Here is a 55,175-nt window from a genome sequence, read left to right as displayed (position 1 = left end):
TGCTCCGCCGCGGCGTCGCCGGTAGATGCTGCAGCAGCGAATCGCTGCCGGTGAGAGGCCCCAGCCAGAGCAGGCGGCAGAGGCCACGGCCGTCCAGCACCAGATGCAATGCCATCTCCAGATCCAGCACCAGGTCGGCCAAGCGTTCGAGGCTCAGCAGCTCGGCGCCGCAGTCTTCAGGATGACGGCGATGGCTCAACCGTTCCAGCTGCCGTTGCTGGCTGGGGCGCAGACCACGACAACGCCCGCCGAGGTGGGATTGCTTCAACGGTTCAACAACCAGGCGCCAGCTGAGCGCAGACCCAGAGAGAGGCCTGGCAGGCGCGTGAGATAGGTGGCCCGTCGCAACTGGAAGGCCAAGGGGCCGGCCAGGGTGAGTCCCATGCCGGTGAGGGTGGCCTCACCAACCCCGAGGCTGAGCATTTCGCCGCGGTCCTCGAACTGGAAGGGTTGTGGCTCTTCCTCCATCCGCAGTTGGGCGATGGCTGCGGCAGTGGCATCGCCCTGTTGCATCGCCACCTGGGCGCTGGCGGGCCATGGGCTGCCTGGCCGCGCTGAGAGATCCCCGAGGGCGAACGTGTTGGTGCAGCCCACCAGGCGCAGGTCATCGTCAACGGCCAGGCGCCCCCGTTCCAGCACAGGTGTGGGTGAGATGGCGGGGATGGTGGGACTGCTTCCTGCGGTCCAGATCAGGCCTGCGTGAGGCAGAACAGCACCGTCGGCAAGAACAGCAGTGCTGGACTTCACTTCACTCACGCTGGTGTTGAGCTGGACCACCACCCCTTTGCGTTCCAGTGCTGCCTGGGCCCGCTCGCGATTGAACGCTGTGCTGCCGGGAAGGATTTCATCGCCCATCTCCACCAGGCGAACGCTGGCGGCACCGTCGATCAGATCCGCCAGCTTGCAGGCCAGTTCCACGCCGGTGGGTCCCGCGCCAACAATGATCAGCCCGGCCTCTCCATCCCGTTGCTGGTGCAGGTTGTTGAGCCATTGCTTGAGGCGGCTCACATCGCTGAGGTCACGGAAGCCGGAGCTGTGTTCCTTGACGCCTGGAATGCCGAAATCATTGGCCTTAGAGCCCGTCGCCAGCACCAGTTGTGACCAGCCCAAGCGGTCTCCGGAGGCCAGTTCGATGCTTCGGCTCGTTTGATCGACACCAACAACGCTGTCTTGGATCCAGCAGATGCCGTTGTTCAGCAGTTGGTCATAGCGAGGGGCCACCTCCCAGCTTTGAAGTTCATCGCTGAGCAGTTCGTAAAGCAGCGGTTGAAAAAGGAAGCGCTCCCGCGGTTCGACCAGAACAATGGGGCAGTTGGGCTGCCGTCGCTGAAGAGCAAGTGCTGTGAACAGGCCTCCGAATCCACCGCCAACGATCACCACGGCATCCGATGGGGACGAGGGTGAACGCATGAAGGGATCTGCCGGTTCTTAAACGATAGGAACCACACCCGGTCCCACGACAGGGGAAGATGGCGTGATGACGGATGCTCCTGAGGCCATGGTGCCCATGGCGGTGCAAAACGAGTTGCTCGAAGGGCGCAAGCTGCTGGAGTCGATGGAGCCGCAGCAGCGTCTTGCCTGGGGGTTGGACCAGTTCGGTGAGAATTTTGCTCTCACCACGAGTTTTGGCATCCAATCGGCTGTGCTTCTGCACATGCTGAGCACCCTCCCCGGCGGTGATGCTGTGCCGGTGATCTGGATCGATACCGGTTATCTGCCTCCTGAGACCTACACCTACGCCGATCAACTCACCCAGCAGCTCAGGATTCGTCTGGTGGTGAGTCAGAGCGAGATGTCCCCGGCTCGAATGGAGGCCCTGCACGGGCGGCTTTGGGAGACCGGTCGCGTGGACGATCTGGAGACCTATCACCGGATCCGCAAGGTTGAACCCCTGGAGCGAGCCCTCAACGACCTGGAGACGCGCTGCTGGGCCAGTGGCGTGCGGCGTGGCCAGACCGATCACCGCCGCTCGATGACCGCGTTGGATCCGATTCGGGAGCGTTGGTCCCTGCGTCCCTTGCTCGAGTGGACGCAGCGGGACGTCTACTACTACATGCAATCCAACAACCTCCCCCAGCATCCGTTGTTCGAGCAGGGTTATTCCACCGTTGGCGACTGGCATTCCAGTGGCCCTGATGTGGGAGATCTGAGTGGCCGCGACACCCGCTTCGGTGGTTTGAAGCAGGAATGTGGAATTCATGTGCCCCAGGAGGCCAACGAAGGTCTGATGGGTGAAGGCATCTGAGTGACGGGGTCTGCACGGGACGTCGACCGCGCCCTGCTGATCGGCAACAGCCGTTGGCATTGGGCGCAGAGGCAGGGCAACACTGTCCGCATTGAGCACGCTCCTCCTGACCCTGGTTGCATCGGGACTGCCCCTCCGGTTTGGGCCGCGGTGGGGCCTGTGCCCGAGCCGCTCATGGCCCACCAGGATCTGCGCATTCGCCTTGAGGATGTGCCCTTGCCTCAGGCTCCTCCTTGGTTAGGGGTGGACCGAGCTCTCGGGGCTTGGATGGCCTGGCGTTGCAGTCAGGAGCAACAGCTCGACTGTTCCAGGGGGTTGCTTCTGGTGGATGCCGGCACCGTGTTGAGCCTCACCCGGGTAACGGCAGACGGCTGTTTTGGAGGCGGACAGCTGATCCCGGGTTATCGGCTCCAGCTCCAGGCCATGGCCGATGGAACCCTCGGCTTGCCATCAACCCCTGAGGATCTCGACAACGACGCTCTGCAAGAGGTCTTCCCACAGCAAACCGTGGCCGCCATGCAGCGCGGTGTTCTGGAGGCGATGTTGGCCTCCATTGCGGCGGCTCAGCAGCATTCCCAAGGCTTGCTATGGATCTGCGGTGGGGACGCTGCTCTGTTGAAGCGTCATTGGTCCGGTGCAACGGAGTTGTTGCAGCTGGAGGGTGATCTTCAGTTGCAAGCACTGCTGAGCCTGGGCGCTGGGCTCAGCTCAGCCCGAGATCGCTGATCAGCGTGTCGGCCATGGTGGCCGCTTTCACCTTCAGATAAATCCGCTCGAGTTTTCCATCTTCATCGATAAGGAAGGTGTGGCGCATCATGCCCATGTATTCGCGCCCCATAAACTTCTTCAGCCCATAGCTCTCATAGAGGCTGGCCACGGCACAGGGTTCCTCATCGGTGAGCAGGGTGAAGGGAAGTTCGTGCTTGTTGATGAATTTGTTGTGGGAGGTGGCTCCGTCCTTGCTGATGCCCAGAACGGTGATGTTGTTGGCTTTCAGTTGCTCCCAGCGATCGCGGAAGTTGCAGGCTTCTTTGGTGCAGCCCGGGGTGTCGTCCTTGGGATAGAAGTACAGAACAACCTTCTTTCCGCGCAGTGAAGCGAGGCTGATGGGATCACCGTTTTGATCGGGAAGGGTGAAGTCGGGGGCGGCGTCGCCGATTTGCAGACTCACGGAAAGGGCTTGGTCAGTGGCGGCAGCGTACGGCCCTCAGGACAAGACTGTCCGTGCTGCCTACGTTGCATTCAACCTGCAGCTGTTGGGCCATGGCGTCGCGGATTCGGGTCGAGCAAATCGCACGCTCCCTGGCGGCTCTCAGCCTTTTGGCCATGGGCTTGAGCGCACTTGTTGCTCCGCGAGATGGTTTCTCGCTGGATCACGCTGTTCCACAGTCATCCCAGGCGAATCTCAGCCGGCGGCTGATGCAGCGCGAGGTCTCCCTGCATCAACGCAGCGAGGCCGAAACCCTGCTGAAAGCGTTCGCTCGTGCGCAGATGACGCGCCATTACTGGGGTGAATTCGCAGGCTCGCTCCCGGATCTGGGATTGTCGTCCGGGTCGCAGTTTCAGGCAACGGTGAATCGCGATGCTGTGCGGACCCGGCTGTGGCTTAAGCCCCATCACGGCACGGAGGCCTATCTGGCGGAGGTGGAGCGCTCGGGTGGTCGGCTGCGGATGCACCACTGCCGTGGTGATCGGAAAGCAGCAGGCCAGGCCGCGGAGGGGCATTGTCCGGATGGCTGGCAACGCATCTCTTTGAAGTGATCAGAGCGATCTACTTTTGATTCCTCGTTAGGACGAACTGATCTCAAGTAATGGGTTTCAGGTGGCTCTCCCCGGCAAGATGGTTTTCACCTTATCCATGCTTTGTAGGTGGCCTAGTTCGGGCAAACTTCTCTGGCTTTTTTGTTTCGAGCTGGTCCAGATCGAGCTGAACTAGCGAGTCTCTCGTGTCTCTTTTGCTGGAAGCCGGTTCTCTCAATGTTTGCCAACTCTTAAGCAATTGGGTGATGTCGGTGTTTCTTATTGAGGGGGCTAATTTGTTATTAACGTGCTGATTTGTCCTCCCGTGTTTTCTCGTCTCGCTGCTGGCCTGCTGGCTGGTGTATCCCTCGCCGCTCTGGCCGTGCCTGCTGAAGCAGGCACCTCCCGCCCCGTTCGCTGGAACACCGGCGGCGCCGTGTGGACCACCACGTCTTCTGAATTCAAAACCTTCTTCAGCACCGGTGACATCACCGATCGTGCTTTGAGCTCCGGCATCAGCAGCTCCGGTTGGACTGCCGAGGAAATTCAGGAAGGCATGACCAAAACCTATGCCGTTGACATCATCGGCGTCTCCCGCTTCCTGTACTCCGACGACGGCGTCAAGTTCCTGAAGGACCAGACCCGTTCTTACTTCCCCTACTGGAAGATGAAATCCACCTCTGTGGTGGCCTTGCGTTCCGCGATCGTCGCCGACTCCATCGACGGTGAAATCTCTTCCGCCGGCATCATGGCCGAGCTGCCCTTGGACTTCCGTCTGGCTGACACCTGCGGCACCTACGACGGCATCCAGAACATCTGTGCCCCCAACCATTGCGAAGGAGACGCCCAGTGCACCTCGCTGCTCTCCTGGTACGTATTCCTGCCCGCCTGCGTTCAGGCCAACTCCGCGCTGCCCGAGCCCGCACCTCGCGTCGCTCCCGCCCGTCCCCTTTGGTGATCAGCTCCTGAGAGCTGCGCCTCAGCCCCGGCTACGGCCGGGGCTTTTTTACGGCGTGTTTCGCTCGCCAGTGATCAATTGATGGCGCATTGGCAGTCGTAAACCACCCTCTCCAAGGCTGTTCAGTGACCGGCGCAATTCCTTCATCACGTCCTTGCTGATCTCCCCCATGGCCTGCCGGTAGGGCGACCCTTCGGTCAGCCATCGCTCAGCCAGTTCCGTGCCCCCTGGAAGCGTGAGATGTTCCAGCCACTCCTCACAACGGAGCTGCCAGCCGGCGTTCTTCAAGGACTCGTCCGGCCGCTGCTGCTGCTCAAGCCACTGCTGTTCCTGAGCCACAAGATCGCTGAACAGCTTTTTTGGATCGCCGTCTTGGAGCAATGCACCAGCGGGCCCCAGTTCGGCGCGGCTGATCAGCAGCCGTAAGCCTGTTGTCGGCTCGGCATGTTGGTTGATGGCCTCCAGCAGTGCTGTCCAGTTCTGCCCTTGCAGGTCGGCAGCGGCGAGGCGTCCTGCGATCCAATCGAAGGCCTGGAGTGCGGGCAGAGCGTCGAGGTTGCCGGTCAGCAGCTCTGGCCGATGCTCCGGCTCGAGCAGATCCATCTGTGCTGCCAGCCGGCTCCGGTCTGCTTCGTTCTCGCAAAGCACGGTGACGCCACCTTCCGGGGCGGCCCGCAATGGATCGAGGGCCCAGATCAGCGAGCGCATCCCCAACAACAGCACCCGATCTCGACGGGTCCAGGGGATGTCCCGCCAGAGCCGCTCGCGCAGGCGCTGCAGTCGCTCTCCCTCCTGCCCGAGTTGACGCTGCACCCAGCGGTCCACGCCCGGACGGTCGGGCCCACTGCTCAGCAGCAAGGGCTGGTCGGCCGCCAGTTCTGCGGCTGCGGCGAGTTGGGCGGCCCGGCGTTCGGCCATCCGTTCGCGCCGTTCCCCCTCCCAACCGAGTTGTCCGGGCTGCCAGAACACCTCGCCTTGGAGGGCTGTGGGGAGGTATTGCTGCTCCACCCAGTGTTCGGCGTAGGCATGGGGGTAGCGGTAGCCCGCGCCATCGCCGAAGGCGGCTCCATCCCGATTGGCATCGCGCAAATGTCCGGGCACGTCCTGTTTTTGCGCGTCACGCACGGTTTTGAGGGCATCAAAGAAGCCCAGAACGCTGTTGCTCTTTTCGGTGCCCGCCAGGTACAACGCAGCCTGGGCCAAGGGATACAGGCCTTCGGGCAGTCCCACCCGTTCGAAGGCCGCGGCACAGGCCTCCACCACAACCATGGCCTGCGGGTCGGCCAGGCCGATGTCTTCCCCCGCTGCAATCAGCATCCGCCGAAAAATGAAGCGGGGGTTTTCACCGGCTTCCACCATGCGTGCCAGCCAGAACAGCGCTGCATCGGCATCGGAGCCCCGCAGCGATTTGATGAAGGCGCTGATGGTGTCGTAGTGGGCATCGCCGTGCTTGTCGTAGAGCACGGCACGCTGCTGGATGGATTCCTCGGCGATGGCCAGGTTGATCTGAATCACACCGTCGCCATCGGGTTCGGAGCTCTCCACCGCCAGTTCAAGGGCGTTGAGCAGGCTGCGGGCGTCTCCGCCTGCCACATCAACGAGATGGTTGGCGGCATCGCTGCTGATGGCGATGGCGCGGTTGCCGTAGCCCCGCTCGTCGTCTGCAAGGGCGCGTTGCAGCAGCCGCTGCAAATCCTCTGGTTCCAGAGGAAGTAAACGAAACAGCCGCGAGCGGCTGACCAGCGCCTTGTTCACTTCGAAATAGGGGTTTTCTGTGGTGGCGCCGATCAGGGTGACGGTGCCGTTCTCCACCCATGGCAACAGCGCATCCTGCTGAGCGCTGTTGAAGCGGTGCACTTCGTCGATGAACAGGATTGTGCGCAAGCCATGCCGTTCAAGGCGTTGGCGTGCAGCATCCACCTCGATTCGTAAGTCTTTGACGCCCGCCAGTACGGCGTTAAGGCTGCTGAAATGAGCGCGGGTGTGGTTGGCAATGATCCGCGCCAGGGTGGTTTTGCCGACCCCGGGGGGGCCATGCAGGATCAGGTTGCCGACCCGATCAGCCTTGATGGCACGGCGTAGGAGCCGTCCGTCGGCAAGGATCCCTCTCTGGCCCTCGAATTCTTCCAGCGTGCGCGGGCGCATGCGGTCGGCTAGAGGGGCCAGCCGCCTCCGTTGCTGCTCACCGTGAAAAGCGAAGAGGTCCTGGCCCAACGAACAATCGGCGTTGACCCAGTTTCCCTGACGTTCTCAATCAGCGCTTGAGCTGGTCCAAATCGAATCTTTTTGCAGGCCAGTTTCGACACGTCGAAACCTTCGCGGACAAGCTCTCACGAACTCCCCATAATCCGACAAAAGACTTTTTGCCGTGCGTCATCCGCAGCGTCTTCTGATCACCTTCGCTGCTCTGATTACGGTTAGTTCCTGCAAGAGCGAAGCGCCGAAGCCGCCGCCGCCGAAGGTGCAGGCCGTCTCCACCCAGTTGGCCGAATTCACCGAGGGTGTCGACACCGTCAGCACGTTGGAGGCCAGCAACCTTGTCGAGCTCGCCGCTCAATCGGGGGGTCGGATTGAGCAACTCAAGATCAGCCAGGGTGATGAAGTTGCGCCCGGTCAGCTGTTGGTGGTGCTCGATCAAGTCGAGAAGAAAGCCAAAGCCGACAACGCCAAAGCCAACTACGAGCGCTACGCCTACCTGGCTGAGACGGGTGCTGCGTCGCAGAAGGATCTGGATCGCTATCGCACCCAATACATCTCCGCCAAGGCGGAGCTCGACTACAGCAATCTCACCTCACCCTCCGCCGGCACGGTCGCTGACGTGAAAGTGAAGGTGGGCGACGTGATTCAGCAGGGCCAGGTGTTCACCAGCCTGGTGCAGAACAACGAACTGGAAGCCCGTGTGGAGGTGCCGGCGGTGTTCTCAACGCGTCTGTCCCTTGGGCAGCCGGTGTTGCTCAGTGCCCCAGGCAGTGAGGATGTGATCGCAACCGGGCAAGTCGGCTCGATTGATCCTCGGATCAACAAACAGACCCAGGGATTGTTGGTGAAGGCGGTCTTCCCGAACACCGATGGGCAATTGAAGGATGGCCAGCGTCTGCGCACCCGAGTGCAGATCAAGGCTGAGAAACAACTGGCCGTTCCTTTCGCCGCTGTCACCCAGACCTCCGGTCAGAGCTTCGTCTTCCGTCTCGGCAGTTTTGATGAGCTCAAAGCGAATCCGGGCAAGGCTGATCTCGAGAAGCTGGAGAAGGGCATCAAGGCCGGCAAGCTTCCCGCTGATGCCAAGTTCGCCCTGCAGACGCCGGTCACGGTGGGGAAATTGGAGAACCAGCTGTATCCGATCACCGAAGGCCTCGAAGCCAATCAGATGGTGGCCACAACCAATCTGCTCAACCTGAAACACGGCATGCCCGTGCAGGTGCAACCCGCCAAGGCGAACTGAGGTTGATCGATGTCTGCTTCCAATAGTTTCATCACCCGGCCGGTTCTCAGCACGGTCTGCAGTCTGCTGATCGTGATCGTCGGCTTGATCGCGATTCCGATCCTGCCGATCGAAAACCTTCCGGATATTGCTCCTCCCACGGTGAAGGTGCAGGCCACCTACGTGGGTGCTGATGCGGTTGCCGTTGAGCAGGGGGTGACCTCCGTGCTCGAGCAGCAGATCAATGGGGTGGAGAACATGGACTTCATCACCTCCAACAGCTCGTCGGACGGTGTGAGTTCGATCTCTGTGTCGTTCGACAGTGGCACCGACGGCAACATCAACCAGGTGAACGTGCAGAACCGCGTCTCCCTGGCAGAACCTCAGCTGCCGGAGGAGGTGCGTAAGTCGGGTGTCACGGTCAACAAGGCCTCCAACTCGATTCTCCTCGTTTACAACTTCGTCAACGAAGACCCCGCCAAAACCGAATACTCGGTGGAGACGATCAGTGGATACCTCGATAAAAACCTCACCGACAACGTCAAGCGGGTGAAGGGCGTCGGCGATGTCACCTACTTCGGCAACCGCAAGATCGCCTTCCGCCTTTGGCTGGCCCCCGAGAAGCTGACCGCCAACAACCTCACGGCCACCGATGTGGTCAACCAGCTGCGAAGCCAGAACCGTCTGGTGCCCGCCGGCAAGATCGGCGGCGCCCCTGCCCCTGAAGGTCAGGAATACACCTTCACGGTGCAGCTGCAGGGTCGTCTGACCAGCACCCAGGAGTTCGAGAACATCATTCTCAGAACCACTGATGCCGGTGGCTTGGTGCGGCTCAAGGATGTTGGTCGCGTTGAGCTGGGTGGTGAGACCTATGGAATCGATGCCATCGATCTGCAAGGTGCTTCTTCTGTCGGTCTCGCGATTTATCAGCTTTCTGGCAGCAATGCCATTGACGTATCCAATGGCGTTAAGGATGTGCTGGCTGAGTTTGAACAGACCCTTCCGGTTGGTCTCGGGGTTCAGAAGATTTACGACACCACCGACTTCATCAACCAGTCGATCAAAGGTGTGACCAACTCCCTGCGGGACGCAGTGATCCTGGTGGTGCTGATCCTGTTCCTGTTCCTGCAGAACTGGAAGGCCACTCTCGTGCCGGCTATCGCGATTCCCGTGGCGCTCATCGGCACTTTTGCTTTGGTGCTCGCATTCGGGTTTTCGCTCAACCAGCTCACCCTGTTTGGTCTTGTGCTGGCCACCGGGCTTGTTGTGGATGACGCCATCACCGTGGTGGAAGACACCTCCGCAAAAAAGGCGGAAGGGATGACGTCGGTGCAGGCCGCCATGGAAACCATGGATGAGCTGTTCGGGGCTGTGATCGCCACCTCCCTGGTGAAGATGGCCGTGTTCCTGCCCGTGCTGTTCTTCCCCGGTGCCACCGGCACGATCTACAAACAGTTCGCCGCCACGATTCTTTTCTCGATCGGCATCTCCACCTTCAACGCACTGACGTTCTCGCCGATGCTGTCGGCACTGTTGTTGTCTAAGGAGACAAAAGAACTCAGCCGTCAGCAGTACGCCACGGCTGGTGTGGCGCTGGGTTTCGTATATGGCCTTCTGAGTGCTGGCAATGGCTCCGCAGCCGTCATCGTCCCCACGGTGTCTGGTGGCCTGATCGGCTTCATCGCTTCCAAGATCACCGGCATGCCCTTACGGCTTCCCTTTGCAGTCGGTGGAGCGGCTGTGGGTTTGGTGATCACTGGTGTTCTCTTCTCCAATCCGCTGCCGGTTCTTCTTTTCACCTCGATCGGTCTTGGAGTCGGCTATTTCATCCCAGTGATCTTTGCCAACTTCAACCGTTTTTACAGCGCTTTCGAGCAGCGTTATGCATTGATCCTGGATGCAGTGCTGAAAGCCCGTCCGATTGTGATGGCGGCTTTGGCAGCGGGAATTTTGCTGACGGGCTTTGCCTTCACCCGAATTCCCGGAGGCTTTGTTCCAATTGAAGATCAGGGCTATGCGATTGGTTTCATCCAAGCGCCCGATGGTGCTTCCAATGCGAAAACCCAGGCGATTAGCCGTCAGGTAGCAGCTGTATTGCGCTCGGAAGAGGACATCTCCTCAGCAGCCCTTTTCAGTGGCGCCAGCCTTGATGGAAACGCACCCAATAAAGGCTTTTTCTTTTTTGGTACGAAGCACTGGGATGAGCGGCCCGGCTCAGAACACACCGTTGGTGCCGTCGTGAAGCGACTCAACGCAAAGATGTATGGCCTGATCGATGGTGCTCGGGTGTTCGTGGTTGAGCCTCCGTCGATCCCCGGCTATGGCAACGGTGGTGGCTTTGAGTTCCAGCTGCTGGATAAAAGCAGTGGTGTGTACGCGTTGAACGAGTTCTTTGGTTCCGCGCTGCAAATCATGCAGGCTGGAAATGCCAACCCGATCTTGAACCGCGTTTATTCGCTTTTCTCTCCCCAGGCTCCGCAGTACAAGATCGATGTAGATCGTGAGCAGATGGCTTCACTTGGGGTCGACTTCGGCTCGGCCATGTCGGTTTTCAGCATCAACTTCGGTGGGGCCTACGTGAACGACACCTTCCAGGAAGGCAAGGTGCGTCGGGTGTACGTGCAGGCTGACGACGTCAGTCGTGCCACACCGCAGAAACTTTCTGCGATCTATGTCGCCAATGCCAAGGGCGAGCAGATTCCCCTCTCGGAGTTCTTCACGGTCAAACAAACCGTTGGCCCCAGCGTTATTCCCCACTTCAACCTCTACCGCTCGATCAAGATTGAGGGCACTCCTAAGGAGGGCAACAGCTCCGGTCAGGCGATCGGGGCGATGAAGCAGATCTTCAATGCGGGCAGTTACCAGGGTCTTGGTTTCGACTGGACCGGTATCTCCCGCGAAGAAGTGAAGGCTGGATCCCTGGCGGTGGTGATCTTCGCGCTCGGCATCCTGGCGGTGTTCCTGGTGCTGTCGGCCCAGTACGAGAGCTACACCGACCCGATCATCATTCTGCTCACCGTGCCGACGGCGTTGCTGGGGGCCCTGGTGTTTCTCGGCGGTGCCGGCCAGGTGCTCAACATTTACGCCCAAGTGGGTCTGGTGATGCTGATCGGTCTGGCGGGCGGCAACGCGATTCTGATCGTCGACCTGGCCAACCAGAAGATGGGGGAGGGCGAGTCGGCGCTGGAGGCTGCCAAGTTCTCCGCCAAGTCGCGTCTGCGGCCGATTCTGATGACGGCGATTTCCTCCCTCACGGGCTTCCTGCCCCTGATGCTGGCCAGTGGTGCGGGTGCCCAGAGTCAGTCGTCCCTGGGCCTGGTGGTGTTCGGTGGTCTGTTGGTGGCCACCTTCCTCTCCACCCTTGTGGTGCCTGTCTTCTACGTGGTGATGAAGATGTTGCTGGGCCAGGCCGATGCCAAGCCTCCTGAGGACGGTCCTACCCCCACCCCGCAACCGAGCTGATGGTTGAGTTGAACAACGAGGTGAATCAGCGCAAGCCCTTCAGTGGCATGCGTGTGTTGATTGCTGTGGCCATTGGTGCCGGTCTTGGTCTGGCGGTGGCCTATTTCCTCAAGGTGCTGATCGACAACAGCCCGGCCGAGATTGCGCTGGGCCGTTTACGCCTCTTCTATCTGATGGTGATCAGCTCAGGTGGTCTTGGGGGCTTTGCGATTGAGACGATGCGTCAGCTGCAGGAGGAAGCCACTGATCCTGCCTATCGGCACAGCAAGTCCAACCGCGGCCGTCGTCCCTGAGGGATCCACAAGAGCCATCAAAAAAGCCACCCCGAGGGGTGGCTTTCGCATGTCAGACGTGATGGTCCGGGTTCAGGTGATCACGGTGGGTTGATCCATGCCCGTGCGTTGCTTGATCTCCGCCAGGTCGTTGATGGCACTGATCATGTCCGCTAGGGCGACCTGGGGATCCTGGTTGAGGTCACCGCTGCTGGGCACGTAGCTCTCCAGATAGACGCGAATCGTGGCGCCTTTGGTGCCTGTGCCGGAGAGGCGCACCACCACCCGGCTGCCATCGTCCAAAAGGATGCGCAGACCCTGGCCCGTTGTCACAGAACCATCAACCGGATCTGTATAGCTGAAGTTGTCGGCTGTGCTGATCTTGCGACCGGCAAAGGCTTGGCCCACCAGGCCAGGCAGCATGGATTCGAGGCGGTCGTAAAGGCCATGGGCGGCGTCGCTGGCGACGGCCTCGTAGTCGTGACGCGAGTAGTAGTGCCGTCCGAAGCGCTTCCAGTGTTCGGCCATGATTTCTGCGACGCTGCAGCGGCGCACGGCCAGGATCTGCAGCCAGAACAGCACGGCCCAGAGGCCATCTTTCTCGCGCACGTGGTTGCTGCCGGTGCCGAAGCTTTCCTCACCGCAGAGGGTGATCTTGCCGGCATCCAGCAGGTTGCCGAAGAATTTCCAGCCCGTGGGGGTTTCGAAGCTGTCAATCCCCAGCTCTTTGGCCACCACATCCACCGCAGCGCTGGTGGGCATCGAACGCGCCACCCCGGCCAGGCCATCGGCGTAGGCCGGAGCCACCGTGGCGTTCGCAGTGAGCACCGCGAGGCTGTCGCTGGGGTTCACAAAGCAGCGCTGGCCCAGGATCATGTTGCGATCGCCATCGCCGTCGCAGGCGGCGCCGAAGCGGTACTCATCTCCCTCGAGCAGCAGTTCAGCCAGGTCGTGGGCGTAGGTGAGGTTGGGGTCGGGATGACCGTCGCCGAAGTCTTCCAGGGGTGTGCCGTTGCGCACGCTTCCCGCCGGTGCACCCAGCAGCCCCTCGAACAAGCGAGTGGCGTAGGGCCCGGTGACGGCATGCATGGCGTCAAAGGCCAAGGGGAAGTCGCTGCGAAGCAGATCGCGGATCTGATCGAAGTTGAACAGCTCCTGCATCAAGGCAACGAAATCGTCGACGCCGTCGATCACCTCCACCTGCATCGCGCCGATGCTGTGCAGACCAGGGACATCCAGTGGGATTTCTGGAGCCTCAACAATCGTGTATTGCTCCAGGGTCTTGGTGCACTCGAACACCGCATCGGTGAAGGAGGCGGGGGTGGGGCCACCGTTGGCGCCGTTGACCTTGACGCCGAAGTCACCGTTCTCACCACCCGGGTTGTGGCTGGCGGAAAGGATGATGCCGCCGATGGCCTGGCGCTGCCGGATCAGATTGGAGGCGGCAGGCGTGGAGAGGATTCCGCCGGTGGTGACGATCACCTTGCTGAGGCCGTGGGCCGCGCCCATCCGCAGGATCACGTCGATGGCACGGCGGTTGCCGTAACGGCCGTCTCCACCCACCACCAAGGTGCCGCCCTGCACGCCCGGCAGCGTGCGAAGCGACGCCTCAATGAAACTCTCCAGGTAATGGGGCTCTTCGAACTGGCGACTGCTCTTGCGGAGGCCGGAGGTCCCTGGCTTCTGGTCGGTGAAAGGGGTGTCCAGGCGCACCTGACGTTGGGTCGGTTCCGCAGGGGCCGAGGTGGTCATCACGACGGAGGGGTCTGTATGCGGAACCTAAACATGGAAATCCATTTGCACGGCGTCGGTCGCGACCAGTTGACGCCGCTGCCCTTTGGCCCGCACCTATTGCGACGACCATGCATCGCTGTCTGCTGCTGTTGTTTGTCGGAATGGCCTACACGACCTCTTCAGTTGTTGCATCACAGAGCTGGAAACGGGCCCTTCCGCTGCCGGAGGCCTCTCAGGAGGCCGTGACTGCTGCCAATGCTGTAATCAATCAGTCAGGTCGGAAGAATGCCTGCGCGGCAAGTTTTTTCAATGACATCTTGAGATTGTCCAACAGTTGTGATGTCTCGGGCCACTCCTCCTCGGCGTGTGAGTTGGCCTCCGAAATTGCTTGTCAGGAAAGCGAACTCAGTATGGGCGAGATGCTCGCCACATCCGAGACCCTGCTCGATCTGCTTGGCGATTTGGAAGCATCCCACTGATCGCCTCGCTTCTTCGATGGACGTCACCCATCCCGGTTCCAAGCCCCTAGATGTTGACCAACTCAGTCTTCTCGAGACGTTTCGCGGTCTGGTGGATTGCAGGATCACCAACCACGGATTGACCGCTGCAGACGTGCAGCTGTTTGTGGACGAAATCAAGAAGCACCCCGATGTGAGCGTGGAACTCCTTGATGCGGTTCGCAGTGAGGTGGCCACTCTGATGCAGGGCCAGCGGTTCAGCTTCGACTTTGATTGATGCCGAGCCCGGCTCAGGCCTGACGCGATTTGGGCGTCTCCTTTTTCATTACCGGCTCGGCGCACACCCTTGTGATCCGCCGGGCCGTGTTGGTGATGGCGTCCTTACGGCGAAAGTTGTTGGTGCTGGCAACCCTGGCTTCATCCATTAGGGACCACAGCACGTCTTTACAGAGCCCCGGCAACCTGGAGTGATCCATCAAAGGATCGGCGAGCTGACGCACCCCCGCGCAGGCTTCTGTCGAGTTGTCGCGGGAGCAGGCGTAGGCGGCCTGTTCAATGCTGCGCAGTTGATCCTTGGTGGGCCAGGGCTCGACGGGCTCAGCAGCCGTTGTTGCAGCGGCTAAAGCCAGCGCCAAGCCAATGCAAATCAGAGGAAAAAATTTCATATTTGTCATTATGTCCTGTTTGCTGTTGATTTTCATCCTGTTGTGGGCGGTTGATGAATTCTTCATGGCTGATTGCGGCAAGGTTGTATGGAAGTTTGTCTTCATGGGTGAATTGTTCGGAGTGATGAGTGGCTTTTGTTGGATTCGTTTGCCTGACTTGCTTGCATCATGTTGCTCAGCTACTATTATTGCCAATAATGTACGCGTTGATGACTGCAAAAGTTTCGCTTGGATGCTTTAGCCCTAAAAAAATTTGTTCAGTCCTTGCTGTCATCTCTTTCAGTTTTTTCGCCTTGCACTGTGCAAGCGAGGCGCTGATAAATTTTGGAGGAGTTTCGGAAAAATTTTACCAAGATTTTTTCGACGCGATCAATCTTGATGAAGAGTTTAACTTAACTGCAATATACAGTGGTGTGCTGCTTTATGTATCTTCTTTCCTGTTGAAACAGATATCCCTGTCCTGTCGAGGTGGTGATGTTAGGGGTTGGATGCTGTTGAGCAAAGTATTCTTGTTTCTTGCATTTGATGAGGTTTTCCAGGTGCATGAGCTTTTTGTGATTTCTGATTTAAGGCAGTATGTGCATCCTTCTCTTGCGTCGATTTGGGTGGTTCCCTATGGTATTTTGTTTGTGCTATTTGCCTTAAAGTTCGTCCCGTTTTTTTTGAAGCTTCGAAGGCGGGTTGCTATGTCCGCTTTGATTGCAGGCGGTGTTTATGTTACGGGAGCAATAGCCTTTGAGGCCCTAAATAGCTGGCTTGTCAGGACGGGCCAAATATCCCGAAGCGGTTTTTATTATGAGTTGATTTCGGGGTTTGAGGAGTTATTTGAGATGCTCGGTGTGATCATTTTTCTGTACGCGCTTCTTTTGGAATTGCGATCGCGTTTTGTTCAATTGGAATATAATTTTACGGTGAAGTAGATGTCCGAGTAGTGGATATAATTTAGAGAAAGGTTTTTTATTCTTTATTTGTGTTAGTTCTTGTTTGGGGTGTCTTTGCTTGTTGCTTTTCTTCGGGTAAATTTCGACACCGTGTTATTTCCTCTCTGTTCCATCTCCGCATCGAATCTTTTGACGCTCAAGTTTGCGTTGGATGTGTGGTGTGATCCCCAGTTCAGCGCTCTCCCAAAGTCGATCCATCTCACGGGTGAAGTGTTTGGCGAGTTGCGGGGAGTGGATCACGAGCAATGTTTCGTCGTTGGTGTGTGCTGCTGAAGGCGACCAGTTGAAGGATCCCGTGATCACGGTCTTGTTATCGATCACAGCGAACTTGTGGTGCAGCTTGTCGCCACGGGCAAGGCGGGGGGTGCCGATGCCTTTGAGGGCTTGATCCAACGGTTGATTACCCGCTTCCACCTTGCAGGTGTGATCTGGAAGGCTCACCCCCAGCAGATCGAGCACCTCAGAGAAGGGGCGGCTCGCAAACCCAGGATCGGCGACCAGCCGGATCTCCACGCCTTGTTCGATCTTCTCCCGCAGCACATTGGTGAGTTGCTGCGCGGAAAACACAAACAGGGCCATATCAAGGCTCTTTTTTGCGACTTTCAGCTGCTCTGCCAACAAGTTGAGCCCGTGATTGCTGTCCCTCCTGGGATGGGGTGAAAACAGCACATCCATACGGATGTCGCCCACCTTCACGGTTTGCACGCTCCCTTTTGCCTTTTGCAGGCCAAAGCGACTGTCCTGCTTGCCGCCGGGGCCATCGCCCCACATCTGGGTGAATTCCTGACGGAACACCAGGGCCAGCTCAGGGCTGTTGACCCGCAGCAGGTGATTCACATTGCCGCGACTGGACGGCCGGCCCGCATCACCATGAAGCCCAGAACTGGTGAGATTGGCGCTGCCTGTAATCATTGTTGTTTGGTCGATCACCAGAAACTTGTGGTGCATCAGGCCGCTGCCGCTGCTGCCGTCTTCGGTGTCGTCAATCAGTGGAATGTTCGCTGCTTGCAGTAGCGCCACGGCATCGCCGTGGAAGGCTTCGTCCGCAGTGGTGGTGCCGTTGCGATCGCTGTCGGCCAAGCGGTTCAACTGATGCCAGCGCTGTCGCTCCCGTTTGTTCAACCGGCTGGGTCGTTGCTCACTCCAGGCCTGCCGGTAGTTGTTCTCGAGGATCACCTGAACAAGAACACCGCGGTGTTTTGCCGCGATCAGGGCCTGGGCAACCCTTGGCAGGCTCAGCTCTTGAACGGCCACCAGCACCTCCTCGGTGGCGCCATCAATGGCTTCAATCAGCCATGCCTCCATGTCGTCACCATTGCGCCACTCCCCTGTGAGGGGTGAGCGGTAGCGCGATCTGGCGTTGTGATTGAAGACCACATCGATCTGCTTGGGCATCGCCAGTTCTGCCGGAGCCATGCCCACGATCGATCCCGGCTGGCTGCAGCCACCGCAGACAAGAGCCGCTGCCATCCAACCCAGCGTGTTCTTCAACATCGAGACCAAGACCTTGCCTTGATCAGAGTTCCCCGATTTTCAGTGGGGCATCTCCGATGTCTTCAGCATCGCCACAAACCAAAGTCCACTCAGAACAAGAGCGACGCCCACACCGGCTCCGATGCCCACCCGGGCCATCACCAAAGGCACCACCAATGGAAAGACCATCGCCCCCGCGAGGGGGGTGATGGCCACGAACCAGCGCAGGGATGCTGGTGCTTTGGAATCGGAAGGGTTCAGAACCACTCGGCGCGGGCTTCGCTGGCAGGGTTGCTGTTGTCTTCAGGGGTCTCACGCTTGAAGTTGAGCGTGATGTTGCGCTTCTGTTCTCCATCGGAAGCCGTGGCTTCGATCGCGTACATCTGCTCGCCATCACGGAAGGGCACTTGAATCCGGAAGGTCCCGTCGGTGGAGAGAGGCACTTCTTCGCCGCCGATGGTCAGGCGAGCGGAGGGATCGGTGGCGCCGTAGACGATCAGTTCGGCGTCAGCCACAAGCCAGAAGGAGCGTTGGCGGGGAGCAACGCCACCAAGGCCGGACTCGTTGCGGCCGCTGGCCCAGAGGCCAGCCCCCGAGTCATTCAAGCCACTGCTGTCGCCGGAAACGTCAAAGCCTTCCTGGAATTCTTCCGAGCCAACCCGACGGCGGCGGAACTGAACCGTGGCGCTTTGGTAGAGCCGCTCGTGCAGGCCACTGTTGCTCGACTCGATCGGCGCGACGGGAGCTGGAGCTGATTCAGCCGGTGCTGCCTCAAGGCTGAAGGGGACGAACTGATCAAGGATCTGCTCGCTTGGGTGAAGAGCGGGCACGCGTGCCACGGAAGAGAAGGCCAGAGACATCCAGCTGGCGCCGATGCGATAGCCCAACTCAACCCGGTAATCCCTGTCACAGAGGGGTACGGGCAGATACCACTCGGTGCTGTGACTGTCGACGGGGACTTCCTGGAGGGTGTGGGGATGGGCATTGCCGTCTTGCATGCCGGTTACGTCAGCCAGGCGCAGGCAAAGTCGGCTGGCGCCGTCCTTCTGGGCCACCTTGCGATCGGCGTCGGAAATTTCCCAGAACACGTAGGCCCATTGGGGGTCGCGAGGCAGGAACACCACGCGGGTGTCGCTGCTGCCCATGGCCGGTGCGTTGAGTTCTGCCTCGATGGCCTTCAGATCTCCACCACGCTTTTGCTGACGCTGGGCAACCTCGTCGACCAGGGTCTCCTTGCTTTTGCGGCTGTAGAGCGGCACCCCTAGGTCGCTGGCGATCTGACGCAGTTGACGAAGGGTGAGACGTGCCAGGGATGACAGGGTTTGGGACACGTCCAAAAACTCCAGGTTTCGTTTGGGATCATTGTGATCTGAAAAATCCCTTTTCGAAGCGTTTAGTGGGCAAGGGTCAGTGGATGCTGACCACTAGGTGAACGTCGATCCCGGGGATCACAGTCAGAGACACAAAAAAAGCGGAGCCGAAGCCCCGCTTTCTTGAACATGGTCGAGGCCGGGATCAGCGGCCGATGGTGCGATAAGGCACCTTGGTCAGGTAGTCCATATCGGCGCTGGTGCTTGGGCCGACTCGGCGGGGATTGCCGATTTCGCTCACCCAGGCCATGTAGTCCTGCGGAGACCCACCCTTTTTGATCTTCGCGCGTTCCGGCAGCCGCTTGGCAGGCCCGCCAGTAAAAACGAGTTGGGGGAAGCCAAGAATGTTCCGGTAGTACTCGTCGTAGCGGGGGGTGGTGATGTTGAAGGGAGTGTCACCGAGCTCGCGGCCGGGAAGAACGCGGTTCCGCTGGTAAGGAACCGTGTCGTAACCGAAGGCGTCGAGGTACTCGGTGCTGTCAAGCAGAACATCCACAAGGCCTTCCAGGCCTTTGGTTGCAATCACGATCGACCAGGAGAGCTCTTCGCCCTTGCCGTTCACTTTTCGGCCGAGGATCCTTTCGCAGAGGTGACGGACAACTTTGTAGTTGCTGTTGAAGCCGTAGAAGGTGCGCTTGAAGGTGTCCGAAAGCAGGAGGCCGCGAATGAAATCGCGAACGGTGATCTGGCCATCCTTCAGCTGGGACTCAAGGTTGACGTCCCGATCTGTTTTGAAGGCGTGGAAGAAGATCTGCCGGTAGGCGGCTTCAACAACGGTGTCGAGGTTGTCCCGGTCGTCTGCAATTTCCAGGGAGTAAGCCCGGGATCCCTCGTCGGAGCCGACACGGAGGTTCGGAACACCCGCTCTCAAGGAGTTCTGGGTGATCGGTGCGTACTCCAGAAGAGGAATGGCCACGCGAGCTACAGCATCCACTGTTGGCGATCGTAGAAGTGCTGGGTCTTGCCCCCTTCAGCTGCTGTGGCAGCGATTACATGCCGTAATACTTTCTCCAAGTACTTCTGCTTACCAGCCGAAGGGGGCGAGGGCGGCCCCGTTTGAAGCCATGGCTGGGCTGGGCTGATCAACATCGTCCAGCTGCCGGGTCTCGATGCAGAAGGAGGCGTTGTTGGAGAGCCCCTGCACCGTGCTGGTGCGCAGCCGCACGTTCTCGCTGGCGAACCAGAAGCGCTCCAGGGAGCTCATCATTTCGTAGTCGGTCGTGAGGATCAGGCCGTTTTCGTCATCCATGCGGAACTGACCCGCCACCGGCGCTTTCTCGGCGTAACCGCGATCCCGCAGCAGCAGTCCCCGTCGTCCCGTTTCGTCCTCGGGGATCAGTCCGAACATGGTCTGGTCTTCGTGGGATTCACCGGCCCGATCCCAGGCCATCGATCCGCTCCAGCGCACCCAGCAGCCCCCCACGATCTGCTCAACGCTGGCGTTGTTGCGTTCGGCGATCTCCGCAAGGCGTTCGTCGCCCTTGAGCAGTTCCTCCACAACGATGAAGGATGCGCCGGCTTCGGCGCGGCGATGCAGCAGGTGGTGCTGGCTGCGCTGTGAGGTCCAGCGGCCACAGCTCAGACGAAAGAAGCTGAGGGCGTCCGAGATCTCAAGCATCGCCGGCGTTGAGGAAGTGAAGTGATGATGGCAGCCCGACCAGGTCAGTCACGACAGCCAGGCCACCCCCGACGGCCATGTCAGCCACGGCAGCGGGCTTCGGCGGCGCTGATCAGATCGTCGAGGGTCAGCTCCAATGGAGGCTTGCCCAGCTCAAGCGCCAGTTGATCCAGCTGATCGGCGGCAGCATTGAGCTGCAGCAGCAAGGTGTCGAGGAATGCCGGATCGTCAGCGACCACGGGTTGCTGCTGGCACCAGCGGCGCCGTTGATTTTCGTCGGGGATTGCTCCAGTGCTCCCTGGAGCGGCCATGGATTGAAAGCTGTCCAGGCAGTGGCTCAGCACCCGCAGGTGATGCCGATCGAGTTGGGGCAGCAGGGTGGAGTCGATGCGTTCAATCGCGGCTCGGTCGATGGCCATCAGCCCTGCGCCAAGGGAGTGATGCGGAAGCCGCAGGCGTGGCCGCCCTCGAGCCGCCAATGCACCCGTTCCACCCGGCAGTCCGGCACAGTGCGCCGAATCAACAGCAATTCCTGGTCGCAGACCGCAGGAAATTCTTCAGCAATGCGCTGCACGGAACAGTGGGCCTCCTCGAGCCGCCAGCTCACGCCGTCATCGTCCCGGCTGCAGACGGTCACGTAGCCCTCGTCGCGCCGCAGCCGTGCCAGGTGTTCGAGGCGAGCCTCCAGGGAGGCTTCGCCAAGGCTTTGCCGGTACTGGCTTGCCTTCGACTCCGCCTGCTGATTGAGCAGCTGGCGCACAGTTGCTTCGGGGAGATGGCTGCGCATCGAATCCAGCAGACCAAGGGCGAAGCGGCCGCTGCCGTCGGGGAACTGGGCCCGTCCTTCGTCGGTGAGGCACCAGCGGTTGCTGGGTCGACCTGGGCCGCTGGCATTGCTGCTGGCGCAGACCAAGCCGCTGTCGGCGAGGGAGCGCAGGTGCCGCCGCATGGCCTGAACGGAAATGCCCACGGCATCGGCAAGGGTGCCAGCGTCCTCCTCCCCGCGCTCCAGCAGCAGGGAGAGCACGGCGTCGCGGGTGCTGGCGGGGGCCGAGGCGCTCATGAGGAGGCGAAACCTCCCCACACGATGCCATCGAATTGCCACGTCATGTCGGCCGTGTGGAGGGTCACAATGGGGAGCCCGCTGACCGGAGGCCTGTTGGCCTAGGCTTCCAGTAAGGAAACCGCGGGGTTTCGTAATTCGCCGCTCCCTCCACCTCCATGTCCGACGCCCCTCAAGAGCCGACAGCAGAAAGCTTGGAGGTCATCCGCAAGTTCGCTGAAACCTACGCCCAGCGCACCGGTACCTACTTCTGCGCTGATCCCAGTGTCACCGCTGTTGTTCTGAAGGGTCTGGCACGTCACAAGGACGATCTGGGCGGAGCGCTTTGCCCTTGCCGCCATTACGAAGACAAAGAGGCCGAGGTCTCCCAGGCCTTCTGGAACTGCCCCTGCGTTCCGATGCGCGAGCGCAAGGAATGCCACTGCATGCTCTTCCTCACCGAGGACAACCCCTTCGCTTGCCCTGAGAAGACGCAGACCATCACCACCGAAACGATTAACGCCACCGCCGGCTGAGCTGAATGACCAGTACCTCCACACGGGATCTCGTCAGCCAGCCGTACAAGTACGGCTTCGTCACCGAGATCGAGACCGACAAGATCGCCAAGGGTCTCAGTGAAGAGGTCGTTCGCCTGATCTCGGCCAAGAAAGAGGAGCCGGATTTCCTGCTGCAGTTCCGGCTCAAGGCGTTTCGCCACTGGCTCACCCTTGAAGAGCCCGACTGGGCTGCCTTGGGTTATCCCGAGATCGATTACCAGGACATCGTTTATTACGCGGCTCCAAAGCAGCAGGAGAAGAAGGCCAGCCTCGATGAGGTAGATCCGAAGCTGCTGGAAACCTTCGACAAGCTCGGCATCCCGCTGAGCGAGCAGAAGCGCCTCAGCAACGTGGCGGTGGACGCTGTTTTCGACAGCGTTTCGATTGCCACCACCTACAAGGAAAAGCTGGCCGAACACGGGGTGGTGTTCTGCTCCTTCAGTGAGGCGGTCAAGGAGCATCCCGAGCTGATCGAGCGCTACCTCGGCACGGTTGTCTCCAGCAACGACAACTATTTCGCCGCTCTGAACTCAGCTGTGTTCAGCGACGGATCCTTCGTCTTCATTCCGAAGGGCGTTGAGTGCCCGATGGAGCTCTCCACCTACTTCCGGATCAATTCCGGCGACACCGGACAGTTCGAGCGCACCTTGATCGTGGCTGAAGAGGGTGCCTCGGTGAGTTATCTCGAAGGCTGCACGGCACCGATGTTCGACACCAACCAGCTGCATGCGGCGGTGGTGGAACTGGTGGCCCTCGACGACGCCTCAATCAAATATTCCACGGTTCAGAACTGGTATGCCGGTGATGAAAACGGCGTCGGCGGGATCTACAACTTCGTGACCAAGCGGGGTCAGTGCCGCGGTGATCGCAGCCGCATCAGCTGGACCCAGGTGGAGACCGGTTCTGCCATCACCTGGAAGTACCCCAGTTGCGTGCTCCAGGGTGCTGACTCGGTGGGTGAGTTCTATTCCGTGGCCCTCACTAACAACTGCCAGCAGGCCGACACCGGCACCAAGATGGTCCATGTCGGACCGCGCACCCGCTCCACGATTGTGAGCAAGGGCATCAGTGCAGGCCGCTCCAGCAACAGCTACCGCGGTCTTGTGCAGATGGGGCCCAATGCCAAGGGCGCACGCAACTACAGCCAGTGCGATTCGATGCTGATCGGCGATCAAGCCGCCGCGAACACCTATCCCTACATCCGTTCTCAGCAGCCGCAGGCAGCCATCGAGCACGAGGCCAGCACCTGTCGCATCTCCGAAGACCAGCTCTTCTACCTGCAGAGCCGTGGCATCGGGTTTGAAGAGGCCGTCTCGATGATGGTCAGCGGCTTCTGCCGCGACGTCTTCAATCAGCTGCCGATGGAGTTTGCCGCTGAGGCCGACAAATTGCTGGCCCTCAAGCTTGAGGGGTCCGTGGGCTGATCCCCTCCCCCACCTTGTCTCTGTTTTTTAACGACGCTTTCCGTGATTCGCCCTGACGCTGAGCTGCTGCTCGACATCCAAGACCTGCATGCCTCCGTCGAGGACAAGCCCATCCTCAAGGGGGTGAATCTGCAGGTGCGGGCTGGTGAAGTCCATGCCGTGATGGGTCGCAACGGCAGTGGCAAGAGCACTCTTTCCAAGGTGTTGGCCGGGCATCCGGCCTACCGGGTCACGGGCGGCAGCGTTCGTTATCGCGGCCAGGATCTGTTTGAGCTGGAGCCTGAAGAGCGGGCCCGTCTGGGTGTGTTCCTCGGATTTCAGTACCCCGTTGAAATCCCTGGTGTCAGCAACCTGGAATTCCTGCGGGTGTCCACCAATGCCCGGCGGGAAAAACAGGGGGAAGAGGAGCTCGACACCTTTGCCTTCGAGGATCACGTGCACGACAAGCTCAAGGTGGTGCAGATGGACCCTGCCTTCCTTGAGCGCAGCGTGAATGAAGGCTTCTCCGGGGGCGAGAAAAAGCGCAACGAGATTCTCCAGATGGCGCTGCTAGAGCCCGTGGTAGCGATTTTGGATGAAACCGATTCCGGCCTGGATATCGATGCCCTGCGCATCGTGGCCGGTGGTGTGAACCAGCTGGCGACGGAAGACAACGCCACGCTGCTGATCACCCACTACCAACGTCTTCTCGACGAGATCACCCCGGACTATGTGCATGTGATGGCGGCAGGCCGGATCCTGCGCACCGGTGGACGGGAGCTGGCCCTTGAGCTGGAGCAGACCGGATACGACTGGGTGGATCAGGAGCTGGCAGCTCAAGGAGCCGCTTGACCATGGCGAGCAGTGTGCTGGCGCCAGTGCAGGAGCGCGGTCGAGCCGCGCTTGAACAGCTTGGTCTGCCCAACCGTCGCCAGGAGCCCTGGCGCCTCACCGACCTCAAGCGGCTTGCGGCTGTCTCGGAATTGCCGGCCAGTGCCTCGCCACTGTCCACGTCTCTGCCGGCCAGTCTGGACGGAGTGACCCGTCTGGTGCTCAATGGTTTTGATGATCCCCTGGCCGGCCAGGTGCTTCCGGAAGGAATCACGGCGCTGAATGCCGAAGAGCTGGAGCAGGCCCTCGGCCACACCCTCGATCGCTGCGGTTGTGCCCAGGTCTGGCCCGTGGAGTTCAACCATGCCAAAGCCCAGCAGATCCTGGCCCTCAGGGTGCGGGGACGGGTTGGTCCGTTGGAGCTGGTGCTGGCGGCCGGTGCCGGGTTGAACGCCACGCGGGTGCTGCTGCTGTTGGAGGAAAAAGCTCAGCTTGAGTTGATGCAGGTGCTGCTGGCTGAGGGGGCGTCGGCCCACAGCCATGTGCTGGAAGTGCATCTGGGGCAGGAGGCCCAACTGCGCCATGGCGTGCTGGCGACGGCGGATGGCGCGTCATCGCTGATGGCCCATTTGGCTGTGGAGCAGGAGCCCCGCAGCTCCTATGCCCTCACTTCGGTGGTTCAGGGCTGGAATCTGGGACGGGTGGAGCCCCGGGTGGTGCAGGTGGATGGCCAGGCAGAGACCGTGCTTAAAGGTCTGGCCGTCACCGGCGCCGAGCAGCAGCTGGCCACCCACACCGCGGTGCGCTTCGACGGGCCGGAGGGGGAGCTGGATCAGTTGCAGAAATGCCTGGCCGGCGGCCAGTCCCACGCAATTTTTAACGGCGCCATCAGTGTTCCCCGCGATGCTCAGCGCACCAACGCCGCCCAATTGAGCCGCAACCTGCTGCTGTCTGACCGGGCCCGGGTGGACACCAAGCCCGAGCTGGAGATCGTGGCGGACGATGTGCGCTGCGCCCACGGCGCCACCGTGTCGCAGCTTCAGGACGATGAGCTGTTCTATCTCCAGAGCCGGGGCATCGCTGCGGCGGATGCAACGGCGCTGCTGCTGCGCGGGGCCTGCCAGGAGGTGATCGCCCAGCTACCTGCTGCCGCGCAGGCGTGGCGCCCCCTGGAGCGCGTGATGGAGAGCCTCGCCCCATGACGATCGTCGAAGCACGTTCCAGTTCTGATTTCGTTGATTTATCGTCTCGATATCGTGCTGATTTCCCGATTCTCGAGCAGCTGGCTCCGGATGGCCGCCCGCTGATCTATCTCGATCACGCTGCCACCAGCCAGAAGCCCCGTCAGGTGCTCGAAGCGCTGCAGCAGTACTACAGCTGCGACAACGCCAACGTGCACCGCGGTGCGCACCAGCTCAGTGCCCGTGCCACCGATGCCTTTGAGGCGGCCCGCAGCACGACGGCGGCCTTCGTGGGTGCGGCCAGTTCCCGCGAGATTGTCTTCACCCGCAATGCCAGCGAAGCCATCAATCTGGTGGCGCGCACCTGGGGTGACGCCAGCCTCAAGGAGGGGGACGAAATTCTCCTCACGGTGATGGAGCACCACAGCAACCTGGTGCCCTGGCAGCTGTTGGCGCAGCGCACCGGCTGCGTGCTTCGCCATGTGGGCATCACCGAATCCGGTGAGCTGGATCTGGAGGATTTCCGGGCCCAGCTCAACGAGCGCACCCGACTGGTGAGCCTGGTGCACATCAGCAATTCCCTCGGTTGCTGCAATCCCCTGGATCAGGTGATCCCCGCAGCCCATGCCGTTGGCGCCTGCGTGCTCGTGGATGCCTGCCAGAGCCTGGCCCACAAGCCGATTGATGTGGCGGCCATAGACGCCGACTTTCTTGTCGGCTCCTCCCACAAGCTCTGTGGCCCAACCGGCATGGGTTTCCTCTGGGCGCGGGAGTCGCTGCTGGAGGCGATGCCTCCCTTTTTGGGCGGTGGGGAGATGATTCAGGACGTTTTCCTGGACCACAGCACCTGGGCGGTGTTGCCCCATAAGTTCGAAGCGGGCACCCCTGCCATTGGCGAGGCGGTGGGCATGGGTGCCGCGATTCGCTATCTCAAGGCAGTGGGTCTGGAGGCGATTCAGGCCTGGGAAGCTCAGCTCACCCGGCATCTGTTCGCCCGGTTGCAGGCCATTGATGGTGTGAGGGTCCTGGGGCCGACGCCGGATCAGCAGCCCGAGCGTGGAGCCCTCGCCACATTCCTGGTGGATGGCGTGCATGCCAACGACATTGCCGCTCTGATCGATGCGTCCGGGATCTGCATCCGCAGTGGTCACCACTGCTGTCAGCCCCTGCACCGCATGTATGACGTGACGGCTTCAGCACGGGCCAGCCTGAGCTTCACCAGCACGTTTGAAGAGATCGACCGCTTCAGCGAAGAGCTCGCTTCCACGGTCGCCTTCCTGCGCGAGCACAGCTGAGCTGGCTCAGGCCGCCAGCTGATCGTTGCTTGCTGCGGCCTCGCGTTGACGCAGGGGAACAACCTTGTTGGTTTCGATGGCGTACTTCACCCAGCGGTAGGAGCGTGCGCCGGGACGGGGAGCCGCGTTGATCGGTTCAGGGCTGGCATAGCTGTTGCCGCGATAACGCAGGATCCGCATCGGTGCTGTCGAAACAGCCGTCAGCTTTTCAGGCTTACCGCTTCCTGATGGGTTCCGGGGAGCACAGGTTGATGGTTCCTGTTGGTTGCTCGCTAAACCAATCACATCTGCTGAACGGGGTTGTTTGCTTTGTAACCGTCTGTTAGCCCCAATTCCCTCCTGAAAAAGGCCTCGGTTTGCTCGAGCACCTCGATCTGGGTGGCTTGGCTGCGGAAGCCGTGACCTTCCTCTTCGAACAGCCGCACCTCCACCGGGATGCCGTTGCTGCGCAGCGCCTCCGCCATGCGTTCGGTTTGTTCCGGCGGCACCACTTTGTCTTGCAAACCCTGGAAGAACAGCACCGGACAGCGGATTTGATCGGCATGCAGCAGCGGCGACCGCTGCTCATACAAAGCACGCGCTGCGGGCCATTCCCCCACCAGACCATCCACGTAGCGCGCCTCAAACCGGTGCGTGTCTTCGGCCATGGCTGTGAGATCACACACCGCATAGCGGCAGGCGCCGGCCCTGAACACTTCGGTGAAGCACAGCGCCGCCAGGGTGGTGAAGCCGCCGGCGCTGCCGCCTTCGATGGCGATCTGGCCGTGATCGGCACGACCGGCCTCGATCAGGGCCTGCGCTGCGGCGGCGCAGTCGGCCACATCCACAAGGCCCCAGCCCCCGTTGAGGCGCTCTCGGTAGTCCCGGCCGAACCCCGTTGAGCCGCCGTAATTCACATCCACCACGCCCCAACCCCGAGAGGTCCAGTACTGAATCGCCAGGCTGAGGCCGCGGCGAGCCATGGCCGTTGGTCCGCTGTGGCTTTTCACCAGCAGTGGCGCAGGCCCTGGTGGTTTGCCGCTGGGGGGGTAGTACCAGGCATGGGTGCGCTCGCCCTGGTGACCGTTGAACCACAGCGGTTCGGCCACGCTGATCTCCTCAACCGACAGCGGTGACGTGATGGCGGGGCTGTGGCTCCAGATCGGGGTGGCCGGTCGTAAATCGATTTCCAGCAGCCCGGCCACGCTGGTGCTGTTGCTGGCCACGGCCACGGCGCGGCCGTTGCAGGCGCTCAATCCCGCAAGGTCATCAAACGGTTGCGTCAACGGCTCCACCGTTCCATCCAGGCTGAGCCGCTGCAACGACCAGGCCCCGCGGCTGCAGACGGCGGCGATCAGTTGCTCGCCATCCCAGGCCGTGGTGCTCATCCCATAGATCCACTGGGGCATGGCCGTTTCGGCAGCCATCGGCCAGGGCCTCTCCCAGGCGGCGTCGGCACTGGGCTGAAGCATCAGGTTCCACCAACCGGAGCTGTCTTCCGCCACAAGCAACTGCCCGTCGGGCAGCCATTGGGGTTGAAACACCGAGATGCCATCGCCTCCGGCCAGCTGACGGGTCTCGGCCAGCCCGCCTGTGTCGCTGAACTCCGCGCACCAGAGACGGCTGCTGTCCCAGGGCATGGCAGGTTGCTGCCACTCCACCCAGGCGAAACGCTGGCCATCGGGGCTCAGGCAGCCATAGCCGGCAAAGTCCGTCGGCTGGTGCAGCAGCAGCGGCGTCTGATCCGTTGCGTTCAGTGCCAGGTTCACCAGCTCGTCCCGGCCCTCGATTTCACGGATGCCGATCCAGCGCTGCCTGGGCAGATCGAGAACGCCATCCGCCAGCTCCCAGTCCCCTTCCCGGCTGAGCCGTTGGGGTGCAGCCAGGGGGGTGGGTTGCTGGGGGTCGGTCTGCGGCAGGCGCCAGTCCTGACGCCAGAGGCAGCCCCGCTCGATCCAGGCCAGGATCAGCCTGTCCTGCTCCACAGCGGTGGTGAGTACGCCGCCGCCGTAGTCATGCACCCGACTGCGCAGGTTGCTGGGGGCCGGCGTCAGCTCCTGTGGTTCTGCCTCGGAATCACCAAAACGCCGGATCAAGGCAGTGGTGCGGCCACGCTCCTGGGGGCGCTGTTCCAGCCAGATCAGCCACAGCGTTGCATCGGGGCCACTGACCAGGGCCGGTTCCTTGAGACCCGGCAAACGGCCGACGGCATGTTGCGCGGATAACGGAGCGGCTCCCATAACGGCTGATTCAGGCCGCTTACCATGCTGGATCAACGCGGCGTTGGTCTTGGCAGGAAGCTTTGCAGAGTTGGCCCGTCAGGCCGATAAGTCGCGGGACACGATGCTGGTGCCCAAGACGGCCCTGGAAACCCCGCCGCTGGAGATTCACACCCTGGGCGATGAGGTGTTGCGGCAGCCTGCGCGCCGCATCGGCAAGGTGAATGAGCAGGTGCGGGAGCTGGCTCGTGACATGCTGCGCAGCATGTACACCGCCAAGGGCATTGGCCTGGCGGCTCCTCAGGTGGGGATTCACCAGCAGCTCCTGGTGATTGATCTGGATTTGGAGAATGCAGCTACGCCGCCCCTGGTGCTGATCAATCCGGAGATCACGGCGGCCAGCGCCGGGCTCGACACCTACGAAGAGGGCTGTCTCAGCATCCCTGGGGTGTATCTCGATGTGGTGCGCCCCACCGCGATTGAACTGAGCTTCCGCGATGAGATGGGTCGGCCCCGGAAGATGAAGGCCGATGGCCTGATGGCCCGTTGCATTCAGCACGAGATGGATCATCTCAATGGCGTGTTGTTCGTCGATCGCGTCACTGATGAAGACGGTCTGCAGAAGGAGCTCAAGGAGAAGGGCTTCGAGCGCCAAGATGTGCGGAGCGTCGCCTGAGTTATGCCGATGAAACCCCTGGCCGGCGTCTTCCTGGCCCTCGCCTGTGTTCTGGGTATCGCCAGCACCGGTTGTGTGTTTGAACTGGCCTACGGCGATCCCGACCTCGGGGTCAAAACCACCAGCTGGATCCTGGCCCTGGCGGCCCCTGGAACCGTGGGTACCCTTCTGTTCGCCATTCGCCTGAACAAACCGGCCTGATCGGGGGCGACCGATTCAGGCATCACTTTTACGATCCGCTCAGTTCCTCCATGGACGTGATGGCACGCTTTCGAACCGTGGCCGCTGCCGGCCTCGCTCTCGCAGCGACCTCTGCACCGGTGGCCCTGGCCCAGGGTTCGCTGTTCACGGCGGTGCCCGTGGAGTTGAGCAACTTCGTCTTGGTGTCGGCCCCGATCGGCCAGGGCGAGCGTTCGCAGTTGAACATCTACGAGCAGCGCACCACAAAACGCCCCTGCTTCGCTGTGGCCGCGGGATCACCGGCCATGGTCGATCCCTTGTTGTCCACGTTTGATTTCAGCGGGGTCTGCAACCGCTACATCGACGGCAACGGCTATTCCCTGCGGATCGGTGGTGACGACCTCGGCACCCGCTACCGGCTCAGCGTGGTGAACACCGGTCGGGATATTGAATTGCTGGCCACGCCCACCAAGAATCCCTCCCAACCGACCATGCTCGTGGCTCGGGCCGGTGGTGCCGCCAGCGGATTCGTTCAGCTCAAGCTTGAGCCGGACTGGACCTTGAAGCGACGGGCCTATGGCAAGAAGAGCCTCGGCCATCTCTATGTCTATCGGGACACTGCGCCAGTGGCCGGATCCAGCCCAGCCAGCGAGCCGGTTGAGACTGAATAGAGTGAGAGTTCCGTGGCTCCGTCCTACTGAGCTGGCCCAGAACCGGTGAAAACACCTGTTGTCGTCCTCTGTCAGTGATTTCACACTGAAGACAGACCCCGGAGGACGTGATGAAAACAACGGTTGTTCAGTGGTTCCAGTGGTTCGGTGAAGCGATGACCCATGCCCTGGGATCGTTCAACGACCGCCATCTCCAGCCCCCGCCGATCGGCACCCAGCCCTACCGGGACACTCCCGACAAGCGAGCCCGCGACTACTGAGCACCAGGCTGCTTGAGCAGATCAGTGCAGCGGAAGCAACTCGCTTCCGCCACGGCGTTTCGATCGACGCTGGCCTGTTCGTTGAGATCGGCAATGATGCGCGCCACGCGTAACAGCTGAAGGCTGCTGCGTGTGCTCAGACCACGCTGGTTGATCAGCTGTTCCCAGAGCTCGAGTGCCGCAGCCTCGATGGCTCCGGTCTGCCGCAGCGCTGCTGCCGACAGCCGCCCGTTGCTGTCTCCACCAGGATTGCGCCTCTGCATCCGCTGCCGGGCTCGTTCAATTTGTGCGGGGGTGCACCAGGACGCTGCAGCTTGCGTTGGGCTGGGCTGCTTCAGCACCGCTGCCACCTCCTTGGCGGAGCGCCGTTCCAGCCGCAGTTGCAGATCGAGCCGATCCAAGAGCGGGCTGGAGAGCCGCTGCCAGTAGCGCTGGCGCTGGCTGATGCTGCAGCGACAGCCATGGTCGCGGTCGCCATGCCAGCCGCAGGGGCAGGGATTGGTGGCGGGCACCAGGGTGACCAGGGCCGGGAACACCGTGCTCTGCTGGGAGCGGCTGATCTGCACGGCGCCGTCCTCCAGGGGCTGCCGCAATTGATCCAGGACCGCCCGCGGAAATTCCGCCAGCTCATCAAAGAAGAGCACGCCACCGTGGGCCAGGCTCACCTCCCCAGGACGGGGTGAGCGTCCGCCGCCGAGCAAGGCGGCTGCTGAGCAGCTGTGGTGCGGCGATCGAAAGGGGCGCTGCTGCTGCAGTTGATCGATGCCATGCAGTTGGCCGGCGACGGAATGGATGCGCGTGATGGAGAGCGCTTCCTTGCGGCTCAGGGCCGGCAGCAGTCGCGGCAGTTGATGGGCCAGGCGGGTCTTGCCGCAGCCGGGGGGACCCACGAGCAGCAGATGGTGGCCGCCGGCTGCCGAGAGGGCCAGGGCGCGGGAGGCGAGGCTGCTGTCCAGGCAGGGCCAAGACGCCGGCTTGGTTGGCTGGGTTGAGGATCGGGTGCTGCTGCCACCGGTCGCCGGCCAGGGGCGCTCGCCTTTCAGCTGCTCCACCAGCGTGCGCAGGTTGGCTGCGGTGAGGATGGTGAGCCCCTCAATCAGGCTGGCCTCCTAGGCGTTCTCAGGAGGAACCACCAGGGCTTGGGCCTTGTGCTGCTGGGCCTTTGCAGCAAGGGCAATCACCCCGCGACAGGGCCTGAGGCTGCCGTCGAGCCCCAATTCGCCCGCACACCAGAGGCCCTCCAGCTGAGGGCGGGCGAGTTGCCCGCTGGCCACCAACAGGGCCAGGGCGATGGGGAGGTCAAAGGAGGGACCTTCCTTGCGCAGATCGGCCGGAGCCAGGTTGATCACCACGCGCACCAGGGGGCCGCGGAAGCCGCTGTTGCGCAGGGCGGATCGGACCCGCTCCCGTGATTCCTGAATGGCCTTGTCCGGCAGACCCACCAGCTGAACGCCCGGCAGGCCCGGGGCAAGATCCACTTCCACTACCACTGGTCTGGCCTCCAGACCTTGCAGGGATGCACTGAGACAACGTGCCAGCATTCTGTGGAGGGTGACACAGGAGATTCATGCCCCTGCTGTCACACCGGTCCGGCTGTTCCCTCTTTTCAAGGCCCATGGCAGACGACACGATCTTCGGGAAGATCCTTCGTGGCGAGATCCCGTGCGATGAGGTCTACAGCGATGAGCAGTGTCTGGCCTTTCGCGATGTCGCGCCCCAGGCACCCGTTCATGTGCTGGTGATTCCGCGCAAGCCGATCGAGAGCTTGCGCTCCGGTGCTGCTGAGGATGCGGCCCTGCTGGGCCACCTCTTGCTGGTGGCTGCCCGCGTGGCCAAACAGGAGGGTCTGGACGATTTCCGCACGGTGATCAACAGCGGCGCCGGTGCTGGCCAGACGGTGTTTCACCTCCATGTGCACGTGATCGGTGGACGTCCTCTGGCGTGGCCTCCCGGTTGAGGTCAGCGGCGAAGCAGCGCGGCGACAGCCAGACTGAGCACAGTTCAGCAGTGGCATGACCCACCAGCTTCAGAACCTGCGCAATCAGGCCGCCAAGCTGCGTCGGCTTTCGCAGCCCTACTTCTTCCCCTACACCGAAGACAACGGCTGGCAGTTCCTTGGACTGCTGGTGAGCCTGCTCTTCTGTGTGGCCGGGATCGTGCTGTTCCTGGTCACCGGCTTGATGAACGGCCTGTCGTGGCTGTTGCCGGAGCTGACCGGCCAGTACCTCGGAGGCGTCCAGTCCTCCCTGGCCATGCTCTGGTCCCGTGGATGGGGTGCCGGAATCAGTGCCCTGTTCGTTCTGGGGGCTGTGGTGTTTGCCTCCGTGCGGGGCCAACTCAGGCATCGCCGCTGGTTGCCTTGGCTGTTTCTCGGCCTGATCATCCTGATGCTGTTGAGCGTGAACGGCATCAATGCCGGCATCACATTCATCGCCAGGGATCTGACCAATGCGCTGATCTCCAAGGACGGCGATGCGTCGTATCGCAACCTCTGGATCTACGGCGCCTGTTTTGCGGTCGCGTTGCCGATTCGCAGCCTGCAGTTTTATTTCACCCAGAAACTGGGGCTGTTCTGGCGCGAATGGTTGTCGCTGAGCCTGGTGGACGATTACCTGCGGGATCGGGCCTATTACGTGCTCAATCCCAATGATGAAGCGGCCACCAATGTTGATAACCCCGATCAACGTATTTCCGAGGATGTGCGTGATTTCACGGCACAGGCCCTTGGTTTTGCGCTGAATATTTTTGATTCGATCCTCACCTTTTCCCTCAACATCCTCATCCTTTATTCGGTGAGTGAGGGGCTCACCTTTGCCCTTCTGGCCTACGCATTCGGGGTGTCTGCCCTGATGATTGTGGCTGGCCGCAAGTTGGTGCGGTTGAACAATTTCCAACTGCGTTTTGAGGCGGATTACCGCTATGGCCTCGTACGGGTGCGTGACAACGCCGAATCGATTGCCTTCTACGCCGGTGAGCAGCAGGAAGCCAAGGAGGTGACGCGTCGCCTGGCTACCGTCGTTGAAAACTTCAATCTGCTGATTGTCTGGGAAGTGCTGCTGCGGGTGCTGCAGCGCTCCAGCATTTACGCCAGCAATTTCATCCCCTATCTGATCCTTGCGGCTCCGATTCTTGCCGGTGAGATGGATTACGGCGGCTTCGCCCAGGCGAACGTCGCCTACAACCTGGTTGAGGGATCGTTGTTTTTCATCATTTACAACATCGAAGCCCTGGCCCGGTTCTCGGCATCGATCAACCGGCTGGAAGGATTTCAATCCAACATCTCCAACCTCGATCCGGAGGAGTGGAGTGATTACGTGCCGCGGATCGTGCCCTCCGAGCACCTGGCGCTGCAGGGGGTGACGGTCAAAACACCGCGCACCGACAACGTGCTGGTGCGCGACCTCAGTTTTTCCCTGGGCAACGCTGAGGGGCTGTTGGTGGTGGGACCCTCCGGCTGTGGCAAGACGTCTCTGCTGCGGGTGGTGAGTGGCCTGTGGGGCTCGCCGACGGGCACCGTTTATTCCCCGGGGCAGGGCGATCTCCTTTTCATTCCCCAGAAGCCCTACATGGCACTGGGATCTCTGCGCGAACAACTTTGTTATCCCCTCGATCAGGCCCGTTTCAGCGATGAACAGCTACGGGCGGTTTTGGATCAGGTGATGTTGGGCAAACTTCTGCAGCGCTATCCCGACCTCGACATCAAGCAGGACTGGCCGCGCCTGCTCTCTCTGGGTGAACAGCAGCGACTGGCCTTTGCGCGGCTGCTGCTCAATTCGCCCAAGGTCGTGGTGCTGGATGAAGCCACCAGTGCCCTGGACGTTGAGACCGAATCCCGCCTTTATTCCCTGTTGCGGGATCGGGAGGTGGCGTTCATCAGCGTGGGCCACCGGCCAACCCTGAAGGACTTCCATGACACTGTTCTGGAGCTCAGCGGTGATCACGACTGGCGGCTGATCCCGGCGACCAGCTATGACTTCGGGCGTTCTTGAACCGGCCGGATGACCTCCACCAGCGAGACCCCTGACACCACGTCCGTTCCGGAGACGTCCGCCACCACCAACGACGTGCCTGCTTTCGGCTGGAGTGGCTATGCCGAGCGGGTGAATGGCCGCTTCGCCATGGTGGGCTTTGTGGCGGTGCTGCTGATCGAGGTGCTCAGCGGCGACACCTTTCTGCACTGGGCGGGGCTGCTGCCCTGATCAGGGCAGGCGGATCAGATCCACATCCCAGCGTCCGTTCCGGCTCACCTGCACCGCCAGCCGCCGGCCCGAGCCATCCAGGCTGACGCTGCGGGGCACGCCCGGTGGGTCCAGGGGCAGCCGTTGCGTCGCCCCGACGTTGCGCCGGTAGAGCACCAGTTCCGTGCGGTCCTCCCGTTGCTGGACCACGGCCAGGCGTTGTCCATCGGCACTGACGCTGACGCCGATCGGTTGGGCATCAGCACGGTTGAGGCCCGGCAACGGGACGGGGCTGCGGCTGCGCAGGTCAATCAGTTCGACCCGCTCCCGCCCATTGCGTTGGCCCAGGCTGGCCAGCCAGCGTCCCCCTAGGGATGGATCCCGCCGGCTGTTCACTGATTGACGCAGCAGGCCGTTGAGGTCGGGCCGAGGAGTGGGCCTGGGGCTGCTGCACCCGCTCACCAACACCAGGCTGAACAGCAGAGCGACGCGGATCATGGCTCTGACGACAGCGCCGGTGTGGAGAGGCTCTGTCCCGGAGGACGGTCCGGCTCGAGCAGATCACTCAGATCCAGCAGTTCCACGCGCCACCTCCCCTGATCTGTCACCTGCAGGGCGATCTGCTGGGCATCCGGCGCCAGGCTGAGCTGCACCGGGTCCCTCCCCCCCGGCAGCGGCAGGGGGTGCATGCGTCCGTTCAGGCGGTCGGTGACCACCGCGAGTCGGCGGCGCCCCCGCTGGGTGATTGCTGCCAGGTAACGGCCGTTCCAGCTCAGGGAGGGCGAGCTGTGGGGCTGATGTCGGCTCAGCTGGGGAACGGAGACAATCGATCCGTCGCTCAGGCGGCGCAGCTGCACCGTGGGTCGGCCGCCGCGATCGCTGACGACCGCCAGCCACTCACCACTGCCACTCAGGGCTGGGGCCTGCTGACTGGTGGCGAGCAAGCCACCACCGGTCCGTTCACTACGACCGTTGCAGCCCATCAGCGCCAGGCTGGCGAGCAGGATCAGCAGCGGACGAGGCAACTGGTTCAGTCGTCGAAGCGGGAGCTGTTGTCCCGCGGTCTGCCGGACGAAGGCCGTGAGCTGCGGGGGGGTTGGCGGTTGCTGCTGGGCCGGTTCGAGGCTAGGGGCGGCTCAGGGGATCGCCTGGAGTCGCTCGCGGCGTTCGGGTTGGCGCTGGGGCGTCCCCGGTTCGGGGCCGAACTACTCGGCGCTGAACTGCGGCTGGGGGCAAAGGCGGCATCCTCGGCTCCTGAAGGAGCGCGTTCGCCGGAAGGACGCTCAGGCCGCCCCATGGGACGGCTGCCACGGCGTTGTTCCTCTCGATCCGTCCGTCTGGAGCCAAAGTCGGGGCGTCGCTCATCCCTGGCTTCGCCGGCACGGAAACGAGCCATGCGGCGGGAGCGCTCGTCGTTTTGGTCCCAGCCGGAATCGCCTTGATCACGGTCTGCGGAGCGACGGCTGGCGGCTTCCTCAGGAATGGCGGCACGGCTGGCGCGGCGCGGTCGGTAGAACTCCTCTTCCGGCCGTTCTTCGGCGTCATCGTCACGGCCTGAGAAGCGCCGCCGCACCGGCTGGGGCTCATCAAAACGGTCGTAACCGCCGTCATCCCAGCCGCCCCGTAGGCCCCCAGGGCTTCCGCCCCGGGCCGGTGCTGGTTCGTCATCGAAATAGGCGGAACGCCGGGCCTGCTCCGTGGCCACGCCGCGCAGTCGCACGCTTTCGTAAGCGAAGAAAACGGTGGTTCCCGCCAAAAGGAATTGGCCGAACTGAAGAATCGGGTCGAGGCGCCATCCCTGGAAGAACAGGATGCCGCCACACAGCAGCCCGATGGCTGCAAAGAACACGTCGTAGTCCCGCGCCAGGGCGGGCTTGAACGACCGCATGAAATAGAGCAGAGCGCCGCCGACGGCCAAAACGATGCCGACGATGCTGGCCCAATTGAGACTGGCGTTAACCAAAGCTCTGCTCCCGCTTGGGAGTCAGTCTACGAGGGGCGCCAGGGGCGGATCAGAGCTTGCGGTCGACCTGGTCGGTCTGGCTCAGCAGGAACAGGGCGATGGAGGCAGGAATCACGACGATCACACCTCCCCAAAGGAGGCTGCTCAGGAAGTTGGAGAGGGAGGGGGTCATGGGGTTGCTGCCGTCTGCTTCAAAGCCGCGCCGATCTTAAGAAGCGATGCCGTCTTTCTACGATGAGGGGACGATTTGCTTTGAGCTTTGTGACGCCGCTGCTGCTGCAGGCCCTGCCAGTCCTCCATTTGCTTCTGGGCTTGCTGCTAGCGGCCTGGACCCTGGCGTTTCTGCTGCGCATCGTGCTCACCTGGTACCCCCAGGTCGATCTGAGTAAGGGCGCCTGGCCCCTGGTGGCATGGCCAACGGAACCTGTGCTCTCGGTGAGCCGCCGTGTGATCGCACCGATCGGTGGAGTCGACGTCACTCCAGTGATCTGGGTGGGCTTGATCAGCCTCGTGCGCGAGTTGCTGGTTGGCCAGCAGGGGCTGCTTTCTCAAATCCTGATGCACGCCCAGGCAGTGGCCTGAGCTCAGGGGAGCATCTCCTGCTCCACGAATTTGGTGTGCACGTCGCCGTTGATGAACTCCGGCCGATCCAGCATCTCCAGATGGAATTCCACCGTGGTTGGAATTCCGGTGACGGCACATTCATTCAGGGCCCGCTTCATCCGGGTCATGGCGTGGTCGCGGTCCTTGCCCCAAACGATCAGCTTTCCGATCAGGGAGTCGTAAAAGGGCGGGATGTCGTAGCCCGTGTAAACGTGGCTGTCGACGCGCACACCCGGTCCGCCGGGGGGCAGCCATCCGGTGATGCGTCCTGGGGCGGGACGGAAGTTGTGCCGGGCATCCTCAGCGTTGATCCGGCATTCGATCGCATGGCCGGTGAGCTGGATGTCCTCCTGCTGCACGCTGATGGGTTCGCCACCGGCGATGCGCAACTGCTCAGCGATCAGATCCACACCCGTCACCATCTCAGTCACCGGATGCTCCACCTGGATCCGGGTGTTCATCTCCATGAAATAGAAACCTCCGCTGCGATCCAGCAGGAATTCCACCGTTCCGGCGCCCTCGTAATTGATGCTTCGGGCGGCAGCAACGGCGGCTTCGCCCATACGGCGGCGTAGGTCGGGATCCAGGGCCGGGCTGGGGGCCTCCTCCAGCAGTTTCTGGTGACGGCGCTGAATCGAGCAGTCCCGTTCACCCAGGTGAACCACGTTGCCGTGGCGGTCGGCCAGCACCTGCACTTCCACGTGGCGGGGCCGATCGATGAATTTCTCCATGTAGAGGCCGGGGTTGCCGAAGGCGGCTTCCGCCTCCCCCTGGGCCGCTTTGTACAGGCTCTCCAGCTGGCTGGCGTCCGGTACGAGGCGCATTCCGCGACCACCACCGCCAGCGGTGGCTTTGATCATCACGGGATAGCCCATCTCCTCGGCCAGGGCGGCCGCCTGGCTGGTGCTGCTGAGCAGACCCTCGCTGCCGGGCACCGTGGGAACACCCACCGATTGCATGGTCGATTTGGCGGTCGACTTGTCCCCCATCGAGCGAATCGCGTGGGGGGACGGCCCAACGAAGGTGAGGCCGTGATCACGGCACATCTCGGCGAACTTGTCGTTCTCCGCCAGGAAGCCGTAACCGGGGTGGATGGCGTCAGCACCGCGGGAGGTGGCGGCCGCCAGGATGTTGGGAATGTTGAGGTAGCTCTTGCTGCTCAGGGCTTCGCCCACGCAGACCGCTTCATCGGCGAGCTGCACGTGCAGAGCGTCCTTATCAACGGAGCTGTACACCGCCACGGTGGCAATGCCGAGCTCGCGGCAGCTTCGAATGATCCGGAGGGCAATCTCGCCGCGGTTGGCGATCAGCACTTTGCCGATGGGCATCCCGCAGCATGTTCAGGCCTGACGCCGGATCGTATCAGCGCCGACCGAAGTTGCCGAGGAGCGAAGACCCCGCCCGGTATGATCTGACCTCGACAACACCCGAGCGGTGAAGTCGACCACGCGGATGTGGTGGAATTGGTAGACACGCACGTTTGAGGGGCGTGTGGCTTCGGCCTTGCGAGTTCAAGTCTCGCCATCCGCATTTTTTTCTTTGGCCAGTCCCCGCGCAGCAGAACCAGGACCGGCCGTTGTTCTTGTTTCGAACGGTCCCGGTGAACTGACCACCTGGGTTCGCCCCCTGGCGGAGCGGCTGCACGCCAGCCTTCGCCTGCGTCCCCGGTCTCAGAGCGCGCCAGCTTCGTTGCATTTGGTGTTGGTGCCCTGCCCCAATGCCACGGGCCAGGAGCGTGCGGCCGCGGAGCCTTGGGGCTTGTTCGAGCGCATCGTGCCGGCAGGCCGCTTCTGGTCACTGCTGCTGCGTCCCCAGCGCTACGGCCCATGGCCGCAGAAGGGTGTGGTGGTGTTTCTGGGCGGTGATCAGTTCTGGACCGTTCTGCTTTCGGCTCGTCTCGGCTACCGCCACATCACCTATGCCGAGTGGGTGGCGCGTTGGCCGGGCTGGAACGATCGGATTGCGGCGATGTCGGACGCGGTGAGGCGTCAGCTGCCGGTCCGACACCAGCCCCGGTGCCGCGTGGTCGGTGATCTGATGGCGGATCTGTCGTCCTTCGCTCGTCGCGAGGAGCCTCTCCCCGAGGGTCAGTGGGTGGCCCTGTTGCCGGGATCGAAGCAGGCCAAGTTGAGCGTCGGCATGCCGTTTCTGCTCGATACCGCCGATCGTTTGGCCCGATTGCAACCCGGATGCCGTTTTTTGCTGCCGCTGGCTCCCACCACCAACGTTGATGAACTGCTGCGTTTCGCCGGCGCATCCAACCCGATTGCTGCCCGCTACAGCGCCTCCGTTGCATCTGTGGAGCAGGGGGAGTCGGTGACGGAGTTGGTGACGGGTGCGGGCACACGGATTCGTCTGCTGGAGCAGCATCCGGCCCATGGCCCCCTGAGCCAGTGCGCCCTGGCCCTGACTACGGTCGGCGCCAACACGGCCGAACTTGGCGCCCTTGCGGTGCCGATGATCGTGATTGTTCCCACCCAGCACCTGGAGGTGATGCAGGCCTGGGACGGCGGCCTGGGGCTGCTGGCGCGTCTGCCGGGTCTGCGGCGTCTGATCGGGGTTCTGCTGACCCTCTGGCGTTTGCGCAACAACGGGTTGATGGCCTGGCCCAACATCAGTGCAGGCCGTGCTGTGGTGCCGGAGCGGGTGGGGGCGATCACCCCGGAGGAGATTGCTAAGGAGGCCTGCGATTGGCTGAACGCTCCCGAGCGGCTTGAGGGCCAGCGCCAGGACCTCCAGGCGTTGCGGGGAGAACCCGGGGCGGTGGCCGCATTGGCCGCCGAGGTGAGGGGTTTGCTTCCCCGAGAGCTCAACGCTTCCTAGGCTGCGCCCCACTCTGGTTCCGACGACCATGTCCCCGTCCAATCCGGTCGAACGCAGCGCCGAGGAGTGGAAGCAATCCCTGACGCCGGAGCAGTTCCAGGTGGCTCGCTGCGGGGGTACCGAGCGGGCGTTCACCGGGGCTTACTGGAACAACAAGGCCACGGGGACATACCACTGTGTCTGCTGTGGTGCGCCGCTGTTCAGCTCTGAGACCAAGTTCGATTCAGGCACGGGTTGGCCAAGCTTCTGGGACGGTGTGAGTGCCGAGGCGATCACCACCAAAGAGGATCTGACCCACGGGATGGTGCGCACCGAAATCAACTGCGCTCAATGTGATGCCCACCTCGGACACGTCTTCCCGGATGGTCCCGCCCCCACGGGCCAGCGTTACTGCGTCAACAGCGCATCGTTGAACTTCAAGGCGTCCTGAACACCGTTCAGCGCCTCAGGCCCTATCACCAGGGATCGTCGAGATCCTGGCTCCGGCGCTGGGGCGCTGCATCCTCCATCGGTTCCACATCCAGGGGTTCACCCGACTGCTGAACCGCGCGACGGGAGGCAGGCATGGCACGCCGCGGAGGCTGTTCCTCGTAGGCAGGCTCCTGCTCGAAGGGTGCGGGCTCGTTGTAGGTCTGTGCTCGCTCAGCAGACCGATCGTCGTAGCGGGCTGGTTCGGCGTAGCGCTGCTCGTCGTACCGCTGTTCGTCGTACCGCTGGGGCTCATCGAGGTAGCGGCGCTGCTGCATAGACTCCTGCCGCCTGTCCTCCAGCTCCACATATTCCAGTTCTGCATCAGCCTCAAACCGCTCGGCTTCTGAAGCCTGGAGACGCCGTTGCTCCTGCTCCTGGGGTTGTCCGGAGGTGAGCTGATTTTCCACGGGCACCAGGTTGACCCGGTAGCGCTCCCGCTCCTGCTCTTCCCAGCTGGGGCCACCGACGCCCAGTTTTTCCAGAACGCCGCTGTTCAGCTGTTTGAGCTTGTCTTCGGCACCCTCATAAACAATGATCCGGTCCGGGCCGCTGCTGACGATCTCCTCCACCGGCATTTCCCAGGTGCTCAGCACCCCTTCCCCCAGCAGGGGCACGCCAAGGGCGCCCATCACCAGGGTGGTGAGCTCGCCGGTCTCGATGTCGAAGGCGAAGCCGAGCACCCGCCCCAGCTGTTCGCCGGACTCGGTGATCACCTGGCAGTTGATCACCCGGCTGTAGCGCTCAGGGTTGAAGTTCTCACTCAGGGAGTCGGCCGAATCCACCAGGATCACGTCGCCCACCTGACGGATCCGGTCCAGTGGCATCCAGCGCGGCAGGCCGGGCAGGAAACGGGTCAGGGGGTTGTCCCGCAGCCCCACAGCCACCACTTCACGGCGGTCGATATCGACGATCACTTCACCCACCACCCCAAGACGGCGGCCGGTGTCACGGGTGATCACCTGGGTGCCCATCAGTTCGGAGCGCAACCAGAGGCGATCGCTGGGTACGCCAGTGGTGATGGCGTCGTTTGGGGTAGGGGTCGGGGTCAAGCGCGGGCCCTCGGCCATGGACATTCAGACCATTGTGGCGCAGGGGTTCCGCCTGTCACGTTCAGATTGCACAGCGAAAACTCCGATCGTTCAGGCGGCATCCGGTAAACCCACCACCTGGGTGTGGGCGCCGCGGGCCTGGGTCACCCCGATCGTGCGCTGGGCTGCGCCGATCATCGGGCGGCGGTGGCTGACCACCATGAATTGGGCTGCCTCGGCCTGACGGGCGATCAGAGCCGCCAGGCGCTCCACATTGACGCCGTCGAGGAAGCTGTCCACCTCGTCGAGGGCATAGAACGGCGACGGCCGGAAGCGCTGCAGGGCGAACAGGAAGCTCAAGGCGGTGAGTGATTTCTCTCCCCCCGACATCGATGCCAGGCGCCGCACGGTTTTGCCCTTGGGATGGGCCACCAGGGTGAGGCCACCTTCCAACGGCTCCTCCGGGTTCTCCAGTTGCAGGTGGCCATCACCATCGGAGAGCGAGGCAAAGATCTCGCGGAAATGGCCATCCACAGCGGTGAAGGCTTCCATGAAGGCGTCCTGGCGCAGGGTGGCCACGGTTTCGATCCGCAGCAGCAGTTCCTCCCGCTCGCTGTTGAGCACCTCGAGCCGTTCGTTGAGTTCGTTGAGCCGCTCTTCGAGGGCCTCGAGTTCCTCCAGCGCCAGCATGTTCACGGGCTCCAGCGCTTCCATGCGTTGCTGGATGGCCTGCAGATCGGTCTGCAAGGCTTCCAAGCCCGCCAGCCGCAGGGCTTCCGGGATCTCTGGCCTCGGGTCCGGCAGGGCCTGTTCCATCTCCTGCAGGCGCACCGCACCGCTGCGCTGTTCTTCAATCAATCCTTCACGGTCTTCCTTGAGCCGCTCCAGATTCCATTCGGCCTGCTGCAGGGCCTGACGCTGGCGGCCCACCTCGGCTTCCGCGGCGTCCCGGGCCCGGCGCTGGCTGCCGAAGCGCTCCTGCAGGTCGGTCTGCTGCTGCTCGAGCTCTTTGCGCTTCTCCTGGAGGTCGCTCTGCTGCTGGCGCCAGGCCCCATGGGCACTGGCGAGGGCCTTCACCGCCTCCTGCAAGCGGGTTTCTTCGGCGGCCAGAGCCTTTTCTTGATCCCCCAGGCGTTCAATCGCCAGCTGCCGCTCGCGGCGGGCATTCAGCAGCTGGTCGCGTTCGCGGCGGGCCGCCTCCAGCCGTTGGTCGGCGGCTTCTTGTTCCGTCTGAAGTTGGGCCCAGGCGGCGGCATCGTCGTTGTTGCCGCTGTTGCGCTCCGCCTCATCCAAGGCCTGTAGTTCCGCGGTGAGTGGGGTGAGTGCAGTGCTGATGGCTTCGAGCCGCTGCTGTTGCTCGGTCTGGTCCTGCTGCAATTTGCTGAGCCGTTCGGCCCGCTGGCGGCTGCGCTCGAGCAGGGGGCCGTGGTTGCGCCGGGCGGCATTGCGCTCGGCGATCAAGGCCGCCTGTTGCTTTTCCAGTTCGCGCAGCTGGGGTTTTTGCTGCTCGATCAGTTGGGCCAGCTTTGACTCCTCCCGCCGGCAGGCCACCAGGGATTCCCCCAGTTCCAGCAGGCGCCGCCGCAGGGGTTCAGCTTCGTCCTGATCGCTGCTGCGGCCGAAGCTGAGGCTGCTGCTGCGCTGGGAGAAACTGCCGCCGGTCATGGCGCCGCTCTTCTCCAGAAGCTCCCCATCCAGGGTCACCGCCCGGGAGCGGCCCAGTTGTTGACGGGCGCTGGCCAGGTCGGAGAACACCAGGGTGTCGCCGAAGACGTAGGCAAACACCTGGTCATAGACCGGTTCGAAGCGCACCAGTTCCACGGCCCGGCCGATCAGGCCGGCACCGCTGTCCCCACCGGGGCGTGCACCTCGGGCAAAGGCGGCTGAAGAGCCGCCGCCCCCTGGCGCGCGGATCTTGTTCAGGGGCAGGAAGGTGAGCCGGCCAGCACGGCGGCTCTTGAGCAGTTCGATGGCGCGGGCGGCGATGCGATCGTCGTCGACCACCACCTGGCCGAGACGGGCCCCCGCGGCCACTTCCAGGGCGAGGCGATGGCGATCCTCCACCTCTCCCAGCTGGGCCACAGGGCCGTGGATGCCATCGAGGCCGGCCTCCAGCAGCAGGCGCAGGGCTCCGGTGCCGCGGCTTTCCTGAAGGGCATCCCGCCGGCTCTCCAGCCGAGCGATCTCCCGTTCCAAGCGGTTCTGCTCCTGCTCCAGCCGGCTGCGGGTGCGCTGTTGGATGGCCAGTGATTCGGCGGTCTGCTGGAGCTCCTGTTTGCCGTCGGCAATGGCTTGCAGCAGGGTTTGCCAGGTCTCCTCCAGGGTTGCGAGCTGTTGCTGCACGGCGTCGCCGTCGGCGCCGTCCTGGTGCTGCTCCTGGGTGAGCTCTTCCAGCCGTTCCCGTTCCTGGCGCAGCCGTTCCTGCAACTGCTGCTGCTCCTCCAGTAGGGGAGCGACGCTGCTTTGCAACTCCTGCCGGCGACCGCTGCGGCGCTTCTGTTCCTCCACCCAGGCGCCGGAGCGGCCCGCCACATCCGCCAGCCGGCGGCGGGACATTTCCACCGCGGCTTCAGCGGCCCGGCAGTTGTCTTCGGCGGCGCTGAGGGCGTCCTGATGGGGATCGCGTTCCAGTTCCCGTGATTGCAGCTGCCACTGCTGGCGACGGGTGGCGAGGTCCTGGCGCTGCGCCTGCAGTCTCTGGCCTTCGTCCTGGTGGAGGCTGGCCTGGCGCTCCAGTTCACGGCTACTGGTGTCGAGGCCAGCCAGTTCCGCCTGAACCGCCAGCAGCTGGTCCTCCCCCAGGGCCTTCACCTGCTCCTGGAGCAGCTCCAGTTCGGCGACAGCTTTGTTCAGCTGCTCCCGGCCGCTGGCGATGGCCGCGGCGTCCCTCTGTTCCTGGGCTTCCAGCGCCTGTTGGCGCGTGGCCAGATCCTTGAGGGCCTGCTGGGCGGCTTCGTAGGCCAGCACCATCTCCTGGCGGCGTCCCAGTTGCAGCCGTTCCCGCAAGTCCTGGTATTGCCGGGCCTTGGCGCAGTCCTTCTCCAACCGTTGGCGGCTGGCCAGCAGTTCCTGCTCAATGATCCCGCAGCGCTCCTGGCGCTCCTGCACGTCATCGAGCTTGCGGCGGGTCTGTTCGATCCGGGTGTCGAACAGGGCAACACCGGCCAGTTCATCGATCAGGCCGCGGCGGTCGCGGTTGCTCATCGAGACGATGCGGGTGACGTCCCCCTGCATCACCACGTTGCTGCCCTCGGGATCAATCCGAAGGCGGCGCAGCTGGGTCTGCAGCTGCTGCAGGTTGCAGGGCACCCCGTCGGCGCTGTAGCTGGAGCTGTAGGAGCCCCCCGGCATCACCCGCAGTTTGCGGGTCACCGTCCATTCCGTTTGTCCCGGTTGAATCCATGGCCCCTCCGCTGGTGCCTCCAGGCCTTCCTCGGCGGCATCGGGTGTCCAGTCGCTCAGGTCAAAGCGGACGCTGACGGTTGTTTCAGCGGCCTTGCCGGCCTTGAGCATGCCGCTGTTGACCAGGTCCGGCAGGCGGTCAGCCCGCATGCCACGGCTGGTGGCCAAGCCCAGGCAGAACAGAACGCCATCAAGGATGTTGCTTTTGCCGGAGCCATTGGGTCCGGTCACGACGGTGAATCCCTCCTCAAGAGGGATTGTCATCGCTCCGCCGAACGACTTGAAGTGCGTCAGCCCAACCTGATTGATATGAACCAACAGGATCTGGGGCTGTCAGCGAGCCGAAATTAGCGGAACCCACGAAAAGCTCAAGGGTCCGATAGAGAGCAGTGCCCGGAATTGATGCGCAGGCAGCCCTGGAGGTCGCCTTCGAGCTGCAGGGTGACGTCTGCATCCGTGGCGTTGGGGAGCACTCCGCTGTAGCTGCCGGCATGAATGCGTTCGGCCCAGCCCCGGTTGCCCGAAACGGCAGCACTGCGGGGTTCCAGCCAGACCTTTCGATGGGTAGGCAGGGGAACCGCTGGTTGGGCTGCTGCGTTGAGCTGCGGCACAGTGGCCAGTCGCCAGGTTCGGCAGCTGTCCCCGTCCTCCAGCAGCAGATCGATGTGGCATCCGCTGGGGTCGTCCGGTGCTCCGGTGTGACGCAGCAGGGCGTATCGCGGCAAAGACTTTCCCTCAGCCTTCAGTCTCCCTACCCTTCTAAAGCGTCCTGCCAACGGTCTTCATGGCCTCGCCATCGCCGCAGTCCAACGGCAGATTCGAGCACCACTTCCGTGAGCGCTTTGAAAGCCTGCTGCCGACGATCCAGGAGCGCTGGCCGGATCTTGCTGAGCACACCCTTGAAGCCACACGGGGGAGTGTGGATGAGTTGGTTCGTTTGATTGAACAGAACACAGGCCTGACGCCCCAAGGGGTTCGGGAGCAACTGGAGGAGCTTCTCCACAGCGCCGGTGATCGCAGCCGCGACTGGGCCGACAGCCTGGATCCCCTCGAAGAGCAACTGGAACAGTTGCTGGATGAGTTGAACAGCACCCTGCGGCCGAAGATCGAGGCGCCTGTGCGTCAGCGACCACTGCTGGCTGTGGGTGTTGCCCTTGGTGTTGGGTTGCTGCTGGGCAGCATGCTTCGTGGGGGGCGGCGTTCCTGATGGCCGATCAGAACTCTCCCCGCGGATTTGGAGCGGCAGCTCGGGTGACCGCACTGGCGGCGTCAGTGATGGATCTGCACGTGCGGATTGCCCTGCAGGAGATGGATCGGGAAAAACGCCGACTGATCAGCGGTGGCCTGTTCCTCGCCATCGGAGGTACGGCCATGTTCCTGGCCTTGCTGGCGGGCGAAGGGTCGTTGCTGCTTTGGATTCAGGCCCAGTGGGATCTGGATTGGATGCGCGCACTGTTGAGCCTCGCGGTGGCCAACCTGGTACTGGCGGGCATCAGCTTGCGCATTGGCGGCCAGGTGCTGAAGGGGCCGTTCCTGCCTCAGACGCTGGAGGGACTGATGAAAACGGTGCGGGCGGTGATGGGGCGGGTTTGATCAGCGGATGTCGTAGTGCAGCCAGCGGCAGTCAATGCCGCCGTTGCTGACTGGGATCCTTTGCTCGGCCTTCAGACGCAGGGCTCCCGTCAGGTTGCGATTTCCGCTGAGCAACCAGAATGTCCAACCCTTGGCCTGGCCTTTGGCGTAGTTGCCAAGCTCTCGATACAACGCCTCCAGCTCCGCTTCATCGCCGATCCGTTGGCCGTAAGGGGGATTGCAGACCAACACCCCCGGCCCCTCTGGAAGGGGGTGATCGCTGAAAGCGCCCGTGCAGATGCGGATAACTCCACTCAGCCCAGCGGCGTCCACATTGGCCCGGGCCTGATCGGCAATGGTGGGATCTGCCTCAATCCCCAGGAGCGGCGGAAGGGTGAGGTCCCCCCTGCGCCGTTGCCGGGCGCGATCAGTTTCTCTGTCCCAGAGGTCGGGCTGAAAATCGGCCCATCCTTCGAGGGCAAAGCGGCGCTCCACCCCCGGGGCCTGCTGCAAGGCGGCCAGGGCCGCTTCGATCAGAAGCACTCCTGAGCCACAGCAGGGGTCCACGAGGGGTTGGCTTCCATCCCAGCCCGTCAGGCGGATCAGCCCAGCGGCCAGGTTTTCCTTCAACGGTGCCGCTCCCATGGCGGCCCTGTATCCACGACGGTGCAGGCTGCCGCCACTGCCATCGAGGCTTAGCTGTGCCTCCCCGCGGCCGAGGTGCAGGTGCAGGGAGAGATCGGGATCGTCGAGATCGATGGAGGAACGCTCACCCCAAAGATCCCGTTGTGCGTCCACAAGGGCGTTTTTGACCTGCAACGCCGTGAAATGACTGTGGTTGAGTCCTGGTGCCGTTCCGGTCACATCCACCCGGAAGGTCATTGAGGGATGCAGCCAGCGTTCCCAGTCGAGGGCCTGGCGGATGCCGTCGTAGAGGTCGTCCCGGCCCTGGCAGGGGAAGCGCGCCACCTGGCGCAGCAGCCGGAAGGGCAGTCGAGCCTGGAGGTGCAGCCGGTAGAGGCAGGCCATGTCTGCCTGGAAGCTGACGGCACGCCTGCCGGGTTTCACGGCATGGGCCCCAAGGGCGCTGAGTTCGTCGCCAGCGGCTGCTTCCAGGCCTTGTGGCACAACGGCCACGGCGGATAGCCGGTTTGTTCGACCCAAGGGCGTTGTGCTCCAGGCCACCACTCCTGTCAGAATGACAGGGTTCGGCTTTGTCGGACTAGGTGATCCACACCAGTGTTTCGGACAGCGGTTCGATTCCGCTCAGCTCCATTCCCCCTCACGGGGCTGCAATGGTTTCGACGGGGCATGAGGAGGGTGACTGAAGCCTGCTCGGTGAGAGCAAACCCGTAACTGCGAACAACATCGTTCGTTTCTCCCGTCAAGCAGCCCCTGTTGCTGCCTGACCCTTAGGGGAGATGGGGTGAAGTCAGCCTTATCACCCAAATGACTACTGGGGGGTGGAAGTCCCCCTTCAACCATTCCACCGGAAGCGAACTCGGAATTACGCCACAGGCGCCCGAGAGCCATCCAGACAACAGATCCAGACAAATCCCGGCGGTGTTCGCTGGGCTGGATAAGGCGGAGGCCCTGGCGTACGTCAGCCGCCTCTTCGATGCCGCCCAGGCCGGTGCCGTGCTCTGGGGGGGACAAGCTCCTCCTGAAGCGATTCCTGGAGAAGTGCTCCCGCACGGGCTCGAAAGAGACCCAGGACGGCTACCGCCGGGAGCTGCGGCACTTCGTCCGCTGGCGCGATCGGAACCACCCGCACCTGCATCTGCGGGAGCTGGATCCTGCGCTCGTGGATGACTGGGTGTCCCAACTGCGGGAACCAGTGGCGGCGGGCGAGCTGATGCCCCGCTCCTTCAACCGCCGGGTCAGCGCGGTGAGCGCCCTCTACCGATGGGCGTCGGAACCTACGCGAGCAGCTGTGACAGGAGTGCCGCGCAACCCAATCCCCCGAAGAACAGGAATGTCGGCACCAAAGTTGGCCAAACCGCTGGCTGAGTCGGATCTGACATCAGTTCTCGGTGTCATCAGTGCCGCGAAGGTAAGGGGGTCAGCCATCGCAGCGCGGGACTACGTCATGGTCCGCGGTTCCTACTTGCTGGGCTGCCGGGTCTCCGAGCTGTGCCGGCTGCGCTGGGAGGACATCGAACCGCTGGATGAAGGCGGCAACGTTCGCCTCCTCGGCAAGGGGAGCAAACCCCGCACCATCCGCGTCAGCACCGACACCCTGAAGCTGTTCGAGTCCCTTGGCCGCGGCGAGCCCGGCGACTGGCTTTTCCCAAGTAATAAAAGGAATGGCCCATTGACCCGTCAGGCGGTGGCCGCTCGCATGGCGATGTGGGGCCAGGAAGCAAACGTCCGGCTCCATCCCCATCGCTGCCGGCACACCCATGCGACTCATGCAATTCGGCGGGGGGTGGATGTTTTCACGCTCTCGGCGACGCTCGGCCACAGCTCGACGGGAACCACATCTCATTACGTTCTTGCTGAGCATGGTGAGAGTTCATCTCTCAAATTGGGTTGATGGCCCTTTCTGACTTAGGTCGCCAACGGGTATCTGGACCTGCCGCAATGTGGGCCGCCACCGTGTCGGGGGGCTGTGGTGAGTAACGCTACGGAACCTGATTGAGCTGGCTGAGGAGGGCTAATGCCAAACGAGATCGACGTTTGACGAATATCTTTCCCTGGATGTGTAACTCAGCACACAGTTTGTGTTGTTGAGTTCAGCACATTGGTTCATTTGGACCACAGCTTTTTTGAAATTCGTGCATGGTCCTTAGGAACTCAGCCGTAAATTTGGTGACTACGTATACCTGGTCAGAAAATTTTCAGGCGGACATTGCAATGCGTCAGCTTGAGGAGTGTGGAGTTCCTTGCGAGTGCCCTCGCTGTGTCTCTGCGTATTACCGACTTCAGAGGATTCAATACGAGAAGGAACAGCGTGAGCTTCGCAGGCCATCTCGAGACTATTTCCTTTACGACTAGGGGTGATGTAATGGAATATTCCTACCGCGATTGTCTAAGCGAAGAAATTGAGATTCTTCGATTGATGCTTTACAGGGATGAGTTTTTGACCCTAGACCCCAAAGCTTGCAAGCACTCCGGACCTCTCATAAGTAAAATAGAGGAAAATATGAAAGAGCTTTCTTGTATTGATGATAAGTCTGCCGCCTAATTCTTGTATGCGTTGATTCTTCTAGGCGGTTTGATGAACTCTTCGCTGTTGATTAGTGCGATTGGGTGATTTTAGGTATAAGTCAATACGTACGCAGTGTAAAGAATTTTCCATTTCGGAAATGCGTCAGTAGTGTCTGGCTTGCGATTCCGAATCTCAATGTTCGTCAGGTCTTTGATTGCATCTGCGTCTGCCGTTCTCCTTGCTGGGACGGGTGCCTTGGCTGGCGGGCATGGTGCTCCCGCTGCGGGTGCTGCCCCAGACGTCAAAATGCTTTTCAGCACGACAAAAACACTTGAGGGTGACTCTTTTGAGTATCCGGATGGTGCTTCTGAAATGCGACTTTTCCGCGTTGCCTTCCCTGAGGGCACGTCATTCCCTCTCCATACTCACCCGTCACCACTGCTCATTTTTATTCAGCAGGGCAAGATTGGCCTTGTTAAGCCAAACGGCAAAACCCATGTCTTTATGCCTGGCGATACTTTTGTAATTGCAGACAAGACGCCTGCACACACCATGGAAAATATGGGGTTGGGCCAAGCCGTAATGATGGTTAGCGTTGTTTCGGTTGAAGGGATGGAAACTGTTGTTATGGCTCAACCTTAGGCAGAGTGCTTACGCGATTTGTCAGATTTTGATCGGGATGAGTCGCGTAAAGTCGCTTTAAAAACTGAAAAATATAAAGAGGGGAACGGTTATTCAACAGCCCCCCCCCCCTCTTTTTGATTGCTAGGGCACCCCTCGCACTTATATCTTAGTATGGATTTTTGTTTATTTTTGGGTTGTTGCTTGGGGAATCATCCCCTTATGAATGATCTCCCCCGAGCTTCGGAATGTCGCAAGTGTTCTTGCGTCCACTCACCGGCGGTATCCGGATGCGCTGGCAGATGTGTTGCCGTTGTTCGCCGGGATCGTGTTGTTCACCCACCGCGAGCTGATCGCCCACCTGTTCAATACGGAGCCTGATTGGCCATGGCAAAAGCCAACGCCGAAGCCACTGCCGAGCGAGTCGATCACCTCCAGGGAATGATCCTGGCGGGTGAGCCCAACACCGCTTGTCTCACATTTGCGCGACAAGCATGGGGGGTGTCACGCTCCCAGGGCTACCGGCTGCTGAAGAAAGCCTGGCAACAGATCAAGAACGACATCGATGAGAGCGGCATCGACCGGCAGGAGTTGCTGTCGTGGTCAATCCAGACGCTGATGGCCGCGGCTGGACAGGCGATGCAGCAAAAGAACCCGGGCGCAGTCGTGAGCGCCATTCGCCAGCTCGATCACATGACGGGCACTGGGTACAACTCACACCGCGGCCACCTACGGCGTTGAATCGAATGTTGGCGTTGGGAGCTGACCAGAAGGGCTTCAGCGGTCATCGCCCTAACGGCTACTACCGGCGCGATGAAAGGACCAACACAACTGTCCTTACGTCAGCTCAGAAGTAGCGGTGCCCATCGTTAGCGGTCTTCTCCGTGAAGCCCCCACAGCGCATTCCGTGCCGGACGTGAGGCTGCTTTCTTGCCGGTTTATCCAAACGTTTTCAGCCCTGGAGATGAGTGAATGCCAGAACCGATCAGCGTCTTCCTCCCGCAACTAAAAAAAACCGATATGCATTCCTTCAGAGGTCCCATCCCTCTCGTTAGGCCCCCATCAACTTCCTCCAGGTGTTCTCCCGTGAGGAGTAGGAGAACCGTCAGCAGTGGTAAGGGTCGCCTCTTAACGAGATGCCAAGTACCGAATGACTCCCAGAATCACCATCAAGACGACACCTGCGTTCCAGATCGTCGAGGAAGAAGGCATTCGCATCAACACTCCAATGAAGAAGGGGGCGTTTATCGCCCCCTTTGCCTCGGACCAAATGGGGCATCGCACTTCACTCATCCATCAGGTCTTATCGGGGTCTGAACTCTTCTATGACTGCCTGCATGTCATGTCTATGGGGAGACCCCCCAAGCATTGATACCCAATGAGGAGTGATGAAGTCACCGCATCAATAACTCTCATCCGTCCTAAGGAGAAGAGATGAATAGGTGGAGGCGCAACCATGGAAACGTTCCTAACACTCCTGATCCTGACCGGTTTTTCCTGCCTGATTGCGGCATACATCCATGAGGGAAGGCACTCTCAGCACAAGCGCCTCAAAGGGAGATAAAAAGATTGGGCGGCAAGGAATGCCGCCCAATCGGGGTATGAATGCGTCGAACCGGGAGGTCCATTCCCAGCATCACCGGTGTAAAGGAAGCGTCGAGAGCACTTTTTACAAACGGTCCAAAAAATGGGGGTGTTCTCTAAGCACCCCCGCGTTCAACGCATCACCCCCATTCACCGAAAAGGAAGCAATCAGAGAATGACGCGACACGAACGTTGCCTACTTCGGTGGCACTGTCGCGATTGCAGTCCTTGTCATGACTTTTGTTGTTAAGGAAACGGCCTAGCTAGGCATTGCTGCCTCTAGGCGCAGTCGTTAAGACAGCCAAGGATTTGTAACGAGACGAACGTTATGTCTCGAGTTACTCGGCCAGGACGCACCCTGCTGCCTACTTATTGGATTAGCAGAGATAACGAACATGAGAGCAACCAAACTCACCACTGCTCCACAGGGCTTCGAGTACTACAGGGTCTGCGACCAAGAAGGTGTCTGCCGGGTCGTCAGAGGTATGTGGGCAGCACAGCACCTCGTTGAGGAAACCCCCGGCCTCAGCGCGACTAAGACACGGCTCTTTCCAGCGGAATGGAGTTAGTGCCCTCACCAGCCAGGGCGTACTCCAGCTCTTGCTCACGAGCGTGCTCGTCCTCATCCATCTGCTGACGGCCGCCGTTCATCATCTCGGTGTAGGTGAGAGCCCTGGGCTTCATCGGCTCTTCTTCTGAGGGAGTTGCTTGGTCAGTCGTCAGAACTTGTGCCAGCAGTCAATCGACCAGCGACGAAGCCGACGCCACCAGCAACGACTGCAGCCTGAAGTTGCCACATCAGACGCCTATGACGCCATGCCGTGCGGTTGAGCCAGACCCCTGCGCCAACGGCCACGACCAGCAGAAGGACCAGGCCAGCCTGGGTGAGGTTCTTCATAGCTTCCCTCACTTCTCCAGCGCAGCCTTCAAGGCGGTTAGCCCCTCCTCCAACTGCGAGTAGTTGTCTGGATCTGCATCCCAGGCATCGACCAACTTCTGTGCGGTTTCGATAAAGACCTTCATCTCATCGCAAGCCTTCAGAAGATCCATGGCGCTGAAGCGGAGGAGAAAGAAAACGTACTGCGATCGCAAACGACAAAAAAAGACCCCTGAGGTGCCCACACCCCAGGGATCCCGTCCTCTCGTTCTGACGCCCCATCACCTCCCTCCTGGCGTTCTCCCCTGAGGAGTAGGAGAACCGTCAGTTGAAGTAGTGACGACTGCTCCTGATTCGGTCGCCAGCAAGCAATAAAAAGGCGGCAGGGAATGCCGCCACGGAAAAGGGGACGTATGTGTCGAAGGTGCTGTCATTCCAGCTACACCACCCTCTTCAGGCAGTCAGGGTGTCGTGGGTGACGTTTACGAACTGCCAAAAAAAGGAGGGTCCCTAATCCCTCCCCGTACGACGCATCGTCCCCTCACCAAAGGGAACGAACCAAAGATGACGGAAGAAATACCTACGAGTCGTCGCCATCACGACAAAACGTCGCTGGTGTGAGGCAACCAAGAAAAAGGAGGGTTTCCTAGTCCCTGCCTCGATGACGCATTCACCCTTCCGAAGAAAGTTGAGCAGATCCACGCCCCGCTACGGACCTGGCGCCATCCGTAGAAGCGCGCATTTAAAAGGCGGGTGGGGCACCCGCCTGAAGGTCGTTGAGACCTGGTTTGTCGTCCTAATCGGTCTCTGACCTCATTCCTGTTCTAAAGCGATTCAGAGCAGCAGGACATGAGAGGAACTACGCAGAGGAAAGCCCTGGTTAAGCGTCCAGGCACCCAGGGCGTTCGCTCGACGACCGACAGAAGAAGTGACGGCTCCTGCCGATGGGATTAATCAACACCTGCTGATCGCCTCCTGATACCCCCATCTGGGATCAGGCTTTCTTTCCGGAGAGCTGTGGTCGGTGCAAGGCACGTTGAATGCAATCTCAGTGATTTCCGCCTCGAAGGCAATGAGCGTTAACTCGGATAGCCATTAACCGCTGACGGGTGGAAAGTATGTCCATCGAGATCGGAGGAGCCCATGACGGCCGACACTCCACCTGAGCAAAGAGCAGAAGCAGACTGACTTTCTGGCCCCTGCTCCAACAGTTTCCACCCACCCGTGAGGTTGGTCCTTTGGTAGGCATCAACTGAGCGCCACGCCAATCGACACTCCAACTTGCACCGTCCCGTAGGCCAAAGCTTCACTGCCTCAGGTGCCCCGGAGCTTCATCAGCCACACCCCTGGACCCAATGGCCCCAGGTGCCACCACGCCAGACGCTTCGACCCCCCTCTCTTTTCTGAAGTGATGGGTTGAACCATGCACAAACGAGCGAGCTAGGCCGTCTCTTCCACCTGGGAGGGGCGGCCTTCCTCTTTGAGATCAGGCCAATCGTCCCCAAATTGGGAATAGGCCAAAGGACGACTTCAGAAGTAGAAATGCACTGTCAATTCAAGCGTCATGAAGCTCGATCTCGCTAACGCCCAAGCCATGGGAAGCCTCATTGTTGAGGGTGTGCACAAGCCGTTCAGTGCACTCGCCTGCGCGCTTCGTCCTTCTGTTATCCGAATTGGTAAGAAGAAGAAGATCGAGGCCTAGAGGTAGTCCAGGGGTTTGCGCCCTACGCATATTTAAAAAACAAAAAAGCACCGCTAAATCCAGCGGTGCTTTTTTACTGAAAATTCTTGCCCTTTTGCTCAATCAGCTGGCACCAGAGGCGGAGACAGCGGGTTGCATCAATCCTCCTCCACCATTATTCGAATCATCGTCATCAGAATTACCAGCGGGCTGAGCAAGCGCGTAGATCGCAATAGCGACAGAACAAACAATGCTGCTCAGCAGCTCAAGGGGAAAGCCAGTCGAACCAGTTGCGACGAAATCTCCCATCCCTGAGCCTGCTTTACTTTTCTAAATATAGCCGCAATACAGCGTTACGTCATAAGCGAGACCCCTCGATCTCTGCCTAATCAACAAGGGATGACGTCGCTTCAAGCTCAAACAGAGATCGCCAAAAAGCCAAGACAACAAAAAGCCCCCTCCGAGGAGGGGGCTTTCCGATTCAGTTGATCTGAATCGTTTTTGCTGTTCCGAAGGGAACAGGTTGATTCCAGATCAACCGATGGCAGGAGCCTGCAGAGCCACAGGAGT

At 61.4% G+C, this 55,175-nt stretch carries 60 protein-coding genes and 1 tRNA gene (1 of these 61 running past the window's edge); 32 read left to right on the top strand and 29 right to left on the bottom strand.

The genetic code is table 11. From position 1 onward, the window contains the following. Both hflX and NCN05_RS09195 read right to left on the bottom strand, forming a co-directional pair. On the bottom strand, positions 1-268 hold the 5' portion of the coding sequence (gene hflX / locus NCN05_RS09200; protein ID WP_250397850.1) for a GTPase HflX. Its footprint begins 1,409 nt before the window's first position; 268 of the gene's 1,677 nt are visible here — the first part of the coding sequence; it begins with the start codon at positions 266-268; its stop codon lies beyond the left edge, outside the window. Beyond that, positions 265-1,410, bottom strand: a complete 1,146-nt coding sequence (locus NCN05_RS09195) for an NAD(P)/FAD-dependent oxidoreductase (protein WP_250397849.1) — start codon at positions 1,408-1,410, stop codon at positions 265-267. The genes hflX and NCN05_RS09195 overlap by 4 nt, the downstream gene beginning before the upstream one ends. Positions 1,411-1,477: 67 nt before the next feature. Here NCN05_RS09195 and NCN05_RS09190 point away from each other — a divergent pair, with 67 nt between their 5' ends. Together NCN05_RS09190 and NCN05_RS09185 are read left to right on the top strand one after the other, a co-directional pair. Beyond that, a complete protein-coding gene (locus NCN05_RS09190) occupies positions 1,478-2,245 on the top strand; it encodes a phosphoadenylyl-sulfate reductase (protein WP_250397848.1) in 768 nt (255 codons plus the stop codon). After that, positions 2,246-2,971 (top strand): type III pantothenate kinase, encoded by a 726-nt coding sequence (locus tag NCN05_RS09185; RefSeq protein WP_250397847.1) that lies wholly within the window; start codon positions 2,246-2,248, stop codon positions 2,969-2,971. Here the strand turns inward: NCN05_RS09185 and bcp are convergent. After that, positions 2,949-3,416: a thioredoxin-dependent thiol peroxidase gene (gene bcp / locus NCN05_RS09180; protein WP_250397846.1), complete on the bottom strand. Its 468-nt coding sequence runs from the start codon at positions 3,414-3,416 to the stop codon at positions 2,949-2,951. The two genes, NCN05_RS09185 and bcp, sit on opposite strands and share 23 nt — an antisense overlap. A 92-nt stretch (positions 3,417-3,508) precedes the next feature. Between bcp and NCN05_RS09175 the strand changes: the two genes are divergently transcribed. Further along, the gene (locus tag NCN05_RS09175; protein ID WP_250397845.1) at positions 3,509-4,006 is read left to right on the top strand and encodes a thymidylate synthase; all 498 of its coding nucleotides are present in this window, start codon (positions 3,509-3,511) and stop codon (positions 4,004-4,006) included. Positions 4,007-4,310: 304 nt separating this feature from the next. Further along, positions 4,311-4,943 carry an alpha/beta hydrolase gene (locus tag NCN05_RS09170; protein ID WP_250397844.1) on the top strand — a complete coding sequence of 211 codons (633 nt, stop codon included), beginning with the start codon at positions 4,311-4,313 and terminating at the stop codon, positions 4,941-4,943. A 48-nt stretch (positions 4,944-4,991) separates the two neighbouring features. Here the strand turns inward: NCN05_RS09170 and NCN05_RS09165 are convergent, their stop codons facing one another. Next, complete coding sequence (locus NCN05_RS09165) at positions 4,992-7,157, bottom strand: AAA family ATPase (RefSeq protein ID WP_250397843.1); 2,166 nt, start codon at positions 7,155-7,157, stop codon at positions 4,992-4,994. A gap of 154 nt (positions 7,158-7,311) precedes the next feature. On the opposite strand from NCN05_RS09165, the gene NCN05_RS09160 reads away from it, so the two are divergent. From NCN05_RS09160 to NCN05_RS09150, 3 genes are read left to right on the top strand one after another with little or no spacing between them, the layout of a single operon-like run. After that, on the top strand, positions 7,312-8,385 hold the full coding sequence (locus NCN05_RS09160; RefSeq protein ID WP_250397842.1) for an efflux RND transporter periplasmic adaptor subunit: 1,074 nt from the start codon (positions 7,312-7,314) through the stop codon (positions 8,383-8,385). Positions 8,386-8,394: 9 nt separating this feature from the next. Beyond that, on the top strand, positions 8,395-11,826 hold the full coding sequence (locus NCN05_RS09155; protein ID WP_250397841.1) for an efflux RND transporter permease subunit: 3,432 nt from the start codon (positions 8,395-8,397) through the stop codon (positions 11,824-11,826). Then, the gene (locus NCN05_RS09150; RefSeq protein ID WP_250397840.1) at positions 11,826-12,119 is read left to right on the top strand and encodes a hypothetical protein; all 294 of its coding nucleotides are present in this window, start codon (positions 11,826-11,828) and stop codon (positions 12,117-12,119) included. The genes NCN05_RS09155 and NCN05_RS09150 overlap by 1 nt, the downstream gene beginning before the upstream one ends. Before the next feature lie 72 nt (positions 12,120-12,191). On the opposite strand, the gene NCN05_RS09145 is transcribed toward NCN05_RS09150, so the two are convergent. After that, positions 12,192-13,850: an alpha-D-glucose phosphate-specific phosphoglucomutase gene (locus NCN05_RS09145; protein ID WP_250397839.1), complete on the bottom strand. Its 1,659-nt coding sequence runs from the start codon at positions 13,848-13,850 to the stop codon at positions 12,192-12,194. A gap of 110 nt (positions 13,851-13,960) precedes the next feature. Here NCN05_RS09145 and NCN05_RS09140 point away from each other — a divergent pair, with 110 nt between their 5' ends. Next, entirely contained in the window at positions 13,961-14,311 is a 351-nt protein-coding gene (locus NCN05_RS09140) for a hypothetical protein (RefSeq protein WP_250397838.1), read from the top strand. Between the two features lie 16 nt (positions 14,312-14,327). Beyond that, entirely contained in the window at positions 14,328-14,567 is a 240-nt protein-coding gene (locus NCN05_RS09135; protein ID WP_250397837.1) for a hypothetical protein, read from the top strand. A 13-nt stretch (positions 14,568-14,580) separates the two neighbouring features. Here NCN05_RS09135 and NCN05_RS09130 read toward each other — a convergent pair whose 3' ends face one another. After that, positions 14,581-15,060: a hypothetical protein gene (locus NCN05_RS09130; protein ID WP_250397836.1), complete on the bottom strand. Its 480-nt coding sequence runs from the start codon at positions 15,058-15,060 to the stop codon at positions 14,581-14,583. Positions 15,061-15,164: 104 nt separating this feature from the next. On the opposite strand from NCN05_RS09130, the gene NCN05_RS09125 reads away from it, so the two are divergent. Then, positions 15,165-15,875, top strand: coding sequence for a DUF8692 domain-containing protein (locus NCN05_RS09125; RefSeq protein ID WP_250397835.1), 711 nt, complete (start codon positions 15,165-15,167; stop codon positions 15,873-15,875). Positions 15,876-15,989: 114 nt separating this feature from the next. On the opposite strand, the gene NCN05_RS09120 is transcribed toward NCN05_RS09125, so the two are convergent. From NCN05_RS09120 to NCN05_RS09090, 7 genes are all read right to left on the bottom strand, one after another. Further along, the gene (locus NCN05_RS09120) at positions 15,990-17,366 is read right to left on the bottom strand and encodes a phospholipase D-like domain-containing protein (protein ID WP_250397834.1); all 1,377 of its coding nucleotides are present in this window, start codon (positions 17,364-17,366) and stop codon (positions 15,990-15,992) included. Between the two features lie 63 nt (positions 17,367-17,429). Further along, positions 17,430-17,585 carry a DUF8677 family protein gene (locus NCN05_RS09115; RefSeq protein WP_284500554.1) on the bottom strand — a complete coding sequence of 52 codons (156 nt, stop codon included), beginning with the start codon at positions 17,583-17,585 and terminating at the stop codon, positions 17,430-17,432. A gap of 41 nt (positions 17,586-17,626) precedes the next feature. Then, the gene (locus NCN05_RS09110; RefSeq protein ID WP_186541268.1) at positions 17,627-18,700 is read right to left on the bottom strand and encodes a DUF4912 domain-containing protein; all 1,074 of its coding nucleotides are present in this window, start codon (positions 18,698-18,700) and stop codon (positions 17,627-17,629) included. 184 nt (positions 18,701-18,884) lie between these two features. After that, positions 18,885-19,655, bottom strand: a complete 771-nt coding sequence (locus tag NCN05_RS09105; protein WP_502988812.1) for a phycobilisome rod-core linker polypeptide — start codon at positions 19,653-19,655, stop codon at positions 18,885-18,887. Positions 19,656-19,763: 108 nt separating this feature from the next. After that, positions 19,764-20,357, bottom strand: a complete 594-nt coding sequence (locus NCN05_RS09100; protein WP_250397832.1) for a phycobiliprotein lyase — start codon at positions 20,355-20,357, stop codon at positions 19,764-19,766. 80 nt (positions 20,358-20,437) lie between these two features. Then, complete coding sequence (locus tag NCN05_RS09095) at positions 20,438-20,776, bottom strand: NDH complex assembly factor CRR9 (RefSeq protein WP_250397831.1); 339 nt, start codon at positions 20,774-20,776, stop codon at positions 20,438-20,440. After that, complete coding sequence (locus tag NCN05_RS09090; protein ID WP_186541264.1) at positions 20,776-21,420, bottom strand: helix-turn-helix transcriptional regulator; 645 nt, start codon at positions 21,418-21,420, stop codon at positions 20,776-20,778. Before NCN05_RS09090 ends, NCN05_RS09095 begins: the two co-directional genes overlap by 1 nt. A gap of 158 nt (positions 21,421-21,578) precedes the next feature. Between NCN05_RS09090 and NCN05_RS09085 the strand changes: the two genes are divergently transcribed. The 5 genes from NCN05_RS09085 to NCN05_RS09065 are packed head-to-tail and all read left to right on the top strand — an operon-like array spanning position 21,579 to position 26,666. Next, positions 21,579-21,935 (top strand): ferredoxin-thioredoxin reductase catalytic domain-containing protein, encoded by a 357-nt coding sequence (locus NCN05_RS09085; RefSeq protein ID WP_038553034.1) that lies wholly within the window; start codon positions 21,579-21,581, stop codon positions 21,933-21,935. 5 nt (positions 21,936-21,940) lie between these two features. Beyond that, on the top strand, positions 21,941-23,380 hold the full coding sequence (gene sufB, locus NCN05_RS09080; protein ID WP_114988686.1) for a Fe-S cluster assembly protein SufB: 1,440 nt from the start codon (positions 21,941-21,943) through the stop codon (positions 23,378-23,380). Positions 23,381-23,422: 42 nt separating this feature from the next. Then, on the top strand, positions 23,423-24,211 hold the full coding sequence (sufC, locus tag NCN05_RS09075; protein ID WP_115080608.1) for a Fe-S cluster assembly ATPase SufC: 789 nt from the start codon (positions 23,423-23,425) through the stop codon (positions 24,209-24,211). Between the two features lie 2 nt (positions 24,212-24,213). Continuing rightward, entirely contained in the window at positions 24,214-25,392 is a 1,179-nt protein-coding gene (gene sufD / locus NCN05_RS09070; RefSeq protein WP_250397830.1) for a Fe-S cluster assembly protein SufD, read from the top strand. Continuing rightward, positions 25,389-26,666, top strand: a complete 1,278-nt coding sequence (locus tag NCN05_RS09065) for a SufS family cysteine desulfurase (RefSeq protein ID WP_250397829.1) — start codon at positions 25,389-25,391, stop codon at positions 26,664-26,666. Before sufD ends, NCN05_RS09065 begins: the two co-directional genes overlap by 4 nt. Positions 26,667-26,672: 6 nt before the next feature. Here the strand turns inward: NCN05_RS09065 and NCN05_RS09060 are convergent, their stop codons facing one another. Together NCN05_RS09060 and NCN05_RS09055 are read right to left on the bottom strand one after the other, a co-directional pair. Then, positions 26,673-26,846 (bottom strand): hypothetical protein, encoded by a 174-nt coding sequence (locus NCN05_RS09060; RefSeq protein WP_006849765.1) that lies wholly within the window; start codon positions 26,844-26,846, stop codon positions 26,673-26,675. A gap of 101 nt (positions 26,847-26,947) precedes the next feature. Beyond that, positions 26,948-28,885: a S9 family peptidase gene (locus tag NCN05_RS09055; RefSeq protein ID WP_250397828.1), complete on the bottom strand. Its 1,938-nt coding sequence runs from the start codon at positions 28,883-28,885 to the stop codon at positions 26,948-26,950. Between the two features lie 49 nt (positions 28,886-28,934). Here NCN05_RS09055 and def point away from each other — a divergent pair, with 49 nt between their 5' ends. The 4 genes from def (at position 28,935) to NCN05_RS09035 (ending at position 30,651) form a co-directional block, all read left to right on the top strand. Then, on the top strand, positions 28,935-29,540 hold the full coding sequence (def, locus tag NCN05_RS09050) for a peptide deformylase (protein ID WP_115009393.1): 606 nt from the start codon (positions 28,935-28,937) through the stop codon (positions 29,538-29,540). A 3-nt stretch (positions 29,541-29,543) separates the two neighbouring features. Beyond that, the gene (locus NCN05_RS09045; RefSeq protein ID WP_006850702.1) at positions 29,544-29,741 is read left to right on the top strand and encodes a hypothetical protein; all 198 of its coding nucleotides are present in this window, start codon (positions 29,544-29,546) and stop codon (positions 29,739-29,741) included. Between the two features lie 50 nt (positions 29,742-29,791). Continuing rightward, positions 29,792-30,391, top strand: coding sequence for a DUF3747 domain-containing protein (locus tag NCN05_RS09040; protein ID WP_250397827.1), 600 nt, complete (start codon positions 29,792-29,794; stop codon positions 30,389-30,391). A 110-nt stretch (positions 30,392-30,501) separates the two neighbouring features. Then, entirely contained in the window at positions 30,502-30,651 is a 150-nt protein-coding gene (locus NCN05_RS09035; RefSeq protein WP_006851286.1) for a hypothetical protein, read from the top strand. Here the strand turns inward: NCN05_RS09035 and NCN05_RS09030 are convergent. Both NCN05_RS09030 and NCN05_RS12590 read right to left on the bottom strand, forming a co-directional pair. Beyond that, positions 30,645-31,703, bottom strand: a complete 1,059-nt coding sequence (locus tag NCN05_RS09030; RefSeq protein ID WP_350223292.1) for an ATP-binding protein — start codon at positions 31,701-31,703, stop codon at positions 30,645-30,647. The two genes, NCN05_RS09035 and NCN05_RS09030, sit on opposite strands and share 7 nt — an antisense overlap. Positions 31,704-31,760: 57 nt before the next feature. Further along, positions 31,761-32,192 (bottom strand): magnesium chelatase domain-containing protein, encoded by a 432-nt coding sequence (locus tag NCN05_RS12590; RefSeq protein ID WP_350223291.1) that lies wholly within the window; start codon positions 32,190-32,192, stop codon positions 31,761-31,763. 74 nt (positions 32,193-32,266) lie between these two features. Between NCN05_RS12590 and NCN05_RS09025 the strand changes: the two genes are divergently transcribed. Genes NCN05_RS09025 through NCN05_RS09015 form a run of 3 tightly spaced genes read left to right on the top strand, consistent with a single transcriptional unit; the run spans position 32,267 to position 34,850 of the window. After that, positions 32,267-32,608, top strand: a complete 342-nt coding sequence (locus tag NCN05_RS09025) for a histidine triad nucleotide-binding protein (RefSeq protein ID WP_115131770.1) — start codon at positions 32,267-32,269, stop codon at positions 32,606-32,608. A gap of 55 nt (positions 32,609-32,663) precedes the next feature. Continuing rightward, positions 32,664-34,640, top strand: coding sequence for an ABC transporter ATP-binding protein/permease (locus tag NCN05_RS09020; protein ID WP_250397826.1), 1,977 nt, complete (start codon positions 32,664-32,666; stop codon positions 34,638-34,640). A gap of 9 nt (positions 34,641-34,649) precedes the next feature. Then, a complete protein-coding gene (locus NCN05_RS09015; protein WP_114988677.1) occupies positions 34,650-34,850 on the top strand; it encodes a CAB/ELIP/HLIP family chlorophyll-binding protein in 201 nt (66 codons plus the stop codon). Here NCN05_RS09015 and NCN05_RS09010 read toward each other — a convergent pair whose 3' ends face one another. The 4 genes from NCN05_RS09010 to psbX are packed head-to-tail and all read right to left on the bottom strand — an operon-like array spanning position 34,851 to position 36,964. Continuing rightward, on the bottom strand, positions 34,851-35,327 hold the full coding sequence (locus NCN05_RS09010; RefSeq protein ID WP_250397825.1) for a TolB family protein: 477 nt from the start codon (positions 35,325-35,327) through the stop codon (positions 34,851-34,853). Continuing rightward, positions 35,324-35,854, bottom strand: coding sequence for a TolB family protein (locus NCN05_RS09005; protein ID WP_250397824.1), 531 nt, complete (start codon positions 35,852-35,854; stop codon positions 35,324-35,326). Before NCN05_RS09005 ends, NCN05_RS09010 begins: the two co-directional genes overlap by 4 nt. Positions 35,855-35,859: 5 nt before the next feature. Then, positions 35,860-36,792 carry a Ycf66 family protein gene (locus NCN05_RS09000; RefSeq protein WP_186509889.1) on the bottom strand — a complete coding sequence of 311 codons (933 nt, stop codon included), beginning with the start codon at positions 36,790-36,792 and terminating at the stop codon, positions 35,860-35,862. 49 nt (positions 36,793-36,841) lie between these two features. Next, the gene (psbX, locus tag NCN05_RS08995) at positions 36,842-36,964 is read right to left on the bottom strand and encodes a photosystem II reaction center X protein (RefSeq protein ID WP_006851281.1); all 123 of its coding nucleotides are present in this window, start codon (positions 36,962-36,964) and stop codon (positions 36,842-36,844) included. Between the two features lie 89 nt (positions 36,965-37,053). Between psbX and NCN05_RS08990 the strand changes: the two genes are divergently transcribed. Beyond that, entirely contained in the window at positions 37,054-37,374 is a 321-nt protein-coding gene (locus NCN05_RS08990) for a YggT family protein (protein ID WP_244275843.1), read from the top strand. A gap of 2 nt (positions 37,375-37,376) precedes the next feature. Here NCN05_RS08990 and accC read toward each other — a convergent pair whose 3' ends face one another. Then, positions 37,377-38,723, bottom strand: a complete 1,347-nt coding sequence (gene accC / locus NCN05_RS08985) for an acetyl-CoA carboxylase biotin carboxylase subunit (protein ID WP_250397823.1) — start codon at positions 38,721-38,723, stop codon at positions 37,377-37,379. A 120-nt stretch (positions 38,724-38,843) separates the two neighbouring features. On the opposite strand from accC, the gene NCN05_RS08980 reads away from it, so the two are divergent. The 3 genes from NCN05_RS08980 to msrB all read left to right on the top strand — a co-directional run bounded on the left by NCN05_RS08980 (position 38,844) and on the right by msrB (position 40,648). Beyond that, positions 38,844-38,925 (top strand) — tRNA-Leu (locus NCN05_RS08980). A gap of 9 nt (positions 38,926-38,934) precedes the next feature. Next, positions 38,935-40,218 carry a glycosyltransferase family protein gene (locus NCN05_RS08975; protein WP_250397822.1) on the top strand — a complete coding sequence of 428 codons (1,284 nt, stop codon included), beginning with the start codon at positions 38,935-38,937 and terminating at the stop codon, positions 40,216-40,218. A gap of 28 nt (positions 40,219-40,246) precedes the next feature. Then, the gene (gene msrB, locus NCN05_RS08970; RefSeq protein WP_250397821.1) at positions 40,247-40,648 is read left to right on the top strand and encodes a peptide-methionine (R)-S-oxide reductase MsrB; all 402 of its coding nucleotides are present in this window, start codon (positions 40,247-40,249) and stop codon (positions 40,646-40,648) included. A 25-nt stretch (positions 40,649-40,673) separates the two neighbouring features. On the opposite strand, the gene NCN05_RS08965 is transcribed toward msrB, so the two are convergent. The 3 genes from NCN05_RS08965 to NCN05_RS08955 form a co-directional block, all read right to left on the bottom strand. Continuing rightward, positions 40,674-41,738: a PRC-barrel domain-containing protein gene (locus NCN05_RS08965; RefSeq protein ID WP_502988811.1), complete on the bottom strand. Its 1,065-nt coding sequence runs from the start codon at positions 41,736-41,738 to the stop codon at positions 40,674-40,676. Positions 41,739-41,828: 90 nt separating this feature from the next. Next, complete coding sequence (gene smc, locus NCN05_RS08960; protein WP_250397820.1) at positions 41,829-45,437, bottom strand: chromosome segregation protein SMC; 3,609 nt, start codon at positions 45,435-45,437, stop codon at positions 41,829-41,831. Between the two features lie 50 nt (positions 45,438-45,487). Then, the gene (locus tag NCN05_RS08955) at positions 45,488-45,844 is read right to left on the bottom strand and encodes a hypothetical protein (RefSeq protein WP_250397819.1); all 357 of its coding nucleotides are present in this window, start codon (positions 45,842-45,844) and stop codon (positions 45,488-45,490) included. Between the two features lie 59 nt (positions 45,845-45,903). Here NCN05_RS08955 and NCN05_RS08950 point away from each other — a divergent pair, with 59 nt between their 5' ends. Together NCN05_RS08950 and NCN05_RS08945 are read left to right on the top strand one after the other, a co-directional pair. Beyond that, a complete protein-coding gene (locus tag NCN05_RS08950) occupies positions 45,904-46,326 on the top strand; it encodes an ElaB/YgaM/YqjD family protein (RefSeq protein ID WP_006850868.1) in 423 nt (140 codons plus the stop codon). Beyond that, positions 46,326-46,712, top strand: coding sequence for a phage holin family protein (locus NCN05_RS08945; protein ID WP_250397818.1), 387 nt, complete (start codon positions 46,326-46,328; stop codon positions 46,710-46,712). Before NCN05_RS08950 ends, NCN05_RS08945 begins: the two co-directional genes overlap by 1 nt. On the opposite strand, the gene NCN05_RS08940 is transcribed toward NCN05_RS08945, so the two are convergent. After that, on the bottom strand, positions 46,713-47,855 hold the full coding sequence (locus NCN05_RS08940) for a THUMP domain-containing class I SAM-dependent RNA methyltransferase (RefSeq protein WP_250397817.1): 1,143 nt from the start codon (positions 47,853-47,855) through the stop codon (positions 46,713-46,715). Positions 47,856-48,309: 454 nt separating this feature from the next. Between NCN05_RS08940 and NCN05_RS08930 the strand changes: the two genes are divergently transcribed. The 3 genes from NCN05_RS08930 (at position 48,310) to NCN05_RS08920 (ending at position 51,204) form a co-directional block, all read left to right on the top strand. Then, a complete protein-coding gene (locus NCN05_RS08930; protein ID WP_250397816.1) occupies positions 48,310-49,227 on the top strand; it encodes a tyrosine-type recombinase/integrase in 918 nt (305 codons plus the stop codon). 921 nt (positions 49,228-50,148) lie between these two features. Beyond that, positions 50,149-50,484: a cupin domain-containing protein gene (locus tag NCN05_RS08925; RefSeq protein ID WP_250397815.1), complete on the top strand. Its 336-nt coding sequence runs from the start codon at positions 50,149-50,151 to the stop codon at positions 50,482-50,484. A 366-nt stretch (positions 50,485-50,850) separates the two neighbouring features. Beyond that, the gene (locus NCN05_RS08920; protein WP_250397814.1) at positions 50,851-51,204 is read left to right on the top strand and encodes a hypothetical protein; all 354 of its coding nucleotides are present in this window, start codon (positions 50,851-50,853) and stop codon (positions 51,202-51,204) included. 1,377 nt (positions 51,205-52,581) lie between these two features. Here the strand turns inward: NCN05_RS08920 and NCN05_RS08915 are convergent. Both NCN05_RS08915 and NCN05_RS08910 read right to left on the bottom strand, forming a co-directional pair. Beyond that, entirely contained in the window at positions 52,582-52,731 is a 150-nt protein-coding gene (locus NCN05_RS08915; protein WP_250397813.1) for a hypothetical protein, read from the bottom strand. A 28-nt stretch (positions 52,732-52,759) separates the two neighbouring features. Further along, the gene (locus NCN05_RS08910) at positions 52,760-52,945 is read right to left on the bottom strand and encodes a hypothetical protein (protein ID WP_250397812.1); all 186 of its coding nucleotides are present in this window, start codon (positions 52,943-52,945) and stop codon (positions 52,760-52,762) included. 1,543 nt (positions 52,946-54,488) lie between these two features. On the opposite strand from NCN05_RS08910, the gene NCN05_RS08905 reads away from it, so the two are divergent. Continuing rightward, entirely contained in the window at positions 54,489-54,626 is a 138-nt protein-coding gene (locus tag NCN05_RS08905; protein ID WP_250397811.1) for a hypothetical protein, read from the top strand. A gap of 102 nt (positions 54,627-54,728) precedes the next feature. On the opposite strand, the gene NCN05_RS08900 is transcribed toward NCN05_RS08905, so the two are convergent. Next, positions 54,729-54,914 carry a hypothetical protein gene (locus NCN05_RS08900; RefSeq protein ID WP_250397810.1) on the bottom strand — a complete coding sequence of 62 codons (186 nt, stop codon included), beginning with the start codon at positions 54,912-54,914 and terminating at the stop codon, positions 54,729-54,731. Between the last annotated feature and the right edge of the window lie 261 nt (positions 54,915-55,175).

The sequence above is a fragment of the Synechococcus sp. MU1651 genome, from assembly GCF_023630635.1.
Lineage (GTDB): Bacteria > Cyanobacteriota > Cyanobacteriia > PCC-6307 > Cyanobiaceae > Parasynechococcus.
This window is presented reverse-complemented; position numbering and strand designations above follow the sequence as displayed.

Coding starts and splice junctions, on each gene's coding strand:
- NCN05_RS09195 (WP_250397849.1), bottom strand. CDS start 1,410: ATGCGTTCACCCTCGTCCCCATCGGATGCCGTGGTGATCGTTGGCGGT.
- NCN05_RS09190 (WP_250397848.1), top strand. CDS start 1,478: ATGACGGATGCTCCTGAGGCCATGGTGCCCATGGCGGTGCAAAACGAG.
- NCN05_RS09175 (WP_250397845.1), top strand. CDS start 3,509: ATGGCGTCGCGGATTCGGGTCGAGCAAATCGCACGCTCCCTGGCGGCT.
- NCN05_RS09155 (WP_250397841.1), top strand. CDS start 8,395: ATGTCTGCTTCCAATAGTTTCATCACCCGGCCGGTTCTCAGCACGGTC.
- NCN05_RS09150 (WP_250397840.1), top strand. CDS start 11,826: ATGGTTGAGTTGAACAACGAGGTGAATCAGCGCAAGCCCTTCAGTGGC.
- NCN05_RS09145 (WP_250397839.1), bottom strand. CDS start 13,850: ATGACCACCTCGGCCCCTGCGGAACCGACCCAACGTCAGGTGCGCCTG.
- NCN05_RS09140 (WP_250397838.1), top strand. CDS start 13,961: ATGCATCGCTGTCTGCTGCTGTTGTTTGTCGGAATGGCCTACACGACC.
- NCN05_RS09135 (WP_250397837.1), top strand. CDS start 14,328: ATGGACGTCACCCATCCCGGTTCCAAGCCCCTAGATGTTGACCAACTC.
- NCN05_RS09130 (WP_250397836.1), bottom strand. CDS start 15,060: ATGAAGACAAACTTCCATACAACCTTGCCGCAATCAGCCATGAAGAAT.
- NCN05_RS09125 (WP_250397835.1), top strand. CDS start 15,165: ATGACTGCAAAAGTTTCGCTTGGATGCTTTAGCCCTAAAAAAATTTGT.
- NCN05_RS09120 (WP_250397834.1), bottom strand. CDS start 17,366: ATGGCAGCGGCTCTTGTCTGCGGTGGCTGCAGCCAGCCGGGATCGATC.
- NCN05_RS09100 (WP_250397832.1), bottom strand. CDS start 20,357: ATGCTTGAGATCTCGGACGCCCTCAGCTTCTTTCGTCTGAGCTGTGGC.
- NCN05_RS09095 (WP_250397831.1), bottom strand. CDS start 20,776: ATGGCCATCGACCGAGCCGCGATTGAACGCATCGACTCCACCCTGCTG.
- NCN05_RS09090 (WP_186541264.1), bottom strand. CDS start 21,420: ATGAGCGCCTCGGCCCCCGCCAGCACCCGCGACGCCGTGCTCTCCCTG.
- NCN05_RS09085 (WP_038553034.1), top strand. CDS start 21,579: ATGTCCGACGCCCCTCAAGAGCCGACAGCAGAAAGCTTGGAGGTCATC.
- sufB (WP_114988686.1), top strand. CDS start 21,941: ATGACCAGTACCTCCACACGGGATCTCGTCAGCCAGCCGTACAAGTAC.
- sufD (WP_250397830.1), top strand. CDS start 24,214: ATGGCGAGCAGTGTGCTGGCGCCAGTGCAGGAGCGCGGTCGAGCCGCG.
- NCN05_RS09065 (WP_250397829.1), top strand. CDS start 25,389: ATGACGATCGTCGAAGCACGTTCCAGTTCTGATTTCGTTGATTTATCG.
- NCN05_RS09060 (WP_006849765.1), bottom strand. CDS start 26,846: ATGCGGATCCTGCGTTATCGCGGCAACAGCTATGCCAGCCCTGAACCG.
- NCN05_RS09055 (WP_250397828.1), bottom strand. CDS start 28,885: ATGGGAGCCGCTCCGTTATCCGCGCAACATGCCGTCGGCCGTTTGCCG.
- NCN05_RS09045 (WP_006850702.1), top strand. CDS start 29,544: ATGCCGATGAAACCCCTGGCCGGCGTCTTCCTGGCCCTCGCCTGTGTT.
- NCN05_RS09040 (WP_250397827.1), top strand. CDS start 29,792: ATGGACGTGATGGCACGCTTTCGAACCGTGGCCGCTGCCGGCCTCGCT.
- NCN05_RS09035 (WP_006851286.1), top strand. CDS start 30,502: ATGAAAACAACGGTTGTTCAGTGGTTCCAGTGGTTCGGTGAAGCGATG.
- NCN05_RS12590 (WP_350223291.1), bottom strand. CDS start 32,192: ATGCTGGCACGTTGTCTCAGTGCATCCCTGCAAGGTCTGGAGGCCAGA.
- NCN05_RS09025 (WP_115131770.1), top strand. CDS start 32,267: ATGGCAGACGACACGATCTTCGGGAAGATCCTTCGTGGCGAGATCCCG.
- NCN05_RS09020 (WP_250397826.1), top strand. CDS start 32,664: ATGACCCACCAGCTTCAGAACCTGCGCAATCAGGCCGCCAAGCTGCGT.
- NCN05_RS09015 (WP_114988677.1), top strand. CDS start 34,650: ATGACCTCCACCAGCGAGACCCCTGACACCACGTCCGTTCCGGAGACG.
- NCN05_RS09010 (WP_250397825.1), bottom strand. CDS start 35,327: ATGATCCGCGTCGCTCTGCTGTTCAGCCTGGTGTTGGTGAGCGGGTGC.
- psbX (WP_006851281.1), bottom strand. CDS start 36,964: ATGACCCCCTCCCTCTCCAACTTCCTGAGCAGCCTCCTTTGGGGAGGT.
- accC (WP_250397823.1), bottom strand. CDS start 38,723: ATGCCCATCGGCAAAGTGCTGATCGCCAACCGCGGCGAGATTGCCCTC.
- msrB (WP_250397821.1), top strand. CDS start 40,247: ATGTCCCCGTCCAATCCGGTCGAACGCAGCGCCGAGGAGTGGAAGCAA.
- NCN05_RS08950 (WP_006850868.1), top strand. CDS start 45,904: ATGGCCTCGCCATCGCCGCAGTCCAACGGCAGATTCGAGCACCACTTC.
- NCN05_RS08945 (WP_250397818.1), top strand. CDS start 46,326: ATGGCCGATCAGAACTCTCCCCGCGGATTTGGAGCGGCAGCTCGGGTG.
- NCN05_RS08930 (WP_250397816.1), top strand. CDS start 48,310: ATGCCGCCCAGGCCGGTGCCGTGCTCTGGGGGGGACAAGCTCCTCCTG.
- NCN05_RS08925 (WP_250397815.1), top strand. CDS start 50,149: ATGCTTTTCAGCACGACAAAAACACTTGAGGGTGACTCTTTTGAGTAT.
- NCN05_RS08920 (WP_250397814.1), top strand. CDS start 50,851: ATGGCAAAAGCCAACGCCGAAGCCACTGCCGAGCGAGTCGATCACCTC.
- NCN05_RS08915 (WP_250397813.1), bottom strand. CDS start 52,731: ATGAAGCCCAGGGCTCTCACCTACACCGAGATGATGAACGGCGGCCGT.
- NCN05_RS08910 (WP_250397812.1), bottom strand. CDS start 52,945: ATGAAGAACCTCACCCAGGCTGGCCTGGTCCTTCTGCTGGTCGTGGCC.
- NCN05_RS08905 (WP_250397811.1), top strand. CDS start 54,489: ATGAAGCTCGATCTCGCTAACGCCCAAGCCATGGGAAGCCTCATTGTT.
- NCN05_RS08900 (WP_250397810.1), bottom strand. CDS start 54,914: ATGGGAGATTTCGTCGCAACTGGTTCGACTGGCTTTCCCCTTGAGCTG.